This is a genomic window from Ruegeria sp. CDSA077 (assembly GCF_059612265.1).
Genome location: NZ_JBXWQG010000004.1, coordinates 1 through 56521 on the forward strand (window position 1 = coordinate 1; position 56521 = coordinate 56521).

Here is a 56521-nt window from a genome sequence, read left to right on the forward strand (position 1 = left end):
TTTCTGGGGTTGAAGGTTTTTCCCGCAGTGATCGCAAACAGGGGGTCTCGGGTCTCTTGCACTGCAAGCTCCAAGAGGCGGAGCTCATTGCGAACATCAACAAAATCCGGCGGAGTTTTGTGACAATCAACGGGTAAGTTGGTCGATCTCAGAAGCGCAACAATATCTGAACCACGGTTTTCCAGAAGCCTGGCTATGTGATGCACACCAAAACCTGGAACATTCCAAGATTGGCCGTCAGAACTCACCTTGTCCTCTTTCATGCTCATATGCCGCCCGAGTCTGAAGTACCCTGCTAATCAGGGCGTTTTGTGTTTTAGGTAACAATACGCAGGGTCCAAAAGCCATGCCAAGAAATCGTTTAAGTGCTGCCACAAGGCAGGCAGTGGCGACCCAACACAGGGCAACCAAAGCCCACTCTTCCTTAGCTTAATCTCCTGCCGGGTGGTCCGACGAATAGGCGTAGCTCTATGCAGCTACGTTGGTCGACCTATCCGCGGCTTGGCAACTTGAAAGAAAATGCCAAAAAACTGAGCTCTTCTCACAATACCCAAAGCTGTCGCGTTCCTAGGTTTGAAATGTATCGGCAACTTAAGGAGATCAAGAATGGAACGTATTAACATCATCAAAAAGCTCATTGTTGCGCCAACCTTGGTGATTGCCCTGTCCACCGGAACGGCCATGGCAGAGCCGGGCCAACACTCGGGTACCGGCGCCCATCATAGCGCCCATATCACTCAGACTGGGATGTCTCGGAACGCCACGCCTGAAACAACGGAATTCCCAACCGTTACCGGCAAAATTGTTATCCGAATAACAAACCTTTCCCCGTTGGAGGCGGCGCAAAATGTGGGAACATCCCACTGGATCGGAAGCAGCGACGGCGTTGCCGCCAACAATACAATAAACATCAATTCGGATGCCCAATTTATCGACCATGTGCCCACAGAAAACCAAGGCGGCATGGATTCCCCAGCTCCATAGTGTCACCGCGGGGCGTTTAGACAAGTTGAGGACCAACCTTCGCCCCGCATTACAGCCATTTGTTAGCCAGCAAAACCTAGGCATACTTTTTTGCTGTTTGGGGCTCACCGCACGAGGGACGACACATAGACCGGCGAAACTTCTGTAAAGGTTCGAAAAGAACTTCATCGATCAGCTTAGGCGTTGCGTATGTCCGCTCAAAAGTCCCAACTGCAAAAGGGCTCCGACCGGCCTTGCAATTTGATACAATTTATCTTGCCCCGACGCGCCTCCGGCGACGATCGTTGTCTCAACTTTACCTGATGGCGCGACAGAGGTTTCTAGAGGCTCGCAGGGCCTCATTCCTTGCGCCGAGCCGTTTCAACGCTTCATTGTAGGCCAACCAGTTCGTCGTTTTGACTTCGTGGGGTAAAGCTGTTCATACCACACAGCTATCACCTTGGATTCATGCAGTGAATCCTCAAACCAATTTGTGCGAAAAAGTAGGTTACTTGGTCAAACAGCAAAAAATCTCTGCGTTGAAACCTTGCTTTATTGGTCGGAGTGAGAGGATTCGAACCTCCGACCCCTGCCTCCCGAAGACAGTGCTCTACCAGGCTGAGCTACACTCCGACCGTGGCGGGTGATTTATACCTGAGGGTTTGGATGTGCAAGAGGGATTCTGGGTCTGGTTTGTGATTAGTAACAGGCTTTGGGCAGGCTCAAAATCCCTGTGATTAGCCCCATGTCAGATCAGGCGGTCAGTGCGATAAAGTCGGATTTTTGTGCCGCCGTGATCCACTACCGGCCCTGCCGGAAGCAAAGGAAGGCGCGTGGCATGGGCCAGGGATGGGGTGCTTGTTACGATGCCAACGCGCCAGCCTTTGAAGCGTGACATCAGAACCTTGCCGAAACTCCCATACAAGGATCGCAGACGTTTTTCATCGCCTATCCTGGCGCCATAAGGGGGGTTCACGATCACTAACCCCTCAGCACCTTGCGGGGGCTTCAGATCGCTGACGGAGTGGCAATGAAATGTTGTATTGGTCGAAACACCGGCTTGTTCCGCGTTGGCTTTTGCGGCCTCGATCGCGCCTGCATTCCTGTCGGAGCCGAAGAACTGAACCTCGGGGGCAGGGGAGGGTGACCCGGCGCGCATGTCGGACCAGATGTCGGGATCAAAACTCCTTAGGCTTTCGAATGCAAAATTACGCGTGCGACCGGGAAGCAGGCCCAACGAGATCTCGGCAGCCTCGATGACGAAAGTGCCCGACCCGCACATGGGATCCAGCACCGGTTCGGTCCCGTGATAGCCACATTCGCGCAGGAACATGGCCGCCATTGTCTCGCGCATGGGGGCCTTGGCGACGGAAGTCTTGTGACCTCGCTTGTGCAGGGGCTCTCCGGAGGTGTCGATCGAGAATGTGCAGATGTCTTTCTCAATCCGCAAAAGCACGCGCAGGGCTGCATCTGTCGAGATTGGAGTCCCTAGTGTCTCGGCCAGCGCTCGCTCGATCCTTTGGCGCGCGGCACCCGCATGATAGATGCGCGATTTGCGGCTTGTCGCCTCGACTTTTACCGGCACTTCCGGGCGCAGGAAATCTGACCACGGAAATTTTCTGGCGCGTTTGTCCAGTTGTGCCAGATGGACAGCGGGAAAGCTGCCAATCCGAACCAGAACTTTATTTGCGCCCCGAAGGCAAAGGTTGGCACGCCATACTTCGGGCCACCCGCCCCGACAAACCACGCCACCAGCAATGACCTTGGCATCGGCGAATCCCTGTTCGGTGGCCTCGGCATGCAGCGGCACCTCTAGTCCGGGCGTTGCTACCAGAAAAATTTCCAGATCGTTCGTTTGTTCCATCAAGGGTGCTTACACCGGACATGATCGGGGCGCGACAGGCAATTTCAGCGAAAGTGATACAAGAAAGTGAATACCGTGAGGGAATTTTGACGGTTACAGGTTTGCTTTTGGTATCATCCCCGCGTAAAGGGGCCACAATCAGAGGGACGGCCGCGGATTTCAGTCGCAATTCGACGCTTTTGCGACGACTGCTTGGAATTCTCGCGTTATTGTCTGACACTAGATAGGTGTTGGCTCAGCCGGCACAGGTAAAGAGGCTTGGAAGACCGTAGCGACATGCAAACTTTCAAACTGAAAAAAGGGTTGGAGCTGCCGGTGCAAGGCGCACCGGAGCAAACCATCCATCCGGGTCCAGAATTCAAGACTGTTGGGGTTTTGGGGGGCGATTACCTTGGCTTGAAACCGCGAATGCTGGTTCAGGAGGGGGATGACGTTCAACGTGGCACTCCGCTATTCTGTCACAAGGACGCACCCGAGGCGATGATGGTCGCCCCGCTAAGTGGTAAGATCGTTGCCATCAACCGTGGTGCGCGCCGGGTTTTGCAAAGCGTTGTGATCGAGGTTGCGGATGCCAACGACACGGGTATCGATTTCTCGGGTGTTGGTGATGCGGACAGCGCCGAGGGTGTCACCGCCAAGCTATGCGCCGCGGGGCTGTGGACCGCTTTCCGTACGCGTCCCTATTCCAAGATGCCAGTTCCGGGCACCAAGCCAGCAGCGATTTTCGTCACAGCCATGGATAGCGAGCCACTGGCCGGAGATGCAGAACTCATCATCAATGACGCGGGCAAAGCATTTGCGGATGGTCTGGTAGTCGTATCCAAGCTGTCCGAGGGCAAAACCTATTTGTGCCATCAGGACGGTGCTTCGGTTCCGGGTAGCGATCTGCCAGGCGTAGAGGCGGCGGCATTCTCTGGTCCGCATCCTGCGGGTTTGGCCGGAACCCACATCCATTTCCTCGAACCGCTTGCGGGCGAAAAGCAGGTCTGGACCATCGGGTATCAGGATGTCATCGCGATTGGCCGCCTGATGCAGACGGGCCATCTGGACCCTAATCTGGTGATCGCCCTGACTGGCCCGGGTGCCCGTCAGCCGCGCCTGATCCGTACGGTGATGGGAGCGTCGACCGAAGACCTGACCCGGGATGAGATTGATGTGGAGGGCACGGCACGGATCATTTCGGGCTCGATCCTATCTGGTCAGCATGCGGATGGCCCAACGGCTTATCTGGGGCGTTTTGCAAGGCAGATGACCATCATCCGTGAGGACCACGACCAGATTCCGATGGGCTGGATCCGCCCGATGCCTTCGAAATTTGCGGTTCAGCCGGTGCTGGGTTCTGCTTTCGCCAAAAAGCTGTACGCGCTCAGCTCGAATCTGAATGGGGGGCGCCGCGCCATGGTGCCCACGGGTACGTTCGAAGAGCTGATGCCGCAGGACTATCTGCCGACGCAACTGCTGCGGGCACTACTGGTGATGGACACCGATACCGCGCAAGCTCTGGGCGCGCTCGAGCTGGACGAAGAGGATCTGGGCCTTGTCGGCTTTGCCTGTCCGGCAAAATATGAATACGGGCTGGCGTTGCGCGACTGCCTGAACAAGATTGAAAAGGAGGGCTGATCCAAATGGGTTTGCGCAGCTTCTTCGATCGGATCGAGCCGAACTTTACCAAGGGCGGCAAGTACGAAAAGTATTTCCCCATCTACGAGATGGTCGAAAGCTTTATCTACACTCCGAAAACCGTGACCTCTGTGGCCCCGCATGCGCGGTCTTACGTGGATATGAAGCGGATCATGACCTATGTCGTGATCGCGACCATTCCCTGTATCCTTTGGGGGATGTGGAACACCGGCTATCAGGCCAACTCGGCTATCGCCAGCCTCGGGCCGGACTCTGCCGCCGGTTGGCGCATCGCTCTGCTACAGATGTTTGGTATCTCGCTGGACCCCAGCAGTGTCTTTGCAAATGTGATGCACGGGTTGATGTATTTTCTGCCTATCTACATCGTCACACTGGTCGCAGGCGGCATATTCGAGGTCATCTTTGCCACCGTGCGTGGTCATGAGGTGAACGAAGGTTTCCTCGTAACATCAATGCTTTACACGCTGATTATGCCGGCCACTACACCCTTGTGGCAGGTGGCTTTGGGCATCATCTTCGGTGTGGTTATCGGCAAAGAGGTATTTGGCGGCACCGGCAAGAACTTCCTTAACCCCGCGTTGGTTGGTCGTGCGTTTTTGTACTTCGCTTATCCTGCGCAGATGTCGGGTGACTCGGTCTGGACCCCGGTTGACGGGTTCTCGGGTGCAACCGCGCTGGCGGTGTCAGCGGCCGAGGGCGTACAGGCTCTTGCTGCCGAAGGGATCACATGGTCCAGCGCTTTTTACGGCACCATTCAGGGCAGCTTTGGCGAGACCTCGACCTTGGCCTGCTTGATCGGCATGGCCTTCCTGCTGATGACCAAGATTGCCAATTACCGCCTGATCGTTGGCTGTCTGGCCGGGACCATCGGATTTACTCTACTGCTGAACCTGATCGGGTCGGATACCAACCCGATGTTCGCGATGCCGTGGTATTGGCATGTGGTTCTGGGTGGGTATGCATTTGGCTTGGCCTTCATGGTGACCGAACCGGTTTCCGCCAGCCACACCAACCTGGGCCGCTATATCTATGGCGCCTTGATCGGTGTGATGGTTGTGATGATACGCGTGATTAATCCGGCCTTCCCCGAAGGCATGATGCTGGCCATCCTGTTTGGCAATGTCTTTGCACCGCTGATCGACTATTTCGTCGTGCAGGCCAATATCAAACGGAGGGCGCGTCGCCATGTCTGATCCGCAACCTCAAGAACCCAAGGGCGCATTGGCTCGCTTTCTGGCCGCCTCGCCGGATTCGGTTGGCAAGACGATCTTCGTCGCCGTTGCCGTCTGTCTTGTTGCCTCGATGGTGGTCTCCGCTGCTGCGGTCAGCTTGCGCCCGGTGCAAGAAGCCAACGCGCTGAAGGACAAACAGGTTAACGTTTTGCAGGTGGCTGGTGTCTTCGAGCCGGGCATAGACGTGACCGAAGCCTTCGCTGCGTTCGAGCCGCATGTGCTCGAGCTTGCCACCGGCGAATTTGTCGACGATCAGTTCGATCCGGCAACCTTTGATGACCAGGCTGCTGCAAGTGATCCTGAACTCAGCGTAGCACTGGACACTGACCCGGCGGGTGTTGGTCGTCAGGCCAAGTACCGAGTGATCTATCTGTTGCGCGATGATGCGGGCGATTTAGACAAAGTGATCCTGCCGCTGCATGGTTATGGCCTGTGGTCGACGCTCTATGGTTTTATCGCTCTAGAAAATAACGGCAACGACATCTACGGCCTGCAGTTCTATCAGCATGGTGAGACTCCCGGCCTTGGCGCCGAGGTGGACAACCCGCGATGGAAAGGTCTGTGGAATGGCAAGAAATTGCGCGACGATGCAGGCGAGCTGCAGATTACCGTCGCCAAGTCGCAACCCGCCGCCGGTCCCGATTTCTATGTCGACGCGCTTGCTGGGGCCACTCTGACCTCGGTTGGTGTCGATAACCTGGTGAAATTCTGGATGGGTGACGCGGGCTACGCCCGGTTCCTGGCCAAACTGCAAGCAGGAGAGTTTTGATGTCTCAGACCAAGAAAGAGATGCTGGTCGACCCTCTTGTCGACAATAACCCGATCACGCTGCAGGTCCTGGGCATCTGTTCCGCGCTGGCCGTGACTTCCTCGTTGCAGGTGGCCTTTGTAATGGCGCTGGCTGTGACCTTCGTGACCGCCTTCTCGTCGATGTTCATTTCGATGCTGCGCAACCAGATACCCGGCTCGATCCGGATTATCGTTCAGATGGTGATCATCGCGTCGCTGGTGATCCTGGTGGATCAGGTTCTCAAGGCCTATGCCTTCCAGATTTCGAAAACCCTGTCGGTTTTCGTCGGGCTGATCATCACAAACTGTATCGTGATGGGCCGTGCCGAGGCATTTGCGATGAAGAACCCCCCGATCGCATCTTTTATCGACGGTGTTGGCAACGGCATGGGCTATGGGCTGATCCTGTTGCTAGTCGGCTTTATCCGCGAGCTGTTGGGGGCCGGGTCGCTGTTCGGTGTCACCATCTTGCAGACTGTAAACAATGGCGGCTGGTACGTACCTAACGGTATGCTGCTGTTGCCGCCTTCGGCGTTCTTCATCATCGGCCTGATCATCTGGGCCTTCCGTACATGGAAGCCGAACCAGGTCGAAGAACGTGAATACAAAATCCAGCAGGTAGAGGCACACTGATGGAAGGGCTTATCTCACTGGCCGTAAAGGCCATCTTTGTCGAAAACCTTGCGCTCAGCTTTTTTCTTGGCATGTGTACCTTCATCGCCGTGTCCAAGAAAATCTCGACCGCGCTGGGTCTGGGGATCTCGGTCATGGTCGTGCAGGCGATCACCGTTCCCGCCAACAACCTGCTGCTGACCTATCTGTTGAAGCCCGGCGCATTGGCCTGGGCTGGGTTCCCAGATGTGGACCTGACCTTCCTTGGCCTGATCTCGTATATCGGTGTGATCGCGGCCATGGTTCAGATCCTTGAGATGGTCTTGGACAAGTATTTCCCACCGCTCTACAACGCGCTGGGGATTTTCCTGCCTTTGATCACGGTGAACTGTGCCATCCTGGGTGGATCGCTGTTCATGGTCGAGCGGGATTATAACTTTGCAGAGGCGACGACCTATGGTCTGTCTTCGGGCTTTGGCTGGGCGCTGGCGATAACTGCAATGGCGGGCGTGCGCGAAAAGCTGAAATACTCGGACATTCCCGACGGCCTTCAAGGTCTGGGGATCACCTTTATCACCGCGGGACTGATGGCGATGGCCTTCATGTCCTTCTCGGGCGTGAAACTGTAAGGGGGCGGCAATGGAAACCTTTAGCCTTGGCGTCATTCTTTTCACGCTGATCGTATTGGCGCTTGTCGCCCTTATCATGGCTGCACGGTCCCGGCTGGTGTCGACAGGCAATGTCAACATCACCATCAATGGTGAGAAAACTGTGTCCGTGCCCGCCGGCGGCAAATTGCTACAAACTTTGGCGGCCGAGAAACTGTTCGTGCCATCGGCCTGTGGCGGCGGCGGGACCTGCGCACAATGCCGCGTACGCGTCCATTCCGGCGGTGGCTCGATCCTGCCGACCGAAGAAAGCCATATCACCAAGCGCGAGGCCGCTTGTGGCGACCGTCTGTCTTGTCAGGTTGCAGTTAAACAAGACATGGATATCGAGGTCCCCGAAGAGGTCTTTGGCGTCAAGAAATGGGAATGCACGGTTCGGTCGAACGAAAACGTTGCCACCTTTATCAAAGCGCTGACGCTGGACCTGCCCGAAGGTGAGGATGTGAATTTCCGCGCTGGTGGCTATATCCAGATCGAAGCCCCCGCCCATTCGCTGAAATACACTGATTTCGATGTCGAGGAGGAATATCGCGAAGATTGGGATCGCTTCAATCTGTGGCAATACGACTCGGTTGTTGCCGAACCCATCGAACGCGCCTATTCCATGGCCAACTATCCGGACGAAAAGGGCATGATCATGCTGAACGTCCGGGTTGCCTCACCGCCTCCGGGTTCCGAAGGGATACCGGCGGGCCAGATGTCGTCGTATATCTTCAACCTGAAACCGGGTGACAAGGTCACGATCTCGGGTCCATTCGGTGAATTCTTCGCCCGCGAGACCGGAAGAGAGATGGTGTTCATCGGTGGTGGTGCTGGTATGGCGCCCATGCGCAGCCATATTTTCGACCAGCTCAAACGGCTTGAGAATCGCGACCGCAAGATCACCTTCTGGTACGGTGCCCGGTCCAAGAAAGAGATGTTCTTTGTCGAGGATTTCGACAGCCTCGCGGAAGAGTTCGACAATTTCGAATGGCATGTCGCCCTGTCGGATGCCCAGCCCGAGGATGACTGGAAAGGCTATACCGGCTTTATCCATAACGTGCTGTTCGACGAATACCTCAAGAACCACCCGGCACCCGAGGATTGCGAGTTCTACATGTGCGGACCGCCGATCATGAACCAGTCGGTCATCAACATGCTGCTGGATCTGGGTGTGGACCGCGAAGATATCATGCTCGACGATTTCGGCGGGTAATCAGTTATCCGGCGCCCTGTGGCGCCGGTTTCATTTTAGGTCCTTTGGTTCGATTACAGGCGCAGGTCGCTTGCCTCGCGTGGCAGGCAGGATTTGATGTCGAAGACTACGCTGTTTTCTTTGCCATAGGCTCGAAACTGCAAAGGATCGAGTGCCCGATATTCCGCATGCGCGACGGCCAGGACGACCCCGTCATAGAGCCCTGGCTCAGGTTGGTCGATCAGGTCCAGGTCGTATTCTTCTTGCGCAGCTTTGGGGTCGGCATGAGGGTCGTGGACATCGACGCTGATGCCATAGCTTTGCAATTCTTCGATAATGTCGACGACACGGGTGTTGCGCAGGTCGGGGCAGTTTTCCTTGAACGTCAGGCCCATCACCAGAACACGGGCGGCGCCAACATTGATACCGCAACGGGTCATACGTTTGACCAGTTGCGACACTACATAGCTGCCCATCCTGTCATTCAGGCGCCGCCCTGCAAGGATGATCTGCGGGTGATGGCCCACGGCCTCGGCCTTGTGCGTCAGGTAGTAAGGATCCACGCCGATGCAATGCCCGCCGACCAGACCGGGGCGGAAGGGCAGGAAGTTCCACTTGGTTCCGGCTGCGCGCAGCACAGCCTCGGTATCGATGCCCATGCGACCGAAGATCATCGCCAACTCGTTCACCAGAGCGATATTCAGGTCGCGCTGGGTGTTTTCGATCACCTTCGCGGCCTCAGCCACGCGGATGCTTTCAGCCTTGTAGGTTCCAGCGGTGATGATCCGGGCATAGAGCGCGTCAACCAGATCAGCGACCTGCGGGGTTGAACCAGCGGTGACTTTGCAGATGTCCGCGATACGGTGGGTCTTGTCACCGGGGTTGATCCGCTCGGGGCTGTAGCCTGCAAAGAAATCCGTGTTGAAGGTCAGGCCCGAGGCGCGTTCCAGCACCGGAACGCAATCTTCTTCGGTTGCGCCGGGATAGACGGTGGATTCGTAGATCACCAAATCACCGGGTTTCAATACGTGGCCAACTGTTTCCGACGCGGCCAGAAGGGGGGCTAAATCAGGCTGCTTACCTGCGGTGATCGGCGTGGGGACGGTTACGACATAGGTATCGCAATCGGCAATCTCCGAGGGGTTGGTTGTGAATTTCAGGCCGCCCGCCGCGCTCAGGTCATGTGGCTCAACCTCATGCGTTGCATCTACGCCAGCGCGTAGTGCCTCGACCCGCGCCGCATTGATGTCAAATCCGATCACCTTGCCAATTTTGCCGAAGGCCACGGCCAGGGGCAGGCCGACATAACCCAGCCCGATCACAGCAATCTTTCGGGAATTGGGGTCGGTTTCAAGCATATGCGTCACTTACCATGATAGTCGCGGAACCATTCGACAAACTGGGCGATTCCATCTTTGAAGTTTGTCTGCGGACGATAGCCGGTCAGCTTTTGCAGCAGATCACTATTCGCCCAAGTGGCAGGAACATCACCCATCTGCATAGGCATGTAATTGCGGATGGCTTTCTTGCCGATAGCTTCCTCAATGGCTTCGATAAAATCCATCAGGCGCACTTTGTCGCCATTGCCAATATTCACCACGCGCCAGGGCGCCGCCGGCGACAGGCTATCACCTTCTTCAATCTCATCTGCGCTGTCCGGCCGCACCGGAGGGACGTCGATCAGCAGTCGGATACCGCGGACAAGATCTTCGACATTGGTGAAATCCCGATACATGTCGCCGTGGTTATAGATATCGATCGGGCGGTCATCCAGGATGGCGTCCACAAATTTATAGAGCGCAAGATCGGGTCGACCCCATGTGCCGTAAACGGTGAAAAACCGGAACATGGTCGTGGGCAGGTTCCACAAATGGGCATAGGAATGGCCCATCGCCTCGTTTGCCTTTTTGGTTGCGGCGTAGATCGTCAGCGGTGTGTCGGCCTTTTCGACCTCAGTAAAGGGCATGACCTCGTTCGCGCCGTAAACCGAGGATGTCGAAGCCATCAGAAGGTGGTCTACCTTATGCTCGCGCGCGATTTCCATGACGTTGAACGTGCCGACCACGTTGGAATTGATATAGCTGCGCGGGTCCTCAAGGCTATAGCGGACACCAGCCTGCGCCGCGAGATGCACGATCACTTCGGGCTGGAATTCTTCGGCGACCTTTGCAAGCTGGTCGTAGTTTTCCAAGAGATCCTCGGTTGCGGAAAACCCAGGGGATTGCAAGAGCATCTGGTGGCGACGCTGCTTGAGCGAGACGTCGTAATAATCCGTCATGCCATCGTAGCCGTGAACCTGAAACCCCTCGGCCAGTAGCAATTTTGCCAGGTGAAAACCGATGAACCCTGCTGTGCCTGTGACTAATACGCGCTTCATTTAACCCTCGACCCAAACCAAAACCGTTTGAAACATCAGGGATACTTTCAGCCCCTCAAGGTCAAGGGGATTTTCCCACAAACCGCGCCATTGGGGCAATCCAGAACCCGAATTCACTTGCGGATTGTTGTTGCCCGCCAGTCAGGGTAGGAAATTGCGATGGTGTGGGATTGGATCAAAACCAGGTGGAAAAAACCTCAGGCGGCGCAGAATTCAGTTTCTGGCATCGCGCCTGACCAGAGGTTTTATGCCGTGGGGGATATCCACGGGCGATTGGATCTGTTGCAGACTTTGCTGGCAAGGCTGGATCCAGATTGCCCCACGATCTTTGTCGGGGACTACATTGATCGTGGCAATTACAGCGCCCAGGTGCTGCACCAGTTACGGCACCTTAGCCGGGTCCGGGGCAATGATTTCATTTGCCTGCTGGGTAATCACGAGGAGATGCTGCTGCGGTTCACCGATGACCCAAAACGGGTCGGCAGGCTTTGGCTGCAAAACGGTGGCCTGCAGACGCTCGCCTCATTTGGGATAACCGGTGTGGATGAAGACACAGTCGGCACGGATGCCATCTCGGTGGCTGACAGATTGCGACGCGCGATGGGCGATGATTTGCTGTCTTGGCTGCGTGCCCGCCCCCTGACCTGGACCAGCGGAAATGTTACCGTGGTGCACGCAGGTCTGGACCCGGGCAAGGCTTTGGACGACCAATCACGCCAGGTTTGCCTGTGGGGTCATCCGAATTTTTTACGGCAGATGCGCGAAGATGGTCAGTGGGTTGTCCATGGTCATACAATCACGTCAGAGCCCCGCGCTGAGAATGGCGTTGTTTCGATCGACACCGGCGCCTTCTTCAGTGGCAGGTTGACCGCCACTGATATTCGCGCCGGCGAGGTCCGGTTCATCGCAACCGACGAGCAGCCGGAATAGCTGTCAACCGACGATCATCTGCTTCATGCGAAGGGCTTCATACTCCAGCTCTTTGAGGCGGAAATGCACGACATCACCGATCGTGATCACGCCACGAAGATGGCCATCGCTGAGGACGGGCATGTGGCGAAAGCGCCCCTCTGTCATGGTTTTCAGCACATCGTTCAACAGATCCTCGGGCGCGCAGGTTTGTACGCTCCGGGTCATCAGATCTTCGACAGATTGGGGCAGGGTCTGGCCCGGAGTATCGGCCATACGGCGCACAATATCACGCTCGGACAGGATACCCTGAAGCGTACCGTTCTGATCTGTCACCACCACAGCGCCAATCCGCTTTTCCTTGAGGATATTCACCACCGAATGAATTGTGTCTTTCGGGCGCACGGAAAAAACCGCGTCCCCTTTGCCAACAAGCAGCTTTTCGACTGTTGTCTGTGTATGAGAAAGGTTCGATTCAACCGACTGGCTATGTGAGGCAGCCGCGGCCTTGTCGCCGCGTGTCGGTGGCTGGTAAGAGCTTGGGGCCATGGGCAATCTCCTCTTGCTTTGCTTTTCACCTTACCGCAGCCATATGACCTGTATAGGGTACAAATGCCCAAACCGGGGAAAACTGCCAAAAACCAAGGAAATCCGGCCCGTTGTCCAACTTTTATCTGACCCCCCCTGTTGCCGCGCTGATATTTTTTGCGGTTGTCGTTTGTGGCCATAATTTTCGCATGACCTGGAAACAGCAGGCTCCGGGATGGCAGAAGAAAGCATGGCTGTTCGGGGTGCCCGCCGGAATCGGTTTGTTGGCGCTAGGCTTCCTGCCGCTGAAAGCCTGATGCAGGTTTGACTCTGATTGGGGCCGCTGTCATACGCCGGGCACGCTTTTCCTCAGGAGGGACCCACATGCGTTTCTTGCCAGTCCTGGCTGTCGCCACACTTATTTCCGGCTGCTTGTTCGACAAAGAGCCCGAGGTGGTACGCCTGTCAGGCGAAACGATGGGGACCACCTTCAACATCACGGCCATCGGTGTCGATGTTGATGAAGAAGCGCTGGCGGGTGCGGTCGAACAGACACTGGCCGAAGTTAACGCAAAGATGTCGAACTGGGACCCGAATTCCGAGGTTTCGACCTTCTCGGACTCGGGCAGCACTGAACCTGTAGCCGTTTCGGATGAATTTGCGCTGGTGCTTGATGCCGCGAATGATGTGCACGAGAAATCCGGGGGTACATTCGACGTGACTCTCGGCCCGCTGATCGAGCTGTGGGGCTTTGGTCCGCGCAAACCGGAAGATCCGGTGCCCGCAGATTCTGACATCCAGGCGGCTTTGGGCAGGGTCGGACAGGCCAGATTGCTGCAACTGGATCGCGATGCCGGAACTTTGGCGAAGGCCGATGCCGGAGTCGGCATTAACCTGTCCGCCATTGCCAAGGGGTATGGCATCGACGCCGTGGCCGAAACGCTGCGCACGGCTGGGATTGAGGACTATATGGTCGAGATCGGCGGCGATCTGGTCACAAGAGGCGATAACGACAAGGGTGAAACTTGGCGGATAGGGATCGAAAAACCCCAGGCCGATGCGCAGAATCTGCAGTTGATCGTACAGCTTGATGATCTGGGTATGGCGACATCCGGCGATTACAAGAATTTCTTTGAACAAGATGGTGTGCGGTATTCGCATATCATTGACCCAACTACTGGCCGCCCGATCACGCATCGGACCACTTCGGTCACGGTACTGGCCGAAAATGCTATGATGGCAGATGCTTGGGCGACAGCGATGTTGGCCTTGGGTCAGGAAAAGGGTTTGAAACTTGCCGAGACGCATAAACTTGCCGTGTATTTCATCTCGCGGGATGTGACAGGCGGTGAGGATGCCTATATCACGGTACACAGCACAGCGTTCAAAGAGGCGTTGGGCACCAACTGACGGGTTGAGCTGAGATGAGCACTTTTATTCTGGCCTTCATTCTGCTGCTGATCATCATGGTTGGCATGTCGCTGGGTGTGATGTTGATGGGTAAGACCATTAAGGGCAGCTGCGGTGGCCTGAATGCGATCTCGGGTGCGGATAAATGTGTGGTCTGCCAAAAGGACGTGGACCCTAACAGCCCCTTGCGCGACAAGCTTCAGTGCAAACGCGCCCAAAAGATGCTTGAGCAGATGGAACGGCAGGCCTAATAACTTAGCGCTTCGTTTGGCGGTTGGAATTGGCTAAGCAGGTCCCTGAATAACGGGGGCGCAGATTTGGCCAAAGCGAGAAACATCCTGTTCATCATGTTCGACCAGCTGCGCTGGGACTATCTGAGCTGTTACGGACATCCGCATCTGCACACCCCCAACATAGACCGCCTGGCAGCGCGTGGTGTGCGGTTCGACAGGGCCTATATCCAGTCTCCTATTTGCGGTTCCTCCCGTATGTCGACCTATACCGGGCGCTATGTGCATTCGCATGGGGCTTCTTGGAATGGAATCCCGCTGAAAGTGGGTGAGATGACCATGGGTGATCATCTGCGCAAGGCTGGGATGGACTGTTGGCTGGTGGGCAAGACCCATATGCGCGCGGATGCCGAAGGCATGGCGCGGTTGGGGCTGGAACCGGACAGTCTGATCGGTGCCCGCGTGGCCGAATGCGGGTTCGACGTGTTCGAGCGTGATGACGGAATGCTGCCCGAAGGGCCGGATGGGTATTATGACCCGGACGGGGCCAAGGAATACAACAAATACCTATCGGCCAAAGGATATGACAGCGACAACCCCTGGCATGACTTCGCCAATTCAGGTCTCGACGCTGAGGGCAATGTTCTGTCGGGCTGGTTTCTCAAGAACTCGTCCCAGCCGGCGAATATTGCCGAGGAAGACAGCGAAACACCCTATCTGACCGGGCGCGGGATCGAATTCATGGAAACCCATGACGGCCCCTGGTGCTGCCACCTGAGCTTTATCAAACCGCATTGGCCCTATGTCGTGCCGGAACCCTATGCCTCAATGTACGGACCGGAACATATCCTGCCCGTGGTCCGGTCTGAGGCGGAACGCCGGAATGCCCATCCGGTGCTCCGGGCATTCATGGACACCAAGGTTGGCGAGGCGTTCTCGCGGCAGGATGTGCGCGACGCCGTGATCCCCGCTTATATGGGTCTGATCAAGCAGGCCGACGACCAGATGGGCCGGCTGTTCGCATGGCTGGAAAAGACGGGCCGGATGGAGGACACGATGATCGTGTTAACCTCGGACCACGGGGATTTTCTGGGCGATCACTGGATGGGTGAGAAGACCTTTTTCCAGGACGCATCGGTCAAGGTGCCGTTGATCATCTATGACCCATCCCCCGAGGCTGAGGCGACCCGTGGCACTGTGAGCGACGCGCTGGTCGAGTCCATCGACCTCGCCCCAACATTCTTGGACATAGCCGGAGGCGAAGCGTCGGGTCACATTCTGGAAGGTCACTCCTTGTTGCCGATCTTGCGTGGCCATCAGGTCGAGACACCTCGGGATGTGGTAGTCAGTGAGTATGACTATTCCGCCTCGCCCATGGCGGAAAAGCTGAATGCCTCGGTTCGGGATGCAGTGATGTTCATGGTGGCCAACAAGAATTGGAAGCTGATCCATTGCGAAGGCGGGCATCGGCCACTGCTGTTCGATCTTGAAAACGACCCGAATGAACTAACCGACCTTGGCAACAGTGCTGAACACGCAGATATCATCGCCAAGATGTATGACCATCTGTTCATTTGGGCGCGTCGCCCGTCGCAGCGCACAACACGTTCCGAACAGCAACTGATCGAAATGCGCACCAATAGTCGGGGCAGAGGGGTGGTTATTGGAATCTATGACGAAAACGACGCGCCACTGGATTTGACCGTGAAATACAGAGGCCGCAAAGCGCGCCCCTATCTGGACCATACCGGCAAGGAATAGCCTTTGTAACATGAATTCTGACCTGATCAGGGCAAAAGGCGGTTCACCCTGCGCGGGGCAGGCGATACAAGACCAACCAAGAGCAGCAAACCCGGAGAGCCGAAATGACCGCCCCGAAACCCGTCGTCCTGTGTATTCTTGATGGCTGGGGCCTGTCCGAGGACACCGGAGCCAATGCGCCTTACCTTGCCGATACGCCGACATTCGATGCGATCATGGCAAACGGTCCGCATGCCAAGCTGATCACGCATGGTCCGGATGTTGGTCTGCCAAGTGGTCAGATGGGCAATTCCGAAGTCGGTCACACAAATATTGGGGCTGGCCGCGTTGTTGCGATGGATTTGGGCCAGATTGATCTGGCGATTGAGGACGGTTCTTTCTTTGCCAACTCCGCGCTGCAGAACTTTATCGGTAAGGTAAAGGCTGCAGGTGGCACCGCACATCTGTTGGGGGTGGTCTCGGACGGGGGAGTGCATGGCCACCTGCACCATATCATTGCTGCGGCAAAGGCGATAACGGATGCTGGTGTGCCCGTTGCCTTGCACGCGGTTACGGATGGTCGGGATGTGGCCCCGAAATCAGCGCTGACCTATATCACAGAGCTTGAGGAGCGCTTGCCCGACGGCGCCCGTGTTGCCTCGGTCTGCGGGCGCTATTTTGCCATGGACCGCGACAACCGATGGGAACGTGTTAGCGAAGCCTATGGTGCAATGATCAAGGGGCAAGGGCGCAGCGCTGTTTCGGCGCGCAATGCCGTGGATCAGGCCTATCAGCAGTCGGAAACGGACGAATTTATCGTCCCGACCGTCCTCGACGGCTATCACGGCATCAAAGACGGAGATGGGTTCTTCTGCCTCAACTTCCGCGCCGACCGGGCCCGCGAGATTCTGCGGGCGATTGGCGAACCCGGCTTTGATGATTTCGACACCGGCTCGCGTCCACAGCTTTCAGCCCTGCTGGGCATGGTCGAATATTCCGTCGGGCACAGCGCCTATATGACCACTGTTTTCCCCAAGCGTGACATCGTGAATACGCTGGGTGAGTGGGTGGCGAAACATGGGCTCAGCCAGTTCCGACTGGCCGAGACCGAGAAATACCCGCATGTGACCTTCTTCCTCAATGGCGGCAAGGAAACGCCCGAGGCGAACGAAGACCGCTTTATGCCGAAATCACCAAAAGTGGCGACTTACGACCTGCAACCCGAGATGTCATCGGCAGAAGTGACCGCAAAATTAGTCGAAGCTATCGGGGCGGGCTTTGATCTGATCATAACCAATTATGCCAATCCAGATATGGTTGGGCATACCGGCGACCTGCAAGCGGCAATCCGCGCCTGTGAGGCTGTGGATCAAGGGCTGGCGCAAGTCGTCGCCGCGTTGGAAAAAGTGGGGGGCGCAATGATTGTAACAGCCGATCATGGAAATTGCGAGATGATGGTCGATCCCGAAACCGGTGGGCCGCATACAGCCCATACGCTGAACCCCGTGCCCGTGGCGTTGGTCGGGGGACCAGCAGGGGTATCCTTGCGAGATGGTCGCCTGTCCGATCTGGCGCCCACGCTGCTGGAACTGATGGCGTTGGATCAGCCCCCTGAAATGACTGGAAAGAGCCTGCTTTCATGACGCTTCGTGCGCTGCTTCTGGCGATTTTCTTTGCATCCAAGGCGGTTGCCCAGACCGACCCCGCGACCGCCGCATTGAATGCAGCGCAGATGCTTGAGCAGGCATCAGTATCGTTGACCGAGGCCGAAAGCGCCCGCGACCGGGTCCGTGCCCTGACCGAAACCATACAGGCGTATGAGGCGGGTCTGTCGGCCATGCGCGATGGCCTACGACGGGCGGCAACACGCGAAGCCCAGCTAACAGCCGAATTGCGCAGTCGGGAAAAGGATGTGGCACAGCTGTTGGGCGTATTGCAAACGATCGAAACCACGGCGCCTCCGGTTCTGATGCTACACCCGTCAGGGCCGTTGGGCTCGGCCCGGGCCGGTATGATGCTGTCCGAGGTTACGCCGGGCCTGAACGCAAAAGCACAGTCTCTTGCGCGTGATCTTCAGGAAGTGCGCACGCTTCGATTGCTGCAGCAAAGCGCCTCGGAAACCTTGGTCGAGGGCTTGACGGGCGTTCAGAATGCCCGCACCCAGCTCAGCACCGCCATCGCAGACCGAACGGATTTGCCGCGGCGCTTTGTCGAGGACCCGATCCGCACTGCTATCCTGATCTCATCGACTGAAACGCTTGACGGTTTTGCCAGCGGGCTTTCCCAGATCTCCGAAGGGCAAATCGCCGAAACGGATGCGGATATATCAAGTATCAAGGGTCAGATTGCGCTGCCGACGCAGGGCATCATCCTGCACCGGGCAAATGAAACCGATGCGGCCGGTGTCAAACGCCCTGGTATCGTATTGGGCACCCGACCGCGCGCAATAGTCACCTCGCCAACGGCGGCCACGATACGGTATCGCGGGCCACTACTGGAGTTGGGGAATCTGGTGATCCTCGAGCCGCAACCGGGGCTTCTATTTGTCTTTTCCGGGCTACAAGAGGTCTACGGAGAAGCCGGTCAGGTGATTCCCCGGGGGACGCCAGTCGGATTGATGCCTGCAGAATCGAAGGAAATCGGCGCAATTTTGTCAACAAGCGGTGATGGCACTGGAACTGACCGATCAGAAACGCTCTATATAGAGGTAAGACAGGATAACAGCCCCGTGGACCCGGAATCGTGGTTTCGGACCGACAAGGATGGATAAACGAGTATGAAGAAATTTGTGATGGCCGGTTTGGCTGGAACTATAGCAGGCCTGATTGTAACGACGCAGATCGCCGGTCCGTTGCTTGCCCAAGAAGCCGAAAACAAGGCCAGTGTCTATGAACAGCTGGATCTGTTTGGCGATATTTTCGAACGCATCCGCGCGCAATATGTCGAAGAGGTTGAGCCCGAAGACCTGATTGAGGCGGCCATTGACGGTATGCTGACCTCGCTGGATCCGCATTCCAGCTATCTGTCCCCGGATGATGCCGAACAGATGCGGGTCCAGACCCGTGGCGAGTTTGGCGGTCTGGGTATCGAAGTCACGCAGGAAGAGGGCTTTGTCAAAGTTGTCTCGCCGATCGATGATACGCCTGCGGATGAGGCCGGGATCGAAGCCGGAGATTTCATCACCCATGTCGATGGCGAAAGCATACTGGGCCTGACCCTGGACAAGGCGGTCGATCTGATGCGCGGGCCGGTGGGCTCGGAAATCGTGATCACCGTTGTCCGCGAGGGTGAACAGGAACCTTTTGACGTGCCTATCATTCGCGACACAATCAAACTGACGGCAGTACGCGCGCGCACCGAAGGGACCAGTGTGGTTCTGCGTGTGACCACCTTTAACGACCAAACCTATCCCAACTTGCAGGAAGGCCTGGCCGAGCAGATCGAAGAGGCCGGAGGGATCGACAAGGTGAATGGTGTCGTTCTGGACCTGCGCAACAATCCCGGTGGTCTGCTGACACAGGCAATCAAGGTTTCGGACGCATTCCTAAACGAGGGTGAGATCGTATCAACCCGTGGCCGCGATCCAAGCGATGGTGAGCGTTTCAACGCAACTGTGGGTGATCTGGCAGAAGGAAAGCCGATTGTGGTGCTGATCAATGGCGGGTCCGCCTCGGCATCCGAGATTGTAGCCGGCGCGCTGCAGGATCATCGCCGCGCAATCGTTGTGGGAACCAAAAGTTTCGGCAAAGGCTCGGTCCAGACTGTCATGCCACTGCGGAGCGATGGCGCGATGCGTTTGACCACGTCGCGCTACTACACGCCGTCGGGCCGGTCTATTCAGGCGCTTGGTGTCAGCCCCGACATCATCGTTGAACAGCCCCGCCCAGCCCCGGAGACCGAGGAAGAAGAGGCCAATGCGAACACCCGTTCCGAGGCCGATCTGCGTGGCAGTCTGAACAATGACAGCCTGAGCGAGGATGAAATCCGCCAGATCGAAGAAGATAGGGCCAAGGCCGAAGCCACCGCCGAATTGCGGGAAGAGGATTACCAGCTGGCCTATGCCATCGACATCCTCAAGGGGCTGTCAGCCTTCAACCCGGACGGGCCATCGCAATAAATAAACCGGGCCGCCTGACAAGCGGCCCTTTTCCTGATGGGGCCGCTGCCGATCGAGGTAGGGTGGCTGATTAGAGCCCGATGCCGCCTATGTTGTCTCCCAACCAACGTCCGCTCTGTGAAAAGCTAGTCAGAAAAACACATCTTGTTTCCATCCAGGTCTCGAACGTATGCAGAGAACTTTGGCCCTCGTTGGTTGGGGGCCCCCTCACAATCACCCCCGAGATCTGTGGCTAAAGCGTGCAGCCTTCTGACTTCTGCTTCGCCACCAACGCAAAATCCAACCATCGTTCCATTACCGTTAGTGGCCGGCAACGTGTCGAAGGGTTTGGCCACGGCGAAGGCAAAATCCTTTCCAAGCCAGTAAGTCATTCTTTCTGAAGGCGACATGCTTTGGAGACCCGATTGCGAAAACAGTGTGTCGTAGAAGGTTCTTGCAGCTGCCATGTCATTCGTTCCGACAACAAAGTAATTCATTTTCATCGATTTAGCTCCTGCAAGTGAGTGGCCTGCGTCAGGCAATGGTTTCAGTGACCCAAGCTATATCGACTAATGTGCCATTTTATGTCTTATTTGATTCATGGCACGGGCTAATACACACAACAGACTGAGGCGATTGGAATTGCTTGCGGTTCAACTCAAGCAAGATGCCCATTGTACGGTTAGAGACTTGGCGCAACAGCATGGTGTCAGTATGCGCACGATAGCCCGCGACCTTGTGCTTATGCGGGACCAAGGCATGCAGATAGACGCTGATCGCGGTCGTGGAGGAGGTGTGCGCCTCGACCGCAACTGGGGCGTTGGTCGTATGAACCTGACATACGCTGAGGCGGTCGATCTGCTAATCAGCATTGCTGTCGCAGAGCAGATGAAATCACCAATGTTGCTTGCGAACTTGGCATCGGTAAGGCGGCAGCTTGTGGCCTCGTTTTCACCCGAGAAACGCAACAAGGTGAACCAGCTCAAGTCCCGTATTCTTATAGGCGTCACGGCTTCGACTTATGTTCAAGCCAGCGCGAGCGCCCCACCAAAAAGGATTGTGCAAGCGGTTCATCAGGCTTTCGTCGATCAAAAGGTCTTGGAGCTGCGATATCAAAGAGAAGACGGTGTCATTTCCAACCGGCAAATTGAGCCTCAGTATCTCTTGTTGAAGTATCCCATTTGGTACGTCGTTGCGATCGACCGTCTGAGAAACGAACCAAGGACATTTCGGTGCGACCGGATGCTTGGGGCCTCAATGGGCGAAACGCGCTTCAAGCTCCTGCCGAAAGAAAAATTTCAACCCTCATTGGTAATTGATGATTCTTCGATGTGATCGGGTCATGGCCAACAGTAAGCGGACAATGACGCCTGAATTATAGGCACGCACTTCGTCCGCACTTCTACCGCCTACTGAGACCGGCGAAAGACTCGTTTTAGCATATCAAGCTCTGCTCGCATCAGGTCCAGTTCGGCGCGCAGGTCATCGGCGGCGGCGTTTCCTGCAATGATCGAGAACCCGCCCAGTTTAAGCCCTGAAACGGAATCTGAGATTACAAAACTGTGGACCCCGTCAGACAGGGCCACATCAGGCACCTGTACACGAAGCTCCCACCCGGTGTCGGCTGGTGACAGATGAACCTCATCCAGCGCGTCACCACGGTAGGACACGCTGATCTCGGGCTGCGTATCAGCCTGCAGGTGGCCCATCCAGGTGCCATTTTCCAGGCCCAGTGATGTGAGTATCAGATCGGTCATGGCAGGGTTCTCATAAATCGGCGCGATGGTGACGACAGACGGTCAGGTCCTGCAACACTATCCGGTTCATCCGAGGATTATCCAGAATGATATCCAGCCAGACTTTGTCCATGCGGCGTTCATTCAGTGGTAAATGTGCAAGATCAAAATCCACGCTGTTTGAAGGACCAGTGGGATCAAGTTTGCGCAGAACCTGTTCGGCGTTTGGGCCGTGTCGAATATTGAGCCGCGCGAACAATTCCTGTGGGCGTTCGGCCTCAATATGGCAATCGACTCGGATCAGATGCTGCCGCGTCAGCCCTTGCACAGCCTCTTGTGGAAGCTCGATAGAGAGAGAGAGAAATGATCCCTCGAACCCGAAAACCTCGACCGCCAAGCTGAACGGTGACAGATCATGCTTGCGCGTGTTCCTGATCTGGCGCGTGCTGATTTCCTGGCGCGGACAGTCGTGAAACAGCGTTGCCTCATCGTTGATACGTGCCTTACGCGGGGCCGAGGCGACACCGGGGCGGGGCTGAGGATAGCGCCACAGCTCGGGCCTCCAGCTCCAGTCGGTGCCCAACGGTTTCGGGAAATGGGTTGATCCCGCCACAGGCCGTGTAAGGCGGCTGTTGGCCTGAAGGATCAGCGCATCCAGCTCGGATCGCAAGCGACGTGCATCATCACGCTGCAGCCGCAATTCAGAAAGCACAGCTTCGGGCGCTGCCCGGGCGTCCCGCTGCCAGCGCGTCAGTGCTTTGCGGTGAATATAGCGATCCAGTAGCTTGCCCATGATCCCAATCTATTGCTCCACACATCTTTTGTCGGATATCCACCCGAGGATAAAGCCGATTTGCATCATAGCGTCGGTAAATTACCGAAAATGTGAACACGCTTTTGGCTAGGCAGCAAAGTTGTGACCTGTTACGGAGGGCGCCGTTCTTGCAATCAACCCGGTCAGTGCGTACCGTCTGACACCTGATTGCAGTGGACCATCCGTTACAACCCTATAGCAATATTTCCGAGGCAAAGACGGGGCATGGAACCCACTCTATTCGCATTCATCTGGAAGCATTCCAAGAAACAGCAACTGGTTTTGTTGCTGCTTACATTGTTTTCTTTTCCCTTCCTCTATGCATCATTGGAGCTGCCCAAGCAGATCATTAACGATGCGATTGGTGCACCAGGCAGCTCGGTAACTTTCTTAGGAGTTACGGTGACGCAGGTGCAGTATTTGTTGATTCTGTGTCTGGCCTTTCTGGCGACCGTAATCGCCAGCGGTCTGATGAAAATGCGGATCAACACGATGAAAGGTGTGTTGGCCGAACGCATGTTACGCCGACTGAGGTACACGCTGATCCACCGAACTCTGCGGTTCCCGAAATCCTATTTTGCCACCACCAGCCAAGGCGAGCTGGTGTCGATGATCACGTCCGAGGCTGAACCGATGGGCGGCCTGATGGGAGATGCGATCGCACAACCCGTATTCCAGTTTGGTCAGATGATGACCATTGTGACGTTTCTGTTCATGCAAAGCGTGTGGTTTGGTCTTGCAAGTATTGCGCTGATCCCACTGCAGGCTTGGTTGATTCCAAAATTGCAGCGCCAGATCAACCTGTTGAACAAAGACCGAATTCAAGAAGTTAGGCGCTTGAGCTCAGAAATCGGCGAAAGCGCAGCCGGGATCAGTGATCTGCGCACCAACGGAGGCTGGCGGCACAGATTGGCCCAGTTCAGCCATCGTTTGGGAACTTTGTTCGAGATCCGATTCAAGATCTATAACAAAAAGTTCTTCATGAAGTTTCTCAACAATCTGATCACTCAGATGACCCCGTTTCTGTTTTATTCGGTGGGCGGATACCTGGCGATCACGGGCGAGGTAACAGTGGGCGCGCTGGTGGCGGCACTGGGAGCATATAAGGATCTTAGCGGACCTTGGAAGGATCTGCTGACCTATTACAATCAAGTTCAGGACATGTCGTTGCGGTGGGAAATCGTGACCGAACGCTTCGCGCCCGACAACATGGTGCCCGAAGAGCTGTTCGAGGGCGAGCCTGATTCCATTCCGCATCTGACTGGCGAGATCAAGCTGCAGAATATTACCGTTCGGGATAACGATGGGAAAACTGTTCTCGAGGATATAGACCTCGTCATACCCAAAGGGGCCCGCGTGGCCATCAAATCCTCGAATGCGGCCGAAAGAGGGGCATTGGCTCAGCTGCTGACCCGCGAATTGCTGCCGGTTCAGGGCGACGTCACGATTGCTGGACATGACATCCAATCCTTGCACCAATCCGTCATCGCGGCGCGGATCGGATATGCCTATTCTCGACCATATCTGTTTGATGGGTCGATTGGGGACAACTTGATGATGCCCCTGAAAACACGCCCTCAGCATGAAGCCGACGCCGCCAGGGCCCCTAGCCGCCGCCAGATCGAGGCCGCGCGAGCGGGGAACTCGGTGGATTCGCTGTCAGATGAATGGATTGATCCCGGTCTGGCCGGGCTCAACAACACTGACGACATCCAGGATTGGTGGTTCAAGCTGGTCGAGGCGATGGGAACGGATGAATTCATGTTCCGCCGCACCCTGCGCAGCCAGTTGAATCCGGATCAGCATCCCGAGTTTGTGCAAAATATCATCGACCTCCGTGGCCCCATCCATGACAAGTTGGTGGAAAAAGATCTGGACCGCTTTGTCTACCGGTTCGATCCGGACAGGTTCAACCCAACTGTGCCTTTGGGCGGCAACCTTCTTTATGCAGCACCGTCGCAGGAAATCTCGCCGGACATTCTGGCCGGCGATAATCGGTTCATGCAAATGCTGCGTACACATGAGCTTGATGACGACGCGCTGAGTATCTCAAGCGCTGTTCTGGAAACGCTGAGCCATGCTTTTGGGCGGGACGGAACCGACCATCCGCTGTTCCTGCGCCTGGGCTTGAGCAAGGATATGTTCCACCGGCTGCTGGCAATCGAAGACAAGCGCAAGGCAAAAGGAGTGGACGAGCTGTCGCAGCGCGAACACGCCTTTCTTCTGACCGTTCCGTTCCTGCTGACCGCCGAACAGATTGGCCCTGATTTCCCGGATGAATACAAACAGAAGATTCTGAAAATCCGCACTGAACAGGGCGAAAGGTTACGTGGAAGCCTGCAGGAGATATTTGTACCGGTCACACCGGACACATACATCGCGCGTATGACGGTTATGGAAAATGCGCTTTTCGGGCGGGTATCTGTGACGGCGGGAGCTCATGCTGACGAGATAGAGGATGTGGTTGCCGAAGTGATCAATGCTGCAGGTCTGCGTAGACAGGCAGCGGCCATCGTCTATGATCTGTCCGCAGGGCTGGGTGGGAACAATCTGACAACCGTCTTTCAGGAACGAATTGCCTTCTCGCGCGCCGGGATTAAACGGCCGGATTTGCTAATCCTGGATAAAGCGTTGGCCAGCCATGACTCTGAGAGCCGTTTACGCACCCGGTTGAAACTGCGCGAACTGCTGCCCGATTCCATCATGATTTTCATGGAGGACAGTTTCGCCCATCCCGAGGCCTATGATCTGTTTGTTGAAATCAAGGATGGTCGCATTGACGGTGTCTCGAAAACGCAGCTCGAACAAGAATCCGGCACCACCGCTGACCTCAGCCGCAAGCTGAAGATTATCTCGTCAACTCCGCTTTTTGCAAATATCGACGGTCGCAACCAGAGATTGCTGGCGTTTTCGGCGCAGTGGTATGATGCTGCCGCTGGTCAGGTCATTTTCTCTCGTGGGCAGGCGCCGGATGCGGCCTATCTGTGCATTTCGGGTCATGCGAAGCTGATGTGGCACGAAGAGGACGGTTCGACCCGGTCCATATCTGTCATTGAACCTGGGCGCCTGATCGGTGACCTGTCTGTTATCACCGGTGAGACCAGGCAGTTGGATCTTGTGGCAGGCGAAAACTGTTCATTCCTGCGGATTGGTGCAGTGGAACTGCGCGCGGTGATCGAAAGCGATGCAAGCGTTGCGGTTCAGTTGCTTGAAACAGTTGCCGGATACCTGACAACCATTTCGGAAAAGATCAACGCCACCAAAGCATCGACCTTGTTCTTCGATGATGAGGACCAGACCGAAAGTTCCCACCAGAATGTCTGAAATCCGCGCGCTCTCTTACGCCCCGCATGAGCAACTGGTCGCCGACGCACGCGACAAACCACAGCTGTGGCGCCTGCTGGCCGGCCTGGCAACAATCGTAGTCGTTGCAACCGTCTTCAATCTGATCCTGTTTGCAGTCGTAACCGTGGCCGGACCGCAGGAATGGGCCAGCGGGTTGATGAACGGCTCGACCCCGATCTCGATGGTGATCCTGCTGTCAAGCTTTGGGTTTGTCACATTTGGTGTGTGGACCGCAGCGCGACAGTTTCAGAAGCGGTCCCTGGGTTCTATTTTAGGGACTAGGGGCAAAGCGGTCAGACAGTTCTGGCTTGTGCTGCGCGCCCTGATGGTGCTTGGCGTGGTTATTGTAACCGTGCCGCACGTCATTATGGGCGCGCCGCTTGTTCAAAACCTGTCCTTTTCGGTTTGGCTGGTATTCCTGCCTCTCTCGCTATTGGCTGTGTTTGTCCAAATCAGTGCGGAGGAGCTGCTTTTCCGCGGATATATGCAGCAAAGCCTGGCGGCGCGATTCCGTTCTCCGATCATCTGGATGGGGGTACCGTCGCTTCTATTCGCGGTGGGGCACTATTCGCCCGATGCGGCGGGCGGCAATGCAGAGTTACTGGTACTGTGGACTGGTCTGTTTGGGCTTTTGGCTGCGGATTTGACCGCGCGGGCGGGAACCCTGGGCCCGGCCATAGCGCTGCATTTTTTCAACAATGTCATAGCGCTCTTGTTTGTCTCGCTGCCTGACACCCTCAGCGGTCTTGCCCTATTTGTGCTGCCCTTTGATATGACCGATACTCTGACATTGCGGCAATGGTTATATGTGGATTTTGCCGTGATGATTGTCAGCTGGTTTATCGCGCGCCTTGCGCTCAGGCGCTGATTGCAATTCTTTCCGTAGCGTCTTATGTGACGTCAACGCCGTACTAGCAAGGTTCCGACATGAACTGGATCACAAACTACGTCCGTCCCCGGATTAATTCGATCTTCTCACGCCGGGAAGTCCCCGAAAACCTTTGGCACAAGTGTGACGAATGCGGCACGATGCTGTTCCACCGCGAATTGGCGGAAAACCAGAATGTCTGCACCCAATGTGATCATCATATGGCGATCACACCGCGCGACCGGTTCGGGCACCTGTTTGACGGTGGTATATTTACCGAGGTCGATGTTCCCGCTCCCAAAGATGATCCGCTACAGTTCCGGGACCAGAAGAGATACCCCGACCGGATGAAAGCAGCGCAGAAGAAAACTGGCGAGCAAGAGGCGATGCTGGTCGCCAAAGGTGATATCGGACGTACGCCGGTCGTGGCAGCGGCCCAGGATTTCTCGTTCATGGGCGGCTCGATGGGTATGTATGTCGGCAATGCCATCATTGCGGCCGCGCAAGAGGCAGTGAAGTTGAAACGCCCGCTGATCCTGTTCTCGGCAGCGGGTGGCGCGCGAATGCAGGAAGGCATCCTGAGCTTGATGCAGATGCCGCGAACCACCGTGGCGGTTGAGATGCTGAAAGAGGCAAAACTGCCCTATATCGTTGTACTCACCCATCCTACCACCGGAGGCGTGACCGCTTCTTATGCGATGCTGGGCGACGTCCATATCTCGGAACCCAATGCGCTAATCTGCTTTGCAGGCCCGCGCGTGATCGAACAGACCATTCGGGAAAAGCTGCCCGAAGGATTTCAGCGCGCAGAATACCTGCTGGACCACGGAATGCTGGACCGGGTAACGAAGCGTACCGAAATGCGTGACGAATTGATCACGATTACCCGCATGCTGATGAATCAGCCTCCTGCGGTCAAAGGTGATTTGCCCGCGCCCACCCCCGAAGCCCCAGAGAAAGACGCGGATCAGGAATGACTTCGCCATCGTCAGACGTCATCCTTGATCGGATGATGGCGCTGCATCCCAAGATCATTGACCTGACGCTGGATCGGGTGTGGCGTTTGCTTGCCGCACTGGAAAGCCCTCAGACCAAATTGCCTCCGGTCGTGCATATCGCAGGGACAAACGGCAAGGGGTCTACGCAGGCCATGATCCGCGCCGGTATGGAAGGGGCGGGGAAAACGATTCACGCCTATACCTCTCCGCATCTTGCCCGGTTTCACGAGCGTATTCGGCTGGCAGGTGAGTTGATTTCGGAAGCCGAACTGACAAACGTCCTTGATGAGTGCTATGCCGCCAATGGTGGTGAGAACATCACCTATTTCGAGATTACGACCTGTGCGGCCCTGCTGGCCTTTGCCCGCAAACAGGCTGATTATACCTTGCTTGAGGTCGGCCTTGGCGGGCGCCTGGATGCAACAAACGTGGTGCACGAACCCGCCGTGACGGTTATCACGCCGGTTTCCATCGACCATGAACAGTTTCTAGGCGACACGTTGGGCAAGATCGCTGCCGAAAAAGCCGGGATCATCAAGCCGGGCGTCCCTTGTATCGTCGGCCCACAGCAGGACGAAGCGCTTGAGGTCATCGAATATACAGCGGCCCGTCTGGGCGCCCCATTGCTGGTACACGGTCAGCACTGGCATGTGACCGAGGAAAACGGACGTCTTGTGTATCAGGACGAAATCGGGCTGCGGGATCTGCCGCTGCCCAACCTGCTTGGCGCACATCAAATTCAGAATGCGGGTGCGGCAATAGCGGTATTGCGCCATCTCGAACTTGGTGATCAGGCCTATGAGGCCGCCGTTACCAAGGCCGAGTGGCCAGCACGAATGCAGCGTCTGAAATCCGGCCCGCTTTTTGAACAGGCCGCACAGGCCGAGCTGTGGCTGGATGGTGGACACAATGCCGCCGCGGGAATTGCGCTTGCTGAAGTGCTGAGAAAATTACCGCAATCTCCGACACATTTGATCTGCGGAATGCTCAACACCAAAGATGTTGCTGGCTATCTTGCACCGCTTGCCACGCAGGCTCAAAGCTTGACCGCAGTGTCGATACCGGGTGAGGCCGCGACGCTTAGCGCTGAAGATACGGCGCAGGCTGCTGACCACGTTGGCATGAAAGCCGACACAGCAGAGAGTGTATCCGCGGCCCTGCAGAAAATCACAGACCAAGACCCTCAGGCCCGTATCCTGATTTGCGGATCACTCTATTTGGCGGGCAACATCCTACGCGAAAACGGATAGGTCTTCACCCGGCGGAAATACCTTGGGGAAGGCGCGCAAAACGTGACGGGGCAGCGCCCCTATGCCCCCCAATCCTCGGCCTGCATCTCGCGCAATCGCGAGGCAGTGCGTTCGAACTCGAACGTCCCTTCACCCTCGACATACAACATCTCGGGCTCTGCGGCCGCCGAACAGATCAGGCGAACCCGCGCCTCATACAAGGCGTCAATCAACGTCACAAAGCGCTTGGCCTCATTGAAATTATTCCGGGACAGGCGCGGGATGTCCTCCAGAACCAGAACTTTGACCGCCTCGGCAACGGCCAGATAATCTGCAGGGCCCAGCATCCGTCCGCACAGGTCATAAAAGCTTGCTCGGGCTATCCCGTTCCGAAAGGCCGGCAATTCGACAGCACGGCCATTTACCTGCAACACCAGCGGTTCCGCCGCACCGCCCGCGAGATCGTTCCAGACGGATCGGATATTCTGTCGAGCCTCGGGGCCGATCGGCGTGAAATAGACTGGCGCACCTTCAAGACGGTTCTGTCGGTAATCAGTAGGCGAGACCAGTTCCCATATCTGAAGCTGTTCCTTGATATGCGCGATGAATGGCAAAAAGAGCTGGCGGTTCAAGCCGTTCTTGTACAATTCGTCCGGGTGCCGGTTGGATGTGGTGATGACCACGACCCCGCCAGCATGCAAAAGATCAAACAGCCGCCCGACGATCATCGCATCGGTGATATCGGTGATCTGCATCTCGTCAAATGCCAGCAGTTTTACGGATTTGACAACCGAGTCCGCGACCGGTGCAAGCGCATCCTCAACTCCGTCCTTACGAGCTTTGTGCATTCCCGCGTGGATTTCCTGCATGAAAGCATGAAAATGGACGCGACGGGCAGGGATGTCGCCAAGCAAGTCGACAAACATATCCATCAACATCGACTTGCCACGACCAACTCCGCCCCACAGATAAAGTCCCTGGGGCGGCGGGGGTGCCTTGCGAAAGAAACCACGCTTGACCGGGGTAGCCAAGGCCGCGCGAATGCGTTCGAAATGCGGAAGGACAGCCTCTTGCGCATCGTCCCGCGTCAACGTGCCATCGGCGATGCGTGTCTCGTAAAGCGATATCAAATCTGACATATCCCGAGGGATACCTTCACCTCAGGGCATTGAAAAGAAGGCATTTGGAAGATGCATCAATTTTGCTTATCCACGGCGTCAAAACTCCTGAATTGACCACGGTACAAATTTGGCTACCGTCGCGGCTCGGACATTCGAGGATCCTATGCCACAGCACGCACGCCTGCTAAATCCGATCTTGATCGTCGGCTGTATAATTATCGCCGTCAGTTTTGCCGTGCGGGCATCCTTTGGCGTATTCCAGATCCCCATTGCGACTGAATTCGGCTGGCTGCGCACCGATTTTTCGATGGCGATTGCGATCCAGAACCTCGCTTGGGGAATTGGACAACCCATTTTTGCCGCCATCGCCGAGAAGGTGGGGGATCGCCGTGCGATTGTGCTCGGGGCATTGACCTATGCAGCGGGCATGGTGTTGTCGGCGTGGTCCGTTACCCCGTTCGAGCATCAGATGTACGCCTGGCTTGTGGGCTTTGGGATTGCCGGCACGGGGTTTGGTGTCGTGCTTGCCGTAGTTGGGCGGGCGTCCTCTGATCATAACCGCTCTATGTCTCTGGCCGTCGTGACAGCGGCAGGAAGCTTTGGCCAGGTTTTGGGTGCTCCAACGGCGGAATGGCTTTTGTCTATTATGCCCTGGCAACAGGTTTTCATCGTGTTTGCCGTTGCCATCCTGGCACTGGTCATGACTCTGCCCTTCATGCGCGCCCCCCAAGCCGCAACCAAAGCCGAAATCGAAGAAAGCATGGGGCAAATTCTGGGCAAGGCCTTCCGAGACCCGTCTTATACCCTGATTTTCCTGGGATTTTTCAGCTGTGGTTATCAGCTTGGCTTTATCACAGCGCATTTTCCCGCTTTCGTGACCGAAATGTGCGGCCCGATTCAGCCGGGTGGAATACTGGATTCCATTGGTATAACGACAACTTCCGCATTAGGGGCTGTGTCGATTTCATTGATCGGGCTGGCCAATATCGGAGGGACATTGCTGGCGGGGTGGGCCGGAATGCACTTTCCCAAGAAATTCCTTCTGGCCTCTATTTATGCCGCCCGCACGCTTACAGCGGCGGCTTTCATAATCCTGCCAATCACGCCAATCACGGTCGTTGTATTCTCATTGGTCATGGGTTCGCTCTGGCTGGCAACGGTTCCACTGACCTCGGGGCTTGTCGCACATTTGTACGGGTTGCGCTACATGGGTACGCTTTACGGCATCATCTTCTTCAGCCATCAGGTCGGCAGTTTTCTTGGCGTCTGGCTAGGCGGCCGCATGTATGATCAGTACGGAGATTACACCTTTGTCTGGTGGATCGGCGTGGCCATCGGCGCCTTCAGCGCCATCGTTCACCTGCCCATCCGCGAGAACCGGCCGCTCTCCGTCGCAGCCTGATTTAGCGGGCCTCTTCGCGGGTCAAAAGCCCCTCAGCCACCAACCGGTCGGCCCATCCTTGCGGGCCCTCAAAATGATGCGTCTGCCAGCTTCGCGCCTGCGCCGTTTCGATATTGTCGATCCGGTCGTCAGTGAACAACAACGCCTCAGGCGCCAGACCACAATCGGCTTCGACCATCTCGTAAATCGGGACATGCGGTTTCACGGTCTGCATGCGACCTGAAACATACAGCCGGTCAAACTCGTTGAGGAATGGATAGACCGTGGTTGCATACTCAAAATTCTGCACCCCGAAATTTGTCAGCGCAAAGACCGAGATGCCTTTGGCGCGCAACGCACGTTGCAGCCGTACCGAGTGGGGAATTTCTGGCGTGGCCAATTCGATCCATTTGTCGTGCCACATCCGGATTTCATCCCGCCATTCGGGATATTTCTCGGCCCAATCATAGATGGTGTCCGTGAAGTGATGCCCCTGATCAACCAGATCATTCATTCCATGCAGGTCAACCTCGGCAAACATGGCCCGGCGACGGTCTTCACCAATAACCGCATCGTAGTACCGTTCTGGCTGCCATTCTATCAGGACATTCCCGATGTCGAAAACCACCGCTTCTATTGGCATGAATAATCCTTCTTAGAATCTCTGCTGGGGCTGACTGAATCAATCCTTGCTGCGCTTTTCAAGACAGGAACTGCAGCGCGCAGCGCTGCCCGGCCCAACCGGAGAGGACACATCTCTGATGCGTCTGTGACGAGCGGGAGGGTCACGCCCTTAGTGCCGCCCGTAATTCCCGTTCCAGCGCATCCAAAAACCGGGACCTATCGGCCTTGCCAAAAGGCTTGCCACCGCCGCCTGCGCCCAGAGGGTTTGCCGAACGAAGGTCTGCCATCAGGTCGCGCATCGCCAGTTGCTGACCAATATTGGCGGCGGTAAAGGCCTCGCCGTTGTGACGTAAAACACGTGCACCTGCTTCAACACATTTCGCGGCTAAAGGAATGTCTGAGGTCACAACCACGTCCCCTGTACCACAACGCTCTGCGATCCATTTATCGGCCTCATCCGCACCTGCGGACACGATCACAACCTGTACCAGAGGATTGGCCGAAGGCCTCAGGCCACCGTTCGAAACCAGAGCCATCGGAATCTTATGTCGGGTCGCTACACGCTCGGCCTCGGCCTTCACTGGACAGGCATCTGCGTCTATGTACAGGGTTGTCACGCTTTCTTTGCCTGTTTCTCGGCAGGCTTCTTCTTGACCTTGAATTCCTCGGGGATGGGCATCCGGTTAAACGCATCCAGACCTGCGATCTTATAGGCCTCGGCCAAGGTCGGGTAGTTGAATGTGTTTTGAACGAAATAATCCACTGTGCCTTTCAGGTTCAATACAGCCTGTGCGATATGGATCAGCTCAGTCGCGCCTTCGCCTACGATCTGCACACCAAGAACCCGGCGGGTTTTCAGCGAAAACAGCATCTTCAACATGCCATGTTCCAACCCCATGATATGCCCGCGAGAAGTTTCGCGGAATCGCGCGACGCCAACCTCGTAAGGGATATCGCGCTCCTGTAACTCCTCTTCGGACATGCCGCAGGTGGATATCTCGGGCACCGAATAGATGCCGTAAGGGTACCAGGGGCTTTCCGGCAGGGTCGGGGTCTCCAACGCGTGACATGCCGCCACGCGCCCCTGCTGCAGCGAGGTTGATGCCAGCGAGGGATGTCCGATTACATCTCCGGTCGCATAGATATGCGGTACCGCTGTCTGATAGGTCTTGCGATCGACCTCAATCCGGTTGCGGTGATCGGTTGTCAGCCCGACAGCATCCAGATTCAAGGCCGAGGTCGCGCCCATCCGCCCGGCGGCAAACAGCAACATCTCGGCCCGGACATGCCGTCCATTCTCGAGCGTCACTTCTACGTGGCTACCTCCATCTTCGATCTTTTCAACGGCAGAGCCCAGCCGCAAATCCACGCCGTTTTCGCGGATTTGGTGGGTAAAGTCGTGGATCAGCCGGCTGTCGATGAAATCCAGAAACGTCTCGCGGGGTTCAATCAGGGTGACACGTACATCAAGCGCGGAAAACATCGTGGCATATTCAACACCGATTACACCGGCCCCGATCACGCATAGCGAGCGCGGTATCTCGGCCATCTCCAGAAAATCATCGCCATCGACGATGGTCTTCCCGTTGAAGGGCACATAATCGGGACGATAGGTCTTGGTACCGGTGGCGATCAAGAACTTTGCGGCGGACAGACGTGTGGTTTCGCCTGCGTCGGTTGCAACCTCAATCTCGTGGGGACCGACAAATCTTGCCAGACCATTTAAGGTTTCCACGTGGTTCCGATTGAACTGATGTTCCAGCACATCGACCTCATGGTCCAGCGTCATGTGCAGCCGAGCCTTGAGGTCTTCGGCCCGGATCTGATCCTTTACCCGGTACGAGCGCCCGTAAAAGCTGCGCTCGCGCCAGCCAGACAGGTTCAGCACTGTCTCGCGGAGGGTTTTTGACGGGATGGTCCCGGTATGGACCGAGACCCCACCCAACCGATCCTTGCGGTCGATAACCAGCACCCGGCGTTTCAACTTGCCTGCCTGAATCGCCGCCGAACGACCGGAAGGGCCGGACCCGACAATGATCAGGTCATAGTCGTATTTGCTCATGCCTCAGTCTCCATACAGTGCTTCGGCGTGGAAAGTGATGTGGTCTTCCATGAAGGTCGACACAAAGAAGTAAGAATGGTCATAGCCGGGCTGCAGACGGAAAACTGCCTGTTGGCGACGTTCGGCTATCGCCTGGGCCAGCGCCTCGGGGCGCAACAGGTCGATGAACTGGTCATTGTCGCCGGTGTCGATCAGGACAGGGCCGTCGAAACCGGTGTTCTTCATCATCAGCGATGCGTCGTGCTTGGCCCATTGGGCCGCGTCATCGCCCAGATATGCCTTCAGTTGTTTGCGGCCCCAATCGGCGCCTGTTGGGTTTGAAATCGGTGCAAATGCCGAAACCGATCGGAACCGGCCCGGTAGGTTCATTGCCAATGTCAGGGCGCCATGGCCGCCCATGGAATGGCCGGTAATGGCCTGGCGGTCTGCGTCGATTGCAAAGGTTTCAACCAGAAGAGCGGGCAATTCCTCGGCCACGTAGTCCCACATGTTGAAGTGCGGTGCCCAGGGTGATTGCGTGGCATTCACATAAAACCCCGCGCCCTGGCCCAGATCGTAGTCCTCGTGATCGGCAACGCCTTCGCCGCGCGGGGATGTGTCAGGGAAAACAAGGGCGATACCCTGTTCCGCGGCCCAGGCCTGCGCCCCGGCCTTGGTCATGGCGTTTTCATGGGTACAGGTCAGACCAGACAGATACCATAGAACCGGAACCGGGCCGTCCTTTGCCTCGGCGGGCAGGAACAGTCCAAAAGTCATGTCGCATTGGCAGGCAGCCGAGGCGTGGCGATAGACGCCCTGGACGCCTCCGAAACAAGCGTTTTCCGAAAGGGTTTCCATTTGGTTCCGTCCTTACGTTAGGTTCGCGCCATGGCTATCGTTACTCGGTCCGTGCGTAAAGTCTGTGTTCCTGCGGCCAGCGAGTATTTTCCCTATCTGTGGCTTAGAATGTTCCGGCTATGGCAATCACCAGCGGCAGTGTCAGGATGCTGACCACGGTAGACAAGAGAATTGCGGCCGAAGCCCGATGGGGTGCGACCCCGTAATAGGCCGCCAGCATATAGACATTCCCAGCGACCGGCAGTGCTGCCGCTGCAATGGCAACCGAAGCCGAGAAGCTTTCCGCCGGGATCAGCCAGATTACGAAGACAGCAACGCAGAGCGGATGAATGATCAGCTTGCAAAAACTCAGCCAGGCAGCGATCTGAACACGCTCGGCGGATTTGCTGGCGAGCGATGCCCCTATCGCAAACAAGGCTCCCGGAGTGGCTGCCCCGCCCAGGATTGTCAGAAAATCGTTCAGTGGAACGGGCACGGGAATTTGGAAGGCTGACCACAAAAGCCCCGCTGAAATAGATACGATCATCGGGTTTTTGAGCAAACCGAGGCCAATCAACCGAAATGTTGCCGGCGTCAGCCGCCCATCGCGCCCGGCATTGATCAAAATCACGATCAGCGAGGAAAACACCACAAGGTCGACAGTCAATACCAGCATGACCGGGCCGATTGCTGCTTCGGTGAACAAAAGCGCAAGCATCGGCAGCCCCAGAAAGCCCACATTGCCGATCGCAGCGCATTGGGCCTCGACGGCAGAGGTTGGTATGTCAAGGCCGCGCATCCACGCGATCAGACTGGCCAGAGCATAAACCGTAAGCGTTCCTAGCAGATAGCCCGCGACCAATCTGCCGTCGAATATCTCGGCAAAGGGCAGGGTGGCGGCAAAGCGGAACAACATTGCCGAAAGTGCGAAATAGAACACGAATTTCGTCAGATAGGCCGTGGCTTCTTCCGAGAAGAACCGACTGCGCCCAGCCCAATACCCCAGGCCGATAATCGCAAAGAACGGCAGCGTACGCAGAAAAATATCAGCCATGGCCAGAGTGTTAGCACGGTTTTCTCTGGCGGCAACCCCTGGCCAATCAGGCCCCGCCGAACGACCTTCGCGGACTGACCTAACGGAAAAATTACCATAATCCCGCCTGCCCATGGCCGAAATCCTATGCGAATCGTTGTATCTGAACTGATCAGTTTATAGATTCGACGAATCCACCCTTGAAGGAGAGCGCATGTCCGAAGCAACTGCCATTTTGCGAACAGGCCGAAAATTTGATCAGGTCCTGCAAGGAGCCCGATCGGTGTTCATGGCAGATGGTTTCGAAGGAGCTAGTGTAGATGACATTGCGCGCGCGGCGGGTGTTTCCAAGGCCACTTTGTACAGCTATTTCCCGGATAAGCGTCTTCTTTTCATGGAGGTCGCTCAGAACGAATGCTGCCGTATGGCCGAGAATGTCGTTTCGATGGTTGACGATACAAAACCCGCACGCGAAGTGCTGACCATCGCTGCGACCCAGCTGGCCGCATTTCTGGTGTCGGATTTTGCGCAGCAGGTGTTCCGCATCTGCGTGGCCGAGCAAGATCGGTTCCCCGAACTTGGCCGCGCCTTCTATGAGGCGGGGCCGCAAAATGGCACCCGGCAACTTGCAGAATATCTGCAAAAAGCGGTGAATAAAGGCGAATTGGTTATCGAGGACCTTCAATTTGCCGCTGAACAGTTTTCGGAATTGTGCAAGGTCCGCCTTTGGCCCCGATCCACATTCGGCATTCAAAGCAGTTTTTCAGAGGCTGAGATTGAAGAGGTCGCGCTGCAGGCTGTCGACATGTTCATGGCCCGTTACGGCGCCTGACATTTGGGTCGGATCGACTCGATTCAAGATATGGATGTGGAGGTCGATCCCTGAAGCCCGCGGCATTTAGGATTGACGGCATTCAAGAGTTTGGACGCTCCTGCCCGGCGGTTTCGCCACTGCTTGGCTCTAATCGCCAAAGAACCGAAATCAGTTAGAAAACAGGCCCGACCAGGCAAATCATAACGCTGTACCTGCCCTCTTTTTTACTTCCTGATCGCTGGGCGGTGAACTCAGTTGACAATGGATTTTGTATTTTGGATACATTGGGCAGGGATTTCGCGGCGGTGACAGTCATCAAAGATTGTTCTGACTAGAAATTAGAACAACGCGAAAATCTGAAGAAAAAACATTTCTGGGAGAAACTCATGAAACTTAGATTGATGGCCGCAACTGCAGCGATTGCGTTGTCCAGTGCTGCGGCCCAAGCAAATACTTTGGTATATTGCTCGGAAGGATCACCCGAAGGCTTTGACCCGGCGCTATTTACCGCAGGGACAACCTTTGATGCCTCGTCACACCCGATTTACAACCGTCTGCTCGAGTTTGAGACCGGTACTACCAATGTTATCCCCGGTCTGGCGGAAAGCGTTGAGGCCAGCGATGATGGTCTGGAATATACCTTCAAATTGCGTCAGGGCGTCAAATTCCATTCGAATGACGAATTCACGCCGACGCGTGATTTCAATGCTGATGACGTGATCTTCTCGTTCATGCGCCAGAAGGATGAAGGCCATGCCTATAATCAGGTATCTGGTGGTACCTGGGAATATTTCCAGGGCATGGGTATGCCGGACCTGGTCGAGTCGATTGAAAAAGTCGACGACTACACAGTGAAGTTCACCCTGTCCAAGCCTGAAGCGCCTTTTGTGGCCAACATGGCGATGGACTTTGCCTCGATCCTGTCTGCGGAATATGCGGATGCGATGATGGCCGCGGGTACGCCTGAGAAGCTGAACACAGCACCGATCGGGACTGGTCCGTTCTCGTTTGTAGCCTATCAGAAAGACGCGGTGATCCGCTATGCGCAGAATGCCGACTACTGGAAGGCCCCTGCGGATGTGGAGAACCTGATCTTCGCGATCACGCCGGATGCATCGGTTCGCTATCAAAAGCTGAAAGCAGGCGAATGTCATATCATGCCTTATCCGAACCCGGCCGACATTCAGGCGATGCAGGACGATGCGGATATCAACATGTTGGAGCAGGAAGGCCTGAACGTCGGCTACCTCGCCTACAACACCACCATGGCACCGTTCGACAATCCGAAGGTCCGCAAGGCGCTAAACATGGCGATCGACAAGAATGCGATCATCGACGTCGTGTTCCAGGGCTCGGGCCAAGTTGCCAAGAACCCGATCCCGCCAACCATGTGGGGCTATAACGACGCCATCACCGATGACGCGTATGATCCCGAAGCGGCCAAGGCGATGCTGGAAGCCGAAGGCGTATCCGACCTGTCGATGAAGGTTTGGGCGATGCCGGTTCAGCGTCCCTATAACCCGAATGCACGCCGTATGGCCGAGCTGATCCAAGCGGATTTTGCCAAGGTTGGTGTCGACGTCGAAATCGTGTCCTATGAATGGGGTGAATACCTGTCGCGTTCGAAAGATCTGGACCGTGACGGAGCCGTTCTGCTGGGTTGGACCGGTGACAATGGCGATCCAGACAACTTCTTGGCGGTTCTGCTGGGTTGTGACGGACGCGAAGCCTCGAACCGGGCGCAGTGGTGCCACGAGCCCTTCGAAGAGCTGATCCTCAAGGCCAAGCAGTCCACCGATCAGGCCGAACGCACCAAGCTGTACGAAGACGCTCAGGTGGTCTTCAAAGAGCAGGCGCCTTGGGCAACGATCGCACACTCGGTGGTCTTTATGCCGATGCGCAACGAAGTGCAGGGCTATAAAGTGCACCCGCTGGGCGGCCACATCTTCTACGGTGTGAGCGTCGAATAATTCATCACTTACCGACCGGAGCCGCCCGCGTGGCGGCTCCGGTTTCTTATTGGAGGTCGGCCCTGATGCCGAATTTGTCCGAGTACCGTCAACTGGCAAAGGACATGTCAGTTGATGCCGTGGCCCTTGTGCCCGGCCCGAATTTCACCCGCGCATTGGGAAAACCTTTCATGAGCCACGAACGGCCTTTTGTGGTCGTGGTCCCCGGCGAAGGTTCTCCTGCGGCCATCGTTCCCAACCTTGAGCTCGGCAGTTGGGACCTGGTTGGATTTGAAGGCGCCGTTTTCGACTGGTTCGACCAGACCGGGTATGATGACGCCTTTGCAGCCCTCGCCAAGCATATGCCGCTGACATCGCTGGCTGTGGAAGGGCAGGTGATGCGAGTCTTTGTGTCGAAGGCGTTTACCAACGCGTTACCGGACCTGCAGATTGTCGATGCCGAGCGTGAAATTTCTGGCTTGCGCATTATCAAGACAGAAGACGATATCGCAGCGCTTCAAGCCGCGATCGACATCTCTGAACGCGCGTTAGAGCGCGTGATTGCGGATGTGCGCGTCGGTCAGACCGAATTGCAGATTGAACAGGCCTTGATTCAGGCGCTGTTTGCGGAAGGCGCCGCCTCGCTGGCATTTTCGCCGATTGTTGCCGCCGGGGATAACTCGGCGCGGCCCCATGGTAAGGCGCGGGCGGATTACCAGATCAAACCGGGCGATGCGCTTTTGTTTGATTTCGGAGCCCGCAAACATGGGTTTGCCGCCGACATCACCCGCACGTTCTTTGTCGAAGAGGTCTCGGACGAGGGCAGGGCGGTCTATGACACCGTTCTGCGCGCCAATCTGGCAGGATTCAAAGCCTGCCGTCCCGGTGTCACGGCGCATGATATCGACGATGCCGTGATCGGCGTTCTCGAAGCGTCACCCTATGCCGATCGGATCCGCACCAAAACGGGCCACGGTCTGGGCCGCGACGTTCACGAAGCGCCGTATATCATGCGTGGAAACGACCAGGAAATCCTGCCGGGCATGGTTTGGACAAACGAGCCTGGCCTTTACGCGCTGGACAATTTCGGCGTGCGCATAGAAGATGACGTGCTTGTTACAGGGGATGGCTGTCGGTCGCTGACCCACTTTCCCAAAGATCTCACAATCATAGGTCGCTGATGTTTGGCTACTTTCTTTCTCGTCTCGGTATGTTCATTCCGACATTCCTGGGTGTAACGCTTATCTCCTTCATGTTCATTCGGGTTTTGCCCGGTGATCCGATCATCGTCATGGCCGGTGAACGCGGAATGTCCGAGGAACGCTATCAGGAAATGGTGGTCAAACTGGGCTTCGACAAGCCGGTCCTCCAACAATATTGGGACTATCTGACCGGCGTTATGCAGGGCGATCTGGGCGAAAGCTTTGTCACCAAGAAACCGGTCTGGGACGAGTTTTTTGCCCTGTTCCCAGCGACGCTGGAGTTGTCAATCTGCGCGATGATCTTCGCGGTGGCCCTTGGGTTGCCCGCCGGTGTCATTGCCGCAGTCAACCGGGGTAAATTCTTTGATCGGGCACTGATGTCATCTGCGCTGGTGGGATATTCGATGCCTATCTTCTGGTGGGCGCTGCTGCTGATCATCGTGTTCTCGGGCAATCTGGGCTGGACGCCTGTTTCGGGCCGGATCGACCTTCTGTATTACTTCCCCAGCGTGACCGGCTTTATGCTGATCGACAGTCTTTTGTCGGGGCAACCCGGGGCATTCACGTCGGCTGTTCGGCATTTGATTCTGCCAACGATTGTTCTGGGGACGATCCCGCTGGCTGTCATTGCGCGTCAGACGCGCTCGGCGATGCTTGAGGTTCTGGGCGAGGACTACATTCGTACCGCGCGGGCAAAAGGCCTGTCACCCACTCGGATCAACGGGCTGCATGCTCTGCGTAATGCGTTGATCCCCGTGATTACGGTGATCGGCCTGTCGGTTGGAACTTTGCTGGCTGGTGCAATTCTGACCGAGACGATCTTTAGCTGGCCGGGCATCGGCAAGTGGATGGTCGACAGCATCTTCCGGCGCGATTACCCGGTGGTGCAGGGCGGTCTTCTGATGATCGCCGTGATCGTGATGCTGGTGAACCTACTGGTCGATGTCCTTTATGGCATCATCAATCCAAAAATCCGGAGGCGGTGATGGCTGAACTATCTGCAAACGCACCCAAAACCGAAGACCGCCCAAGCGCCTTGCGCGAATTCTGGTTTTATTTCAGTGAAAACCGCGGCGCGGTGATTGGCCTGTGGGTATTCGCGGCCTTTGTCTTTTGCGCTGCCTTCGCACCTTTGCTGGCCCCCTACGATCCAACCGAACAGTTCCGCGAGCATATACTGCAACCTCCGGCATGGCAGGAAGGCGGCAGTTGGGCCTTCCCGCTGGGAACTGATCCGCTGGGCCGGGATATGCTGTCGCGGCTGATTATGGGATCTCGCTATTCTTTCTTTGTCGGGATCGTCGTGGTTTGTGTGGCCGTGTCAGGCGGTGTGGTTCTTGGCCTGCTTTCCGGGTTTGCACCCAAATGGGTCGATACGATGATCATGCGCGTGATGGATATTATCCTGTCCTTTCCGTCGCTGCTGCTGGCACTGGTTCTGGTCGCCATTCTGGGCCCGTCTCTGACCAATGCAATGATCGCCATCGCCATTGTGTTTCAACCACATTACGTGCGCCTCACCCGCGCCTCGGTTCTGGCCGAACGGCAAAAGGATTATGTGACCTCGGCCCGTGTGGCCGGTGCAAGCAAGGCACGCCTGATGTTCAAAACCGTGCTGCCGAACTGTCTGGCACCGATCATTGTCCAGGCGGCGCTGTCCTTCTCGACCGCGATTCTGGATGCTGCGGCACTTGGCTTTCTGGGCATGGGGGCGCAGCCGCCCACGCCGGAATGGGGCACAATGCTGGCCGAAGCGCGCGAATTCATTCTGCGCGCCTGGTGGGTGGTAACTTTCCCTGGCCTGGCCATTCTGGTCACGGTGCTGGCAATCAACCTGATGGGCGACGGTCTGCGCGACGCGCTGGACCCCAAGCTGAAACGGAGCTGAAGACATGAGCCTGTTGGAAATCCGAAATCTTTCGGTCGAGTTTGCTACTGCGTCGGGTGAGTTCCGCGCTGTGGATGGCGTTGATCTGTCTGTCAACAAGGGCGAGTTGATGGCCATCGTCGGAGAAAGCGGCTCGGGGAAATCCGTGTCAATGCTGGCGCTGATGGGGTTGCTGCCATGGACGGCGACGATCACGGCAGATGAAATGAGCTTTGAGGGTCGCGACCTGACCAAAATCTCGGCACGGGATCGGCGCAAGATCATCGGCAAAGATATTGCCATGATCTTTCAAGAGCCGATGTCTTCGCTAAACCCTTGTTTTACGGTCGGTTTCCAGATCAAAGAAGCACTGCGTATCCATTTGGGGCTAAACCGCAAAGACCGTCATCAGCGCGCGATTGAGCTGTTTGACCTGGTGGGTATCCCGGCACCCGAGAGCCGTCTGAATACGTTCCCTCACCAGATGTCGGGCGGCATGAATCAACGGGTCATGATCGCGATGGCGATTGCCTGCACCCCGAAACTTCTGATCGCGGACGAACCCACTACCGCGCTTGATGTAACGATTCAGGCGCAGATTCTGGATCTGTTGGTCCGATTGCGCGATGAGCAGGGAATGGGCCTTGTTCTGATTACCCATGACATGGGTGTTGTGGCAGAAACCGCCGAGCGGGTTCAGGTCCAATATGCCGGTCAAAAGGTCGAGGAACAGCCGGTACGCGATCTGTTCCGCACACCCCGCCATCCTTATACCTCAGCTTTGCTGAACGCTTTGCCTGAACGGGCAACTTCGAAATTGCTGCCGACGATTCCAGGTGTTGTTCCTGGTCAATTTGACCGTCCCAAAGGTTGCTTATTCAGCCCGCGATGCCAATTCGCCGATGACCTGTGCCGGAACACACCACCCGCTCCGCATGGAGCAGATTTCGGCAAGGCCCGCTGTCACCACGTCAAGGAAATCACCGCTGGAGAATTGGCATGACCGCCCCGATCGTTCAGGCAAACGCGTTGGCCCGGCACTATGAGGTCAAAGGGGGATTGCTGTCGAAATCGGCAACGGTCAAAGCCCTTTCCGGTGTGGATTTTGCCCTAGAGCCTGGCAAGACGCTGGCCATTGTAGGAGAGTCCGGGTGCGGTAAATCCACCCTCGCTCGCGTCGTAACGATGATTGAAGAGCCCACTTCGGGAACACTGACCATCGACGGCGTCGATATCACCCCGTCAAAATGGGCTGAGATGCGCAAAAACGTGCAGATCGTGTTTCAGGATCCCTATGGTTCGCTTAATCCGCGACAACGGATCGGTCAGATCCTGCAGGAACCTCTGATCATCAACCGGCCCGATTTGACCGCTGCGGAACGGGAAACTCGCGCGCGCGAAATGATTGATCTTGTCGGTCTGCGCCCCGAGCATTATGATCGCTACCCCCACATGTTTTCGGGCGGCCAACGGCAGCGGATTGCGATTGCCCGAGCCCTGATGCTGAACCCCAAGGTTCTGGTTTTGGATGAGCCGGTATCGGCGCTGGATGTTTCGATCCAGTCACAAATCCTGAACCTGCTGGTTGAACTGCAAGAGCGTCTGAACCTGGCCTACCTGTTCATCTCGCATGACCTGTCGGTGGTGAAGCATTTCGCTGATGACGTAATCGTCATGTATCTGGGGCGCGCAGTCGAGAAAGCTCCGAAAGAACAGTTGTTCGCGGCGCCCCGGCATCCTTATTCCAAAGCGTTGTTGTCGACGACACCGCGTGCCGACCCCGAGGCGCGTAAGGAACGGATCAAGCTGGAAGGTGAGTTGCCCTCACCGATGAATATCCCCAAAGGATGTGCCTTTGCTCAGCGATGCTGGCTGGCAACTGACGAATGCCGTGCGGCACCACCCGATCTGCAAGGAACAACCCATCAGGCTGCGTGCCTGCATCCGCTGGGTTAGGTTAGCTCTCGGAACTGCGCGTTGCGGTGACCATCGCAAGCAAATGGTCTTTTGTGCGCCCAATATGTTGGGTCAACAGCGCGCAGGCTTCCTCAACTTGCCCATTCTCGGCCAGCGTCAGCAGTTGGCGATGGTCCTTTTTTGCGGGCTCGCGTTGTTCCATAACGCTCAGGTGCATACGGACATAGCGATCGGACTGTAGATTGATCCGTTGTAGTATATCATTGGTGATCCCACGGTCTGCTGCAGCGTAAAGCGCATTGTGGTATTCGTAGTTCAAACCACCCCACCGCCCGACATCATAGGCTTCGTAGGACGTTTCCATTTCGTCCAGAAACCTTTCGCATTCGGCAAAATTTGCCTCGGTCATCTGTGGAATTGCACGCCTGAACAGATCGACCTCCAACATTATCCGGAGGTCAAATATCTCACCGATTTCTGACAGCGAATGTCTTGTCACCGCAGCGCCGCGATTGTTGGTCAGCTGCACAAGACCCTCTGCATCAAGCCGTTTTAACGCTTCTCGTATGGGCATGCGTGACACGTCATAGTCTTCTGCCAATGCTTCTTGACGGATGGCTTCACCTTCTGCCATCTCACCGCTTAGAATCCGCTCGCGCAGGTCATTTGTGATGACATCGGGCAAACTTTGCCTGGGAATTGCGCGGGTTCTTGGCATTGTTACAGTCTTTGCTGGTGTAATTTTGTATCCAAAATACAAAATAGACACCGGTTTTCCAAGAGCCTTGCATTCACTAATGAATATAAAGTGTTGATTGATTTCAAGCCGCCTCGGCTGCCACAGTAAAAATGGTCACGTTCTATAAGGATTAAACATGAAAGAGGATCGTATGGATAATCCGCGCTTTTTGCCAAAAGGCGCAATTTCCGTGGACGTTTCCTATGACGGGCCGCCCAAGGCCTTCTATTTTCTGCTTTTACCCAACACGACGATGCTGGCTTTCAGTGCCGCGATTGAGCCTCTGCGCATATCAAATCAACTGTCCAGAAAGCAGCTGTTCGAATGGTACGTGCTCTCCACCGACGGAGAACCCGTGACCTGTTCCAACGGCATACGTGTTCAGGCGGATCACTCGGTTCATGACCTGGAGAAGGGAGCGTTTGTCTTTGTGTGTTCCGGAACGCAACCGATGAGGTCTTTCAACACAAATGTCCTGAACTGGATTCGGCGCCAAAAGGCGCATGGATGTGAGTTCGGTGGGATTTGTACCGGTGCATTTGCCTTAGCAAAGGCGGGCGTGATCGGAACCAGAAACTTTACCGTCCATTGGGAAAACCGGCCTGGCTTTTGTGAGAACTTCCCAACAATGGAGCCGACCCAGAACCTCTATGAAATTGACGGGAAACTTAGAACATGCGGGGGCGGGCACGCCAGCACTGACATGATGCTTGAAGTTATCGAGGAATTGTTTGGAAACGCCTTGGCAAACAATGTTTCGGAAATGTGCCTGCACAGAAGGCTGGGAGAAGGCGGCAGCAAACAGGTATCGCCGGTTTCGGCGCTTTTGGGCACGCGAAATGCCAAATTGATCGAAGCGGTGCAAATCATGCGCGAAAATATTGAAACGCAGCTTAGCCTCGAGGCAATAGCGGATCAGGCGTCCCTGTCCCGGCGGCATATGGAGCGGCTGTTCAGGCAGCACACTAACATGTCGCCGGGACGGTTCTACAATGAACTCAGGCTGGACCGGGCTTTTGCCCTGTTGAATGAAACAAACCTGAGCGTTTCTGAGATAGCCTTTGCATCCGGGTTTTCCAGTACGGATAGGCTTTCTGTGCATTTCCGGAACCGATTCAGAATATCACCGCATAATTTCCGGCGATCCTGGTCCGAGGAAACCCACCCAGAATAACTGGATGAGCACCACTTGATAGGTCCCAGGGGCTATCCCTGTATAACGTTCTGACGTTGAACCCCCAGACCTTCGATCCCCAGTTCCATCTTGTCTCCAGGTTTGAGGTAAACCTGCGGATTTTGCCCCAGACCCACACCGGGGGGTGTCCCGGTCGAGATCACGTCGCCGGGTTGCAGTGACATGAATTGCGACAGGTGCGAGATCACCGCTGTGACACTGAAATGCATCGTTCTGGTCGAGCCATCCTGATACCGATGCCCGTTCACCTCAAGATACATTGGCAGGTCTTGGGGATCAGGGATTTCGTCCCGTGTCACCAGCCAGGGACCGATTGGGCCGAACGTATCTGCGGATTTACCTTTGACCCACTGACCTGAACGGTGCAGCTGAAAATCCCGTTCTGACAGGTCATTGATCACACAATATCCTGCGACATGGGCCAGTGCTTCATCCTCCGAGATGTATTTTGCTTCTTTTCCGATGACGACGCCCAGTTCCACCTCCCAGTCGGTCTTGACTGACCCGCGGGGGATTTCAACCGTGTCATCGGGGCCTATGATGGCGGATGTCGCTTTGAAAAAGACCACCGGCTCAGCAGGTAGGTCCATGCCGCTTTCGGCCGCGTGATCGGCAAAGTTTAAACCGATGCAGATGAACTTTCCGACACGTCCAACACAGGCGCCGATACGGCTGTCGGCATCGACGGGTGGCATGGTTTCAAGATCCAGCGCGCGCAGCCGTGCGAGGGTTTCATCGCTAAGCGCTTCCCCAGCAATGTCGGCGACGATCCCCGACAGGTCCCGGATAGTGCCGTCTTTATCAACTATGCCCGGCTTTTCCGCGCCTGCTGGGCCGTATCGTAGCAATTTCATTTCACATTCCTCATTTGCTTCAGATCGTCCAGCCGCCATCAATGGCAAAGGGCTGTCCGGTTGTGTATTTGCTGACATCGCTGGCCAGATAGAGCGCAAGTTCCGCGATCTCATCTGCGGTTCCGATGCGGCCCATGGGTTGCCGCGCAATAAAATCAGTCATTGCTTTCTCGTAATCCCCAGTTGCGCGCAACCGGTCGTGCAAGCTGGGGCTGTCGACAGTGCCGGGGCAGATCGCATTGCACCGGATGCCTTGTGTGACGAAATCGGCTGCGATCGATTTCGTCAGTCCGATTACGGCGGCTTTCGAGGCGCAATATGCAAACCTGTTTGGAACGCCCTTCAACGAAGAGGCGACCGAAGACATGTTGATGATAGACCCGCCACCATGTTCCAGCATGGTTGGCAGGGCACATTGGATCAGCCGGTACATCGATTTGACGTTCAGCTCAAAACTGAAATCCCAGTCACGTTCATCACATTCCAGAATGGACCCGCCAGCCACATATCCTGCGCAGTTGAACAAAACATCCAACGGGGGCGTGTCCGCGACGAAGGCCTGCACTGCCGCCGCATCGGTTACGTCAAGTTTTACCGACGTAACGCCTTGGATATTTTGCAACTCTGCCAGAGAGGTATCATTGATGTCGCTGGCAAAAACCTGTGCACCTTCGGCGGCGAACAATTCGGCTGTTGCACGCCCGATGCCCTGTCCCGCGGCGGTGATCAGAGCAGTTTTTCCAGCCAGACGGCCAAGGTTTTCGGATGATGTCATATCTATTTCACTCTCCTTCTAAAATCCAAGCTTCGGGGAACCACAACGGCAAAATCCCATCGGCATACAGCCTCGGAAAGATCAATCTAGTTCCTGAGGTCATAGGCTTGGGCAGCATTACCGCCCCGTATCGCCTGATGCTCGTGTGGTGACAGACCGGTTAACAGCGTATCGGTCGCCTCGAGCCATCGTTCATAACTGCTGTTTAATGTGCAAACCGGCCAGTCGCTGCCCCAGATCAGGCGATAGGGCCCGAATGTGTTCAGCAGGTGATCCACATAGGGCTTCAAGTCTTCTACCGTCCAATTCGCCCCGGCCTCGGTCACCAACCCGGAAAGTTTGCACCAGGCATTTGTATTTCGGGCCAATGTCGACATGTCTTCTTGCCAGCCCTCCATGACTCCCTCCCGGATCAGGGGCTTGGCACCGTGATCAATCACCGTGCGCATATGTGGGTGCCGATCCAGCAGCTGTTGAAGCGGCCCCAGATGTCGCGGCAGGGTCAGCGCATCGAAGGTAAGGTTTGACTGTTGCAGAGAGTCAAAAGCCGGTGTCAGCCCATCCTTGAGCATCCATAATGGGTCGGGAATGTCCTGAACCATGGGGCGCAAACCGACAAAAACCGGGTGGGCAGCCAGTCGTGCGATTTGTTCCGGTGCGTCGGCGGCCTCAAAATCAACCCATCCGACAACGCCTTTTATGAACGGGGCCTGCTCGGTGAGTGACAGCAGATACTCGGTCTCAGCAGCTGTCGGCGCAGCCTGTACCAAGACCGTACCGTCAATTCCCGCTCCTTTCAGCAATGGGGCCAGATCCGCGGGCGCGAAATCCGCGTAAATCGGCCCCAGATCCGGAGTCAGCCAGCCATAGTCTTCGCGCGCCAATGTCCAAAAATGCTGATGGGCGTCGATCTTCATCCAAGAACACCCTTTTTCAGGATGATGTTGCCATACAGCCGACGTTCGCCGGTTTGCACGATCGAAAAAGCTGTGGCCGCACGGTCGTAAAAGGCGAAACGTTCAAGGCCCTGTATCGTGGCCGGGTGGTCCGCTATTTCGCTGATAATGGTCTGAAAATCGGCGATGGCCTCAGGTATAGCATCCGGATCGCCAACAACCTGCATGGTCAGGGCCGGGTCAGGGACAAATGTGTCCAACGGCATGACAGACAAAATAGCTCTTAGGATTTCGCTGGCGCTTGACCCGTCGGCACGTATGCAGCCCGGCCCAGAGCTGGAGCCGGGGAAATTCGCATCCGCAATCACGATTTCATCGCCATGCCCCATAGCGCGCAGGGTGTACAACAGGTCAGGCGACAGGATGGGATCAATATTACGCAGCATAGGCAGCCTCTCCGGGAAGGGGGGCGTCGGAACGGATCAATCCTTCCGAACACAGATCAGACCAAAGCGCAGCGGGGATTTGACGTTCGAGCAGGGCCGCATTGGCCTGCACCTCGGCAGCATTCACCGCGCCGGGGACAACGGTTTTGACGCAGGGATGGCCAAGGACAAATTGTAAGGCAGCAGCGATCAGTGGTGTATCATGGGCTGAGCAGACAGCCTCGATCTGGCGAACTCGGGCAAGGATGTCTTCGGGTGCATCAGCATAATTGTATTTCGCACCGGGAATAGCGCCGGTTGCGAGGATACCCGAGTTGTACGGCCCGCCAAGAATTATGCCCACGTCCCGCTTTTCGCAAAGGGGTAGAAAGCTGTCTAAAGCGTCTTGTTCCAAGAGGGTATAACGGCCTGCCAGAAGAAACCCGTCAAAGTCGCCCAAGCCCAATAATCTTTCGCAGACCTGCCATTCATTTACACCGGCTCCAATGGCGGAGATTTCACCGGCTTCACGAAGTTCAACCAGAGCTTTGTATCCGCCGCCATCGAACAGTTCCCGGATCTTGGCATCAGATGCCTCCTGACTGCCCTGACTGAACGCACAGACGTCATGCACAAGCAGGATATCGGCGCATGAGACACCCAACCGGTCGCGGCTGGCGTCGTAGGATCGCATGACCCCGTCATAGGTATAGTCGAAAACGATACGTTTCTGCGGCACATCAACAAAGGCTTCGGGTGTGACCTGATGCGGTGCGCAATCTAGCAGCAGACGCCCGATCTTGGTCGAAAGTTGAATCTCTTCGCGTCCGAACCGGGCAATAGCCTGGCCAAATCGTTGCTCTGAGCGGCCCAACCCATATTGCGGTGCAGTGTCAAAAAATCGGATACCCAAATCAAAGGCTGCCTGCAGCGCAGCCTGCGCATCCTCATCTGATACTTTGCGATAGAGATTCCCCAAAGGCGCGCCACCAAAACCCATCCGAGTCAGCGGAACGGGTCGCGCCGTGCGGCCATTTAGAAGCTCTGTTGCGGTAACTGTCATCCTGCCTCGCGTATTGGATGAGGGGAGTCCGTGAAAAGGTGGGACTGTTCCTGCTGCAAGCGTTGAATCCGAGGCATCAACTGCCCCAGATGACGTTGCATGGCGTCCTGTGCAGCTTTTTCATCTCTCTCAAGAATCGCGTTGAAAATGGCGCGGTGTTCGGCCAGCGTTTCCACCACCCGGCCCGGGGTGGGCAGCAGCAGCATTCGTGCTCTGGTCACTTGCAGTGAAACGGTTTGCGCGACGTCGCTTAACCTGTTGAATCCTGTGAATTTCATTAGCAGGCCGTGGAATTCTTCATCCGCCTCGTAAAAGCCGGGGACATCTTCATCTTCGATCAGCAGCTCTTGCAGACGCATGTTGCGGCCCAGTATCTTGCGCTGATCCTCGGTCAAATCGCGCGCGACTTTGGCGACCGTCGCAAGTTCAAGTGCTTCACGCAGGAACATACCCTCGCGAATTTCGGACATCGAGAAATAGGATACGCGCGTGCCGGATTGGGGCACTACATCCACCAGACCCTCGGAAGCAAGTCGGGCAATCGCCTCGGTCACGGGCGCACGCGAAACGCCAAGGCGTTCGCATATCGGCGCCTTCCTGAGGTTGTCGCCCGGCGCGAAGTCCAGCGACAGGATTGCATGCTTGATTGAGAGGTAAACGCGCTGAGACAACGAGCCCTCAGACGTAGAAATATCGCGTAGGTGCAGAGCGTTTATGTCCTGTGGTTTATTCATATTTAGTGACCTAGCATACTAACATGTTAGTTGACAAGTACGTGCCCGACGATTAGCAGTCGGGATCAGCAAACAGGAAAATGATGCAACCAGATCAGAAAATAAAGGCTCCTCAGCCCGCAGCGCGCGATACAGTCAGGTTGAACCCGGACGACAATATCGTCATTGCACTCCGAGATCTGAAGATCGGCACGCAGCCTTCCGGGCTGAATGTCCCGCTTCGGGATCAGGTTCTGCGTGGGCACAAGATTGCTATTACCCCAATTTCTGCCGGAAAAAACGTCATTCGCTATGGTCAGATCATTGGTCAGGCAAAGGCAGATATCGCAGCCGGAGATCACGTCCATGTCCACAATCTTGGTATGGGGGCCCATCAGCAGGACTATGCCCATGCGACCGCAAATACCCCTTTGCCGCATATCGACGAAGAACGGAGTTTTCTTGGGTATCACCGGTCCGATGGGAAGGTTGGCACGCGCAACTATATCGGAATTCTGACGACAGTGAATTGTTCGGGTTCAGTAGCCCGGTTCATCGCCGAAGCGGCCTCAAAAAGCGGGTTGCTTGATCCATATCCCAACGTGGACGGGGTGGTGCCCATCGTGCATGGCACGGGCTGCGGTATGTCGGCCAAGGATGACGGCTATGCTACGTTGATGCGCACCCTGGCCGGGTACGCCCAGCACCCGAACTTTGCCGGCATTCTGCTGATCGGGCTGGGATGTGAGGTCATGCAAGTGGCCAGTCTGGTTGATGGCCGCCCCATCCGCGAGGACGGTGCCTTGCGCTATATGACCATCCAAAACGAAGGCGGTACGCGCCGCACGATCGAGCGCGGGCTTGCCGAGCTGGAGGGGATCGCGCGGCTGGCCAATCAGGCGGTGCGCAAGCCCGCTCCGATCAGTGCGATTACGGTCGGGATGCAATGCGGTGGCTCGGATGGTTATTCCGGCATCACTGCCAATCCGGCGCTTGGATATGCCTCTGATCTGCTTGTGCGCCATGGCGGAACAACAATCCTATCGGAAACCTCTGAAATTTATGGCGCCGAGCATCTTTTGACCCGGCGCGCAGAAACACCGGAAATTGGCGAAAAACTGATCGACCGTATTCATTGGTGGGAAGATTACACCAAGCGCAATGGTGGCGAGATGGACAACAATCCAAGCCCCGGAAACAAGCGCGGTGGACTGACGACCATTCTTGAAAAGTCTCTGGGTGCGGTGGCCAAGGGGGGCACGGCCCCAATGCGCGACGTCTACAGATTTGGTGAAATTATCGACAAAAAGGGCTTTGTCTTCATGGACAGCCCCGGGTTCGATCCTTGCTCAGTCACGGGTCAGGTAGCAGCAGGTGCCAATTTGATCGTGTTCACCACGGGCAGGGGGTCGGTCTCCGGATATCAACCCACGCCCTGCATCAAGCTGGCAACAAATTCGGAAATGTACGCCCGCATGTCCGAAGACATGGATCTGAATTGCGGCGACATCGTCACTGACGGGGTCAGTATCGAGGCCAAGGGCGAAGAGTTGTTCGAAATGTTGATCCGTGTCGCATCGGGCGAACAAACAAAAAGCGAAGAGCTTGGTTTTGGGGGCGTTGAATTTGTCCCCTGGCAAATCGGCGCTGTTATGTAGCCGCAGGTTCGTCAGGGGTAGGGGCAAAATGGGAGGAGAGATGGAAAAACTGGTCGAAATGAAGGGGATCGAAAAGTATTTCCCCGGTGTGCACGCGCTGAAATCCGTGCAGTTCGATCTGTTTTCGGGCGAAGTCCACGCGCTTATGGGGGAAAACGGGGCGGGTAAGAGTACGTTGATGAAAATCCTGTCCGGGATCTATCAGCGCGATGGCGGCGACTTGGCCATTCAAGGCAAATCAGCCAGTCCCACATCCCCGCGTGAGGCTCAGAACCTCGGGATCGGGATCATCCATCAGGAACTGAGTCTGATGAATGATCTGACCGTAGCGCAGAACATCTTTATCGGACGCGAGCCCCGGAAACGTTTTGGTCGCCTGGACGAGGCTGCGCTGAATGCTCAAACCGCCGAAATCTTCGGGGCGATGAACCTGAATCTCGATCCCAAAGCGCTGGTCGGCGGGTTGACCATTGCCAAGCAGCAGATGGTCGAAATTGCCAAGGCGCTGTCCTATCGCTCCAAGGTTCTGGTCATGGACGAACCGACCGCGGCCCTGAACGACGCCGAGATTGCCGAGCTTTTTGTCATCATCCGTCGCCTGAGGGCCGAAGGGGTGGGGATTGTCTATATCAGCCACAAAATGGACGAGCTGAAACAAATCGCCGACCGTGTGACTGTCATGCGCGACGGTGAATATGTTGGCACTGTCGGTGCCAGTGACACGCCGATCAGCAAGATCATTGCGATGATGGTTGGGCGCGAAGTATCCGAAGACCCTCTGGATGTGCCGGACCTGAGCGATGCCGAGGTTTCTCTGGAAGTCGCAGGACTGTCGCGAGGCACGGATCTGAAAGATGTCAGCTTTTCGGTCCGGAAGGGTGAAATCTTGGGGTTTGCCGGGCTGATGGGGGCAGGGCGGACCGAGGTGGCCCGAGCAATCTTTGGCGCTGATCCCTTAGATGGCGGCGAAATCCGCGTGCATGGGCACCGCGTTCCCATCCGCTCACCCCAGGACGCGGTGCGCGCCGGGATCGGGTACCTGTCCGAGGATCGCAAGCATTTCGGCCTCGCCACCGGGATGAATGTCCGCGACAATATCGCTCTCGCTTCGATGGATATGTTCACCAGTGCTGCCGGGGTACTAAACGACGGCGAAATCAGCTCGACCGCCAAGGGCTATATTGCCCAGCTTGGCATTCGCACACCCTCGGATGTGCAAGAGGTGCGCCTGTTGTCCGGCGGCAATCAGCAAAAGGTAGTCATCGCAAAATGGCTTCTGCGAGATTGCGACATCCTGATCTTTGACGAACCCACGCGCGGTATTGATGTCGGTGCAAAATCGGAAATCTACAAACTGCTCGAAGAACTGGCCGCGCAGGGAAAGACGATCATCGTGATCTCATCCGAATTGCCGGAAATCATGCGCCTCAGCCACCGCATCGCCGTCATGTGCGAAGGCCGGCTGACCGGAATTCTGCCCGGCGGAAACAACACCACTCAGGAAGACATCATGCATCTGGCCACCCAACGCACGGCGGCGATGCAGGTCACAGGGACAGCAACATGACCACAGCAACGGAAATAGACAAGAAAAAGCCCCTGGCGGGCCTGTCGGAAAGCGGCGCGTATCAAAAGCTGCTGGCCTTTGCCAGTCTCATCGCCCTGTTGATCGGCTTTTCGATCGCATCGCCGAACTTCATGCAAACCTCGAACATGATTGCCATTCTGCAGGCAACTTCGGTCAACGGCGTACTGGCCGTTGCCGCAACTCTGGTGATCATCACGGGCGGAATCGACCTGTCGGTTGGCACTTTGATGACCTTCTGCGCCGTGATTGCGGGCGTAGCCCTGACTTATCTCGGCATGCCCCTGCTTTTGGGTGTTGCTGCAGCCATTGCAGCGGGTGCGTTTTGTGGTCTGTGTTCGGGCACATTTGTGGCCAAAATGAAAATCCCGCCCTTCATCGCGACTCTGGGCATGATGCTGATCCTCAAGGGTCTATCGCTGGTTATCTCGGGCACACGACCGATCTATTTCAATGACACGCCTGGTTTCGATCAGATCTCGCGCGGGTCTCTGATTGGAGAAATCGTCCCCTCGGTACCTATCCCGAACGGCGTGCTGATCTTGTTTTTGGTCGCGATTGCAGCATCCTATATCCTCAGCCGCACTGTTTTGGGCCGCTATACGTTCGCTTTGGGATCAAACGAAGAGGCGGTCCGCTTGTCGGGTGTCAACACCGACGCCTGGAAGATGCGAATCTACGCGCTGGCCGGGGGAATTTGCGGCATCGGCGGCATCCTGATCGCCTCGCGCCTGAACTCGGCTCAACCCGCTTTGGGGCTGGGATACGAACTTGAGGCCATCGCGGCTGTGGTCATTGGCGGAACCTCTCTGTCCGGCGGGCGCGGCACGATCCTGGGAACGCTCATCGGCGCGCTTATCATGGCTGTCCTGACCAATGGGCTGCGCGTTCTGTCTGTCGCGCAGGAATGGCAGACCGTTGTCACTGGCGCAATCATCATTCTGGCCGTCTATGCCGACATGGCGCGGCGCAAAAAGACCGGGTGAACAATTTTTAGGACCAAAGAAGATAACGACCAACTGGAGGAGAATATCATGTTAACACGTCGTTTCGTTCTGGGGGCGCTCAGCGCAGCCACCCTCGCAGCTCCGGCCTCGATGGCCATGGCGGAAGAAATCTATATTCCGCTGGTATCCAAAGGGTTCCAGCACCAATTCTGGCAGGCGGTAAAGCAGGGCGCCGAACAGGCGGCCGAAGAGTTTGACGTCACAATCACATTCGAAGGACCGGACAACGAAACGATGGTTGACCGTCAGATCGACATGCTGGCCGCAGCACTGGCAAACAATCCAAAAGCCATCGGCTTTGCCGCACTCGACAGTCAGGCCGCCATTCCGTTGCTGAAGCAGGCAAATGACAAGGGTATCCCGATCATCGCTTTTGACAGCGGTGTCGACAGTGATATTCCTGTTTCTACTGCCACAACTGATAACCTAGCTGCAGCGGGGCTTGCCGCTGACAAAATGGCCGAAAAGATTGGTGGAAAAGGCAAAGTTGCAGTGGTAGCCCACGACCAGACCAGCCGCACTGGCATTGACCGCCGCGATGGATTTGTGAACCGCATTGCGGAAAAATACCCTGATATCGAGGTTGTCACCGTTCAGTACGGGCAGGGAGACCATCTGAAATCAACCGAGGTGACAAAAGCGATCCTCACTGCAAACCCCGATCTGGATGGTATTTTTGGCACCAATGAAGGCTCTGCCATTGGTGTCGTGAACGGGGTACAGGAATTGGGCACCGAAGGCCTTGTCATCATTGGCTATGACAGCGGCAAAGCCCAAAAAGACGCGATCAAAAGTGGTCTGATGACCGGGGCAATCACCCAGAACCCGGTTGGTATCGGCTATGAAACGGTCAAGGCGGCCGTCGCGGCGATGAAAGGCGAAGAAGTCCCGGCCCTAATCGACACCGGCTTTTACTATTACGATGCTTCCAATATTGACGATCCGAAGATCGCGGCAGTTCTTTACGACTAAGAGCCTGACAGCTTAATACGGACCGGTTCGCCCGATCGGCGGACCGGTTTTTTTGTTTTACTGGGTTGCAACAATCATCTTTTCTGTTTGTGGCGTTTTCATGCTATCCTCTACGGGTTATTTTTTTGATGTTTATTGAAGGTTGAAATTCCGGTGAAAAAAAAGCCCAGCAACAAGACCTATGTCCTGCGTCCCCTGGAAAAATCCGATCTTGAGACAATTCTGCCTTGGTTTCAAAATGTAGAGGATTTAGCCAAATTCGAACGCGTGTCCCGCATTCCTCTTAATCTTGCACAGACAGAGGAAAGCTGGAGCGACATGTTCACCGGCTCAGCCATCGGCCGCAGGTGTTGGTTCGTTGTGGAGAATTCGGCGGGAAAACTGGTCGGCATGAGCGGCCTCGAGGGGATATCGCCGATCAATCGCGATGCTGTCGTTGCGATGTTCGTCGATCATTCGGTGCGCCGCCATGGGGTTGGTATCAGAGCGACGGCTTTGGTCGCCGATTTCGCCTTTCGACAACTGGGGCTGAACCGGCTGACGTCGTATTATAGGGCGGATAATGTCAGCAGCAGAGACTTGGTTGCCAGACTGGGGTGCCAGATCGAGGGGTCGATGCGTCAGGCCTGG

At 56.1% G+C, this 56521-nt stretch carries 54 protein-coding genes, 1 tRNA gene and 1 pseudogene (1 of these 56 cut by a window edge); 34 read left to right on the top strand and 22 right to left on the bottom strand.

Annotation, left to right across the window (positions count from 1 at the left end; translation table 11 throughout):
• Nucleotides 1–263 (bottom strand): annotated as a pseudogene (locus AC2FLE_RS10780) (AraC family transcriptional regulator); the annotation flags it as partial.
• A gap of 343 nt (nt 264–606) precedes the next feature.
• Here AC2FLE_RS10780 and AC2FLE_RS10785 point away from each other — a divergent pair.
• Nucleotides 607–984, top strand: coding sequence for a hypothetical protein (locus AC2FLE_RS10785; protein ID WP_496696961.1), 378 nt, complete (start codon nt 607–609; stop codon nt 982–984).
• Nucleotides 985–1519: 535 nt separating this feature from the next.
• Here the strand turns inward: AC2FLE_RS10785 and AC2FLE_RS10790 are convergent.
• Nucleotides 1520–1596, bottom strand: a tRNA-Pro gene (locus tag AC2FLE_RS10790).
• 115 nt (nt 1597–1711) lie between these two features.
• Nucleotides 1712–2827 (bottom strand): THUMP domain-containing class I SAM-dependent RNA methyltransferase, encoded by a 1116-nt coding sequence (locus tag AC2FLE_RS10795; RefSeq protein ID WP_496696963.1) that lies wholly within the window; start codon nt 2825–2827, stop codon nt 1712–1714.
• 276 nt (nt 2828–3103) lie between these two features.
• Between AC2FLE_RS10795 and AC2FLE_RS10800 the strand changes: the two genes are divergently transcribed.
• From AC2FLE_RS10800 to nqrF, 6 genes are read left to right on the top strand one after another with little or no spacing between them, the layout of a single operon-like run.
• Entirely contained in the window at nt 3104–4447 is a 1344-nt protein-coding gene (locus AC2FLE_RS10800; RefSeq protein ID WP_496696964.1) for a Na(+)-translocating NADH-quinone reductase subunit A, read from the top strand.
• 5 nt (nt 4448–4452) lie between these two features.
• Entirely contained in the window at nt 4453–5661 is a 1209-nt protein-coding gene (locus tag AC2FLE_RS10805; RefSeq protein WP_142636382.1) for an NADH:ubiquinone reductase (Na(+)-transporting) subunit B, read from the top strand.
• Complete coding sequence (locus AC2FLE_RS10810; RefSeq protein ID WP_496696966.1) at nt 5654–6469, top strand: Na(+)-translocating NADH-quinone reductase subunit C; 816 nt, start codon at nt 5654–5656, stop codon at nt 6467–6469. The genes AC2FLE_RS10805 and AC2FLE_RS10810 overlap by 8 nt, the downstream gene beginning before the upstream one ends.
• A complete protein-coding gene (locus AC2FLE_RS10815) occupies nt 6469–7122 on the top strand; it encodes an NADH:ubiquinone reductase (Na(+)-transporting) subunit D (protein ID WP_142636378.1) in 654 nt (217 codons plus the stop codon). Before AC2FLE_RS10810 ends, AC2FLE_RS10815 begins: the two co-directional genes overlap by 1 nt.
• On the top strand, nt 7122–7730 hold the full coding sequence (gene nqrE / locus AC2FLE_RS10820) for an NADH:ubiquinone reductase (Na(+)-transporting) subunit E (RefSeq protein ID WP_142636377.1): 609 nt from the start codon (nt 7122–7124) through the stop codon (nt 7728–7730). Before AC2FLE_RS10815 ends, nqrE begins: the two co-directional genes overlap by 1 nt.
• A 10-nt stretch (nt 7731–7740) precedes the next feature.
• Nucleotides 7741–8964, top strand: a complete 1224-nt coding sequence (gene nqrF, locus AC2FLE_RS10825) for an NADH:ubiquinone reductase (Na(+)-transporting) subunit F (protein WP_496696968.1) — start codon at nt 7741–7743, stop codon at nt 8962–8964.
• A 53-nt stretch (nt 8965–9017) separates the two neighbouring features.
• Here the strand turns inward: nqrF and tviB are convergent, their stop codons facing one another.
• Both tviB and AC2FLE_RS10835 read right to left on the bottom strand, forming a co-directional pair.
• The gene (gene tviB / locus AC2FLE_RS10830; RefSeq protein ID WP_496696970.1) at nt 9018–10301 is read right to left on the bottom strand and encodes a Vi polysaccharide biosynthesis UDP-N-acetylglucosamine C-6 dehydrogenase TviB; all 1284 of its coding nucleotides are present in this window, start codon (nt 10299–10301) and stop codon (nt 9018–9020) included.
• A gap of 5 nt (nt 10302–10306) precedes the next feature.
• Nucleotides 10307–11320: a GDP-mannose 4,6-dehydratase gene (locus AC2FLE_RS10835; RefSeq protein WP_271948911.1), complete on the bottom strand. Its 1014-nt coding sequence runs from the start codon at nt 11318–11320 to the stop codon at nt 10307–10309.
• A 159-nt stretch (nt 11321–11479) separates the two neighbouring features.
• On the opposite strand from AC2FLE_RS10835, the gene AC2FLE_RS10840 reads away from it, so the two are divergent.
• On the top strand, nt 11480–12250 hold the full coding sequence (locus AC2FLE_RS10840; RefSeq protein ID WP_496696972.1) for a metallophosphoesterase family protein: 771 nt from the start codon (nt 11480–11482) through the stop codon (nt 12248–12250).
• A 3-nt stretch (nt 12251–12253) separates the two neighbouring features.
• Here the strand turns inward: AC2FLE_RS10840 and AC2FLE_RS10845 are convergent, their stop codons facing one another.
• On the bottom strand, nt 12254–12778 hold the full coding sequence (locus tag AC2FLE_RS10845; RefSeq protein ID WP_142636370.1) for a CBS domain-containing protein: 525 nt from the start codon (nt 12776–12778) through the stop codon (nt 12254–12256).
• A gap of 110 nt (nt 12779–12888) precedes the next feature.
• Between AC2FLE_RS10845 and AC2FLE_RS10850 the strand changes: the two genes are divergently transcribed.
• From AC2FLE_RS10850 to AC2FLE_RS10880, 7 genes are all read left to right on the top strand, one after another.
• Entirely contained in the window at nt 12889–13074 is a 186-nt protein-coding gene (locus AC2FLE_RS10850; protein WP_282021770.1) for a hypothetical protein, read from the top strand.
• Nucleotides 13075–13141: 67 nt separating this feature from the next.
• Entirely contained in the window at nt 13142–14167 is a 1026-nt protein-coding gene (locus AC2FLE_RS10855; protein WP_496696974.1) for an FAD:protein FMN transferase, read from the top strand.
• Nucleotides 14168–14181: 14 nt separating this feature from the next.
• Nucleotides 14182–14418: a (Na+)-NQR maturation NqrM gene (gene nqrM / locus AC2FLE_RS10860; protein WP_271948901.1), complete on the top strand. Its 237-nt coding sequence runs from the start codon at nt 14182–14184 to the stop codon at nt 14416–14418.
• A 66-nt stretch (nt 14419–14484) separates the two neighbouring features.
• The gene (locus tag AC2FLE_RS10865; protein ID WP_496696976.1) at nt 14485–16158 is read left to right on the top strand and encodes a sulfatase-like hydrolase/transferase; all 1674 of its coding nucleotides are present in this window, start codon (nt 14485–14487) and stop codon (nt 16156–16158) included.
• 104 nt (nt 16159–16262) lie between these two features.
• Nucleotides 16263–17780, top strand: coding sequence for a 2,3-bisphosphoglycerate-independent phosphoglycerate mutase (gene gpmI / locus AC2FLE_RS10870; protein ID WP_496696978.1), 1518 nt, complete (start codon nt 16263–16265; stop codon nt 17778–17780).
• Nucleotides 17777–18907, top strand: coding sequence for a murein hydrolase activator EnvC family protein (locus AC2FLE_RS10875; protein ID WP_496696980.1), 1131 nt, complete (start codon nt 17777–17779; stop codon nt 18905–18907). Before gpmI ends, AC2FLE_RS10875 begins: the two co-directional genes overlap by 4 nt.
• 6 nt (nt 18908–18913) lie before the next feature.
• Nucleotides 18914–20254 (top strand): S41 family peptidase, encoded by a 1341-nt coding sequence (locus tag AC2FLE_RS10880; protein WP_496696982.1) that lies wholly within the window; start codon nt 18914–18916, stop codon nt 20252–20254.
• 125 nt (nt 20255–20379) lie between these two features.
• Here AC2FLE_RS10880 and AC2FLE_RS10885 read toward each other — a convergent pair whose 3' ends face one another.
• Nucleotides 20380–20736, bottom strand: coding sequence for a VOC family protein (locus AC2FLE_RS10885; RefSeq protein WP_142636355.1), 357 nt, complete (start codon nt 20734–20736; stop codon nt 20380–20382).
• 97 nt (nt 20737–20833) lie between these two features.
• Here AC2FLE_RS10885 and AC2FLE_RS10890 point away from each other — a divergent pair, with 97 nt between their 5' ends.
• Nucleotides 20834–21568, top strand: coding sequence for a helix-turn-helix transcriptional regulator (locus tag AC2FLE_RS10890; RefSeq protein ID WP_281995099.1), 735 nt, complete (start codon nt 20834–20836; stop codon nt 21566–21568).
• 74 nt (nt 21569–21642) lie between these two features.
• Here AC2FLE_RS10890 and AC2FLE_RS10895 read toward each other — a convergent pair whose 3' ends face one another.
• On the bottom strand, nt 21643–21990 hold the full coding sequence (locus tag AC2FLE_RS10895) for a hypothetical protein (protein ID WP_496689313.1): 348 nt from the start codon (nt 21988–21990) through the stop codon (nt 21643–21645).
• Between the two features lie 10 nt (nt 21991–22000).
• Entirely contained in the window at nt 22001–22762 is a 762-nt protein-coding gene (locus AC2FLE_RS10900) for a DUF6478 family protein (RefSeq protein ID WP_142636349.1), read from the bottom strand.
• Between the two features lie 246 nt (nt 22763–23008).
• Here AC2FLE_RS10900 and AC2FLE_RS10905 point away from each other — a divergent pair, with 246 nt between their 5' ends.
• The 4 genes from AC2FLE_RS10905 to AC2FLE_RS10920 are packed head-to-tail and all read left to right on the top strand — an operon-like array spanning nt 23009 to nt 29244.
• A complete protein-coding gene (locus AC2FLE_RS10905; RefSeq protein WP_496696985.1) occupies nt 23009–26107 on the top strand; it encodes an ABC transporter transmembrane domain-containing protein in 3099 nt (1032 codons plus the stop codon).
• Nucleotides 26100–26996, top strand: a complete 897-nt coding sequence (locus AC2FLE_RS10910) for a CPBP family intramembrane glutamic endopeptidase (RefSeq protein ID WP_496696987.1) — start codon at nt 26100–26102, stop codon at nt 26994–26996. The genes AC2FLE_RS10905 and AC2FLE_RS10910 overlap by 8 nt, the downstream gene beginning before the upstream one ends.
• A 59-nt stretch (nt 26997–27055) precedes the next feature.
• Nucleotides 27056–27973: an acetyl-CoA carboxylase, carboxyltransferase subunit beta gene (gene accD / locus AC2FLE_RS10915; protein ID WP_496689318.1), complete on the top strand. Its 918-nt coding sequence runs from the start codon at nt 27056–27058 to the stop codon at nt 27971–27973.
• On the top strand, nt 27970–29244 hold the full coding sequence (locus AC2FLE_RS10920; protein WP_496696990.1) for a bifunctional folylpolyglutamate synthase/dihydrofolate synthase: 1275 nt from the start codon (nt 27970–27972) through the stop codon (nt 29242–29244). Before accD ends, AC2FLE_RS10920 begins: the two co-directional genes overlap by 4 nt.
• A 59-nt stretch (nt 29245–29303) precedes the next feature.
• Here AC2FLE_RS10920 and zapE read toward each other — a convergent pair whose 3' ends face one another.
• Complete coding sequence (zapE, locus tag AC2FLE_RS10925; RefSeq protein WP_496696991.1) at nt 29304–30362, bottom strand: cell division protein ZapE; 1059 nt, start codon at nt 30360–30362, stop codon at nt 29304–29306.
• Nucleotides 30363–30507: 145 nt separating this feature from the next.
• On the opposite strand from zapE, the gene AC2FLE_RS10930 reads away from it, so the two are divergent.
• Nucleotides 30508–31746 carry an MFS transporter gene (locus tag AC2FLE_RS10930; RefSeq protein WP_496696993.1) on the top strand — a complete coding sequence of 413 codons (1239 nt, stop codon included), beginning with the start codon at nt 30508–30510 and terminating at the stop codon, nt 31744–31746.
• A gap of 1 nt (nt 31747) precedes the next feature.
• Here the strand turns inward: AC2FLE_RS10930 and AC2FLE_RS10935 are convergent, their stop codons facing one another.
• From AC2FLE_RS10935 to AC2FLE_RS10955, 5 genes are all read right to left on the bottom strand, one after another.
• Nucleotides 31748–32368, bottom strand: coding sequence for an HAD family hydrolase (locus AC2FLE_RS10935; RefSeq protein ID WP_496696995.1), 621 nt, complete (start codon nt 32366–32368; stop codon nt 31748–31750).
• Nucleotides 32369–32510: 142 nt separating this feature from the next.
• Nucleotides 32511–32966: a YaiI/YqxD family protein gene (locus tag AC2FLE_RS10940; protein WP_281972917.1), complete on the bottom strand. Its 456-nt coding sequence runs from the start codon at nt 32964–32966 to the stop codon at nt 32511–32513.
• A complete protein-coding gene (sthA, locus tag AC2FLE_RS10945) occupies nt 32963–34411 on the bottom strand; it encodes a Si-specific NAD(P)(+) transhydrogenase (protein WP_142636327.1) in 1449 nt (482 codons plus the stop codon). The genes AC2FLE_RS10940 and sthA overlap by 4 nt, the downstream gene beginning before the upstream one ends.
• A gap of 3 nt (nt 34412–34414) precedes the next feature.
• Nucleotides 34415–35248 (bottom strand): S-formylglutathione hydrolase, encoded by an 834-nt coding sequence (gene fghA / locus AC2FLE_RS10950; protein WP_496696997.1) that lies wholly within the window; start codon nt 35246–35248, stop codon nt 34415–34417.
• A gap of 103 nt (nt 35249–35351) precedes the next feature.
• On the bottom strand, nt 35352–36281 hold the full coding sequence (locus AC2FLE_RS10955; protein WP_142636323.1) for an AEC family transporter: 930 nt from the start codon (nt 36279–36281) through the stop codon (nt 35352–35354).
• A 193-nt stretch (nt 36282–36474) separates the two neighbouring features.
• Between AC2FLE_RS10955 and AC2FLE_RS10960 the strand changes: the two genes are divergently transcribed.
• The 7 genes from AC2FLE_RS10960 (at nt 36475) to AC2FLE_RS10990 (ending at nt 44048) form a co-directional block, all read left to right on the top strand.
• Nucleotides 36475–37092 carry a TetR/AcrR family transcriptional regulator gene (locus AC2FLE_RS10960; RefSeq protein WP_142636321.1) on the top strand — a complete coding sequence of 206 codons (618 nt, stop codon included), beginning with the start codon at nt 36475–36477 and terminating at the stop codon, nt 37090–37092.
• A gap of 368 nt (nt 37093–37460) precedes the next feature.
• Nucleotides 37461–39044: an ABC transporter substrate-binding protein gene (locus AC2FLE_RS10965; RefSeq protein WP_142636319.1), complete on the top strand. Its 1584-nt coding sequence runs from the start codon at nt 37461–37463 to the stop codon at nt 39042–39044.
• A gap of 65 nt (nt 39045–39109) precedes the next feature.
• Nucleotides 39110–40204 (top strand): M24 family metallopeptidase, encoded by a 1095-nt coding sequence (locus AC2FLE_RS10970; protein ID WP_496691599.1) that lies wholly within the window; start codon nt 39110–39112, stop codon nt 40202–40204.
• Nucleotides 40204–41211, top strand: a complete 1008-nt coding sequence (locus AC2FLE_RS10975) for an ABC transporter permease subunit (RefSeq protein ID WP_142636316.1) — start codon at nt 40204–40206, stop codon at nt 41209–41211. The genes AC2FLE_RS10970 and AC2FLE_RS10975 overlap by 1 nt, the downstream gene beginning before the upstream one ends.
• Entirely contained in the window at nt 41211–42113 is a 903-nt protein-coding gene (locus AC2FLE_RS10980) for an ABC transporter permease subunit (protein ID WP_185956667.1), read from the top strand. The genes AC2FLE_RS10975 and AC2FLE_RS10980 overlap by 1 nt, the downstream gene beginning before the upstream one ends.
• Before the next feature lie 4 nt (nt 42114–42117).
• On the top strand, nt 42118–43095 hold the full coding sequence (locus AC2FLE_RS10985; RefSeq protein ID WP_142636312.1) for an ABC transporter ATP-binding protein: 978 nt from the start codon (nt 42118–42120) through the stop codon (nt 43093–43095).
• A complete protein-coding gene (locus tag AC2FLE_RS10990; RefSeq protein ID WP_496697000.1) occupies nt 43092–44048 on the top strand; it encodes an ABC transporter ATP-binding protein in 957 nt (318 codons plus the stop codon). Before AC2FLE_RS10985 ends, AC2FLE_RS10990 begins: the two co-directional genes overlap by 4 nt.
• Nucleotide 44049: 1 nt before the next feature.
• Here the strand turns inward: AC2FLE_RS10990 and AC2FLE_RS10995 are convergent, their stop codons facing one another.
• Nucleotides 44050–44727 (bottom strand): GntR family transcriptional regulator, encoded by a 678-nt coding sequence (locus tag AC2FLE_RS10995; RefSeq protein ID WP_142636309.1) that lies wholly within the window; start codon nt 44725–44727, stop codon nt 44050–44052.
• A gap of 157 nt (nt 44728–44884) precedes the next feature.
• Here AC2FLE_RS10995 and AC2FLE_RS11000 point away from each other — a divergent pair, with 157 nt between their 5' ends.
• A complete protein-coding gene (locus tag AC2FLE_RS11000) occupies nt 44885–45922 on the top strand; it encodes a GlxA family transcriptional regulator (protein WP_246097212.1) in 1038 nt (345 codons plus the stop codon).
• A gap of 32 nt (nt 45923–45954) precedes the next feature.
• Here AC2FLE_RS11000 and AC2FLE_RS11005 read toward each other — a convergent pair whose 3' ends face one another.
• The 6 genes from AC2FLE_RS11005 to AC2FLE_RS11030 form a co-directional block, all read right to left on the bottom strand.
• On the bottom strand, nt 45955–46797 hold the full coding sequence (locus AC2FLE_RS11005; RefSeq protein WP_496697003.1) for a fumarylacetoacetate hydrolase family protein: 843 nt from the start codon (nt 46795–46797) through the stop codon (nt 45955–45957).
• A gap of 19 nt (nt 46798–46816) precedes the next feature.
• Entirely contained in the window at nt 46817–47572 is a 756-nt protein-coding gene (locus AC2FLE_RS11010) for an SDR family oxidoreductase (protein WP_496697005.1), read from the bottom strand.
• Between the two features lie 86 nt (nt 47573–47658).
• On the bottom strand, nt 47659–48489 hold the full coding sequence (locus AC2FLE_RS11015) for an amidohydrolase family protein (protein ID WP_496697007.1): 831 nt from the start codon (nt 48487–48489) through the stop codon (nt 47659–47661).
• Nucleotides 48486–48914 (bottom strand): RbsD/FucU family protein, encoded by a 429-nt coding sequence (locus AC2FLE_RS11020; RefSeq protein WP_496697009.1) that lies wholly within the window; start codon nt 48912–48914, stop codon nt 48486–48488. Before AC2FLE_RS11020 ends, AC2FLE_RS11015 begins: the two co-directional genes overlap by 4 nt.
• Nucleotides 48904–49956 carry an aldo/keto reductase gene (locus tag AC2FLE_RS11025; RefSeq protein WP_496697011.1) on the bottom strand — a complete coding sequence of 351 codons (1053 nt, stop codon included), beginning with the start codon at nt 49954–49956 and terminating at the stop codon, nt 48904–48906. Before AC2FLE_RS11025 ends, AC2FLE_RS11020 begins: the two co-directional genes overlap by 11 nt.
• Complete coding sequence (locus AC2FLE_RS11030) at nt 49953–50690, bottom strand: GntR family transcriptional regulator (RefSeq protein ID WP_496697013.1); 738 nt, start codon at nt 50688–50690, stop codon at nt 49953–49955. The genes AC2FLE_RS11025 and AC2FLE_RS11030 overlap by 4 nt, the downstream gene beginning before the upstream one ends.
• Nucleotides 50691–50773: 83 nt before the next feature.
• On the opposite strand from AC2FLE_RS11030, the gene AC2FLE_RS11035 reads away from it, so the two are divergent.
• The 5 genes from AC2FLE_RS11035 to AC2FLE_RS11055 form a co-directional block, all read left to right on the top strand.
• Nucleotides 50774–52327, top strand: coding sequence for a UxaA family hydrolase (locus AC2FLE_RS11035; protein WP_496697248.1), 1554 nt, complete (start codon nt 50774–50776; stop codon nt 52325–52327).
• A 40-nt stretch (nt 52328–52367) separates the two neighbouring features.
• On the top strand, nt 52368–53894 hold the full coding sequence (locus AC2FLE_RS11040) for a sugar ABC transporter ATP-binding protein (RefSeq protein WP_496697015.1): 1527 nt from the start codon (nt 52368–52370) through the stop codon (nt 53892–53894).
• Nucleotides 53891–54898, top strand: a complete 1008-nt coding sequence (locus AC2FLE_RS11045) for an ABC transporter permease (protein ID WP_496697017.1) — start codon at nt 53891–53893, stop codon at nt 54896–54898. The genes AC2FLE_RS11040 and AC2FLE_RS11045 overlap by 4 nt, the downstream gene beginning before the upstream one ends.
• Nucleotides 54899–54946: 48 nt before the next feature.
• Nucleotides 54947–55891: an ABC transporter substrate-binding protein gene (locus AC2FLE_RS11050; protein ID WP_142636294.1), complete on the top strand. Its 945-nt coding sequence runs from the start codon at nt 54947–54949 to the stop codon at nt 55889–55891.
• A gap of 153 nt (nt 55892–56044) precedes the next feature.
• Nucleotides 56045–56521: the 5' portion of a GNAT family N-acetyltransferase gene (locus AC2FLE_RS11055; protein WP_246097210.1), read on the top strand. The gene runs 171 nt beyond the window's last position; 477 of the gene's 648 nt are visible here — the first part of the coding sequence; it begins with the start codon at nt 56045–56047; its stop codon lies beyond the right edge, outside the window.

Excerpts from the sequence above, each read along its gene's own strand:
- AC2FLE_RS10785 (WP_496696961.1), top strand. The coding sequence starts at position 607 with ATGGAACGTATTAACATCATCAAAAAGCTCATTGTTGCGCCAACCTTG.
- AC2FLE_RS10795 (WP_496696963.1), bottom strand. The coding sequence starts at position 2,827 with ATGGAACAAACGAACGATCTGGAAATTTTTCTGGTAGCAACGCCCGGA.
- AC2FLE_RS10800 (WP_496696964.1), top strand. The coding sequence starts at position 3,104 with ATGCAAACTTTCAAACTGAAAAAAGGGTTGGAGCTGCCGGTGCAAGGC.
- AC2FLE_RS10805 (WP_142636382.1), top strand. The coding sequence starts at position 4,453 with ATGGGTTTGCGCAGCTTCTTCGATCGGATCGAGCCGAACTTTACCAAG.
- AC2FLE_RS10810 (WP_496696966.1), top strand. The coding sequence starts at position 5,654 with ATGTCTGATCCGCAACCTCAAGAACCCAAGGGCGCATTGGCTCGCTTT.
- AC2FLE_RS10815 (WP_142636378.1), top strand. The coding sequence starts at position 6,469 with ATGTCTCAGACCAAGAAAGAGATGCTGGTCGACCCTCTTGTCGACAAT.
- nqrE (WP_142636377.1), top strand. The coding sequence starts at position 7,122 with ATGGAAGGGCTTATCTCACTGGCCGTAAAGGCCATCTTTGTCGAAAAC.
- nqrF (WP_496696968.1), top strand. The coding sequence starts at position 7,741 with ATGGAAACCTTTAGCCTTGGCGTCATTCTTTTCACGCTGATCGTATTG.
- tviB (WP_496696970.1), bottom strand. The coding sequence starts at position 10,301 with ATGCTTGAAACCGACCCCAATTCCCGAAAGATTGCTGTGATCGGGCTG.
- AC2FLE_RS10835 (WP_271948911.1), bottom strand. The coding sequence starts at position 11,320 with ATGAAGCGCGTATTAGTCACAGGCACAGCAGGGTTCATCGGTTTTCAC.
- AC2FLE_RS10840 (WP_496696972.1), top strand. The coding sequence starts at position 11,480 with ATGGTGTGGGATTGGATCAAAACCAGGTGGAAAAAACCTCAGGCGGCG.
- AC2FLE_RS10845 (WP_142636370.1), bottom strand. The coding sequence starts at position 12,778 with ATGGCCCCAAGCTCTTACCAGCCACCGACACGCGGCGACAAGGCCGCG.
- AC2FLE_RS10855 (WP_496696974.1), top strand. The coding sequence starts at position 13,142 with ATGCGTTTCTTGCCAGTCCTGGCTGTCGCCACACTTATTTCCGGCTGC.
- nqrM (WP_271948901.1), top strand. The coding sequence starts at position 14,182 with ATGAGCACTTTTATTCTGGCCTTCATTCTGCTGCTGATCATCATGGTT.
- gpmI (WP_496696978.1), top strand. The coding sequence starts at position 16,263 with ATGACCGCCCCGAAACCCGTCGTCCTGTGTATTCTTGATGGCTGGGGC.
- AC2FLE_RS10875 (WP_496696980.1), top strand. The coding sequence starts at position 17,777 with ATGACGCTTCGTGCGCTGCTTCTGGCGATTTTCTTTGCATCCAAGGCG.
- AC2FLE_RS10880 (WP_496696982.1), top strand. The coding sequence starts at position 18,914 with ATGAAGAAATTTGTGATGGCCGGTTTGGCTGGAACTATAGCAGGCCTG.
- AC2FLE_RS10885 (WP_142636355.1), bottom strand. The coding sequence starts at position 20,736 with ATGAAAATGAATTACTTTGTTGTCGGAACGAATGACATGGCAGCTGCA.
- AC2FLE_RS10890 (WP_281995099.1), top strand. The coding sequence starts at position 20,834 with ATGGCACGGGCTAATACACACAACAGACTGAGGCGATTGGAATTGCTT.
- AC2FLE_RS10895 (WP_496689313.1), bottom strand. The coding sequence starts at position 21,990 with ATGACCGATCTGATACTCACATCACTGGGCCTGGAAAATGGCACCTGG.
- AC2FLE_RS10900 (WP_142636349.1), bottom strand. The coding sequence starts at position 22,762 with ATGGGCAAGCTACTGGATCGCTATATTCACCGCAAAGCACTGACGCGC.
- AC2FLE_RS10905 (WP_496696985.1), top strand. The coding sequence starts at position 23,009 with ATGGAACCCACTCTATTCGCATTCATCTGGAAGCATTCCAAGAAACAG.
- AC2FLE_RS10910 (WP_496696987.1), top strand. The coding sequence starts at position 26,100 with ATGTCTGAAATCCGCGCGCTCTCTTACGCCCCGCATGAGCAACTGGTC.
- accD (WP_496689318.1), top strand. The coding sequence starts at position 27,056 with ATGAACTGGATCACAAACTACGTCCGTCCCCGGATTAATTCGATCTTC.
- AC2FLE_RS10920 (WP_496696990.1), top strand. The coding sequence starts at position 27,970 with ATGACTTCGCCATCGTCAGACGTCATCCTTGATCGGATGATGGCGCTG.
- zapE (WP_496696991.1), bottom strand. The coding sequence starts at position 30,362 with ATGTCAGATTTGATATCGCTTTACGAGACACGCATCGCCGATGGCACG.
- AC2FLE_RS10930 (WP_496696993.1), top strand. The coding sequence starts at position 30,508 with ATGCCACAGCACGCACGCCTGCTAAATCCGATCTTGATCGTCGGCTGT.
- AC2FLE_RS10935 (WP_496696995.1), bottom strand. The coding sequence starts at position 32,368 with ATGCCAATAGAAGCGGTGGTTTTCGACATCGGGAATGTCCTGATAGAA.
- sthA (WP_142636327.1), bottom strand. The coding sequence starts at position 34,411 with ATGAGCAAATACGACTATGACCTGATCATTGTCGGGTCCGGCCCTTCC.
- fghA (WP_496696997.1), bottom strand. The coding sequence starts at position 35,248 with ATGGAAACCCTTTCGGAAAACGCTTGTTTCGGAGGCGTCCAGGGCGTC.
- AC2FLE_RS10955 (WP_142636323.1), bottom strand. The coding sequence starts at position 36,281 with ATGGCTGATATTTTTCTGCGTACGCTGCCGTTCTTTGCGATTATCGGC.
- AC2FLE_RS10960 (WP_142636321.1), top strand. The coding sequence starts at position 36,475 with ATGTCCGAAGCAACTGCCATTTTGCGAACAGGCCGAAAATTTGATCAG.
- AC2FLE_RS10965 (WP_142636319.1), top strand. The coding sequence starts at position 37,461 with ATGAAACTTAGATTGATGGCCGCAACTGCAGCGATTGCGTTGTCCAGT.
- AC2FLE_RS10970 (WP_496691599.1), top strand. The coding sequence starts at position 39,110 with ATGCCGAATTTGTCCGAGTACCGTCAACTGGCAAAGGACATGTCAGTT.
- AC2FLE_RS10975 (WP_142636316.1), top strand. The coding sequence starts at position 40,204 with ATGTTTGGCTACTTTCTTTCTCGTCTCGGTATGTTCATTCCGACATTC.
- AC2FLE_RS10980 (WP_185956667.1), top strand. The coding sequence starts at position 41,211 with ATGGCTGAACTATCTGCAAACGCACCCAAAACCGAAGACCGCCCAAGC.
- AC2FLE_RS10985 (WP_142636312.1), top strand. The coding sequence starts at position 42,118 with ATGAGCCTGTTGGAAATCCGAAATCTTTCGGTCGAGTTTGCTACTGCG.
- AC2FLE_RS10990 (WP_496697000.1), top strand. The coding sequence starts at position 43,092 with ATGACCGCCCCGATCGTTCAGGCAAACGCGTTGGCCCGGCACTATGAG.
- AC2FLE_RS10995 (WP_142636309.1), bottom strand. The coding sequence starts at position 44,727 with ATGCCAAGAACCCGCGCAATTCCCAGGCAAAGTTTGCCCGATGTCATC.
- AC2FLE_RS11000 (WP_246097212.1), top strand. The coding sequence starts at position 44,885 with ATGAAAGAGGATCGTATGGATAATCCGCGCTTTTTGCCAAAAGGCGCA.
- AC2FLE_RS11005 (WP_496697003.1), bottom strand. The coding sequence starts at position 46,797 with ATGAAATTGCTACGATACGGCCCAGCAGGCGCGGAAAAGCCGGGCATA.
- AC2FLE_RS11010 (WP_496697005.1), bottom strand. The coding sequence starts at position 47,572 with ATGACATCATCCGAAAACCTTGGCCGTCTGGCTGGAAAAACTGCTCTG.
- AC2FLE_RS11015 (WP_496697007.1), bottom strand. The coding sequence starts at position 48,489 with ATGAAGATCGACGCCCATCAGCATTTTTGGACATTGGCGCGCGAAGAC.
- AC2FLE_RS11020 (WP_496697009.1), bottom strand. The coding sequence starts at position 48,914 with ATGCTGCGTAATATTGATCCCATCCTGTCGCCTGACCTGTTGTACACC.
- AC2FLE_RS11025 (WP_496697011.1), bottom strand. The coding sequence starts at position 49,956 with ATGACAGTTACCGCAACAGAGCTTCTAAATGGCCGCACGGCGCGACCC.
- AC2FLE_RS11030 (WP_496697013.1), bottom strand. The coding sequence starts at position 50,690 with ATGAATAAACCACAGGACATAAACGCTCTGCACCTACGCGATATTTCT.
- AC2FLE_RS11035 (WP_496697248.1), top strand. The coding sequence starts at position 50,774 with ATGCAACCAGATCAGAAAATAAAGGCTCCTCAGCCCGCAGCGCGCGAT.
- AC2FLE_RS11040 (WP_496697015.1), top strand. The coding sequence starts at position 52,368 with ATGGAAAAACTGGTCGAAATGAAGGGGATCGAAAAGTATTTCCCCGGT.
- AC2FLE_RS11045 (WP_496697017.1), top strand. The coding sequence starts at position 53,891 with ATGACCACAGCAACGGAAATAGACAAGAAAAAGCCCCTGGCGGGCCTG.
- AC2FLE_RS11050 (WP_142636294.1), top strand. The coding sequence starts at position 54,947 with ATGTTAACACGTCGTTTCGTTCTGGGGGCGCTCAGCGCAGCCACCCTC.